Genomic DNA, 42329 nt, shown 5'->3' with positions numbered 1-42329 from the left:
GTGGCCAGTGGAGTCTGCATGGATTGGGTCAGGGCGCTGGAGGCTCCTGCGGTGTCATCTTGCGCGCTGGCGGCCAGCGGCGCGGCCAGCACGCAGAGCGCAAGGAGAGTGCGGATCAGGAACATTCGGGACATAGAGGCGCCTTGGCAGTCGTTAGCGGACAACCATTGCATACTGGCGTAGCGCATCGCCCAGGGCAAGCGGAATGCGCGGTTGCCATCGTGAGGTCAGGTATCCACCTGATAGCGGTGCGCGCCACGGCCACTCGACTAACGTGAAGCGCGCGCATCAGCGCGATCGACCGAAGCCCCTCTCATCTTTCTATAGAGCGCGCGCGCGCGAAAAATCAAACAGGGGAGCTAATGGCTCCCCTGTTTGCCCCGGGACGCAGCGCTATAGGGGGAGCTGCGCGCGGGGTGTTCAATCCAGATCCGCCGCCAGACTGGCGCGCTGCGCTTCAGGCAGCGGGGCGACCTGATGCGCATACTCGGGATGATCCACGCCAATGGAGATCCCTGCGCCCGCCTTGGCCGCCGCCGCCATCTCCGGCGTCAGCTCAAAGCGCAGAAAGTGCACCGAGGAGGTCTTCTCTTCATTGTCGCGCTCCAGATCCTCATCGGCGATGGCGAACACCGGGTCGAACCCCGCCACCCGCACCCAACAACGCGTTTCCACGCCGTGGAGAATGGCCAGCTTCCTACGTCGCTCTTCGATGTCGGGATAGCCTAACATGAAGGTGACCTTCCAGTTGGCGCCGTCGGGGATGAGCGGATTGTAGACCGCCAGCTCCTCGGCGATGCCCGCCGCTTCAAAGATGCGCTCGGCGCGCAGCATCTCCTGCACCTGATACTGCATGGTGAGGCGGTCCTCGAAGTGGAAGGTGGCGTTGGGGCCCACGGGAATCACCCGGATCTTCTTATGCGCCATCACCTGCTGACGGAATTCCGGGCGGATTTCCGCATATTTTTCCAGGGAGTAGAGATCCTCCCGCGTCAATTTGTCCATCCTGGTCTCCTGCATCGAACTCCTCCTTTTCGCTCAAATCCCGTAGGCGATGCGCAACAGGGAGATGGGCGGCGTCGCCTCTGTGCCATCCTTGATGCCGTTGTGGGCGATGTGGCGTCCGCCGATGGGGCAGTCGCTGCCGTAGTAGTCGGCTTTGGCTTCGGTCACTTTGCGCGCCACCGGACGCAAAATCTTCAACGCGCTGGCGTGAAACTCCTTCTTCACCGCATAGGTGCCGTCGTGGCCGGAGCAGCGCTCGATGGCCTCCACCGTGGTGTCGGGAATCAGTTGCAGCACATCGCGGGTCTTCAGACCGATGTTCTGCACCCGCTGGTGACACGGCGCGTGATAGATCACCTTGCCCAGCGACTTCTTGAAGTCGGTGTTCAACAGCCCGCCCTTGTGGCGCAGCATCAGATATTCAAACGGATCATAGAAAGCGGCGGCGACCTTCTTCACATCCTTGTCGTCGGGGAACAGCAGCGGCAGCTCCATCTTGAACATCAGCACGCAGGAGGGCACCGGCGCGATCAGATCCCACCCCTCGTCCACCAGCGCCGCCAGCACCGGGATATTGGCCTCCTTGGCCTCCTGCACCGACTCCAGATCGCCCAACTCCAACTTGGGCATGCCGCAGCAGCGCTCCTTCTCGGTCAGCCGCACAGGGATGCCATTGTGTTCCAACACCGCCAGCAGATCCTCGCCCAACTCCGGCATGTTGTTGTTGGCGTAGCATGTGCCGAACAGCGCCACGCGCCCTTTGGTTCCATTGCACGGCTCCACTTTGACCGCGGCGGGGACGTGGTTTTTCAGCCGATGGCGCAGTTTATTGGAGTGAAACGGCGGCAGCGTCGCCTCGGCGTCCACCCCCAGAACCGCCTCCAGCGCCTTGCGCGTGGGGCCGAAATTGTTGGCGAAATTGACCGTCTGCGCCACCACCGGAATGCCAGCGATGCTGCCCAACAGGTCGGTGGAGGTGAGCAGTTTGTCGCGGAATTTAAAGCCGCCCTGTTTGAAGCGCTGCGCCTTGGCCCGCAGCATCAGATGCGGAAAGTCCAACCCCCACTCATGGGGCGGCACATAGGGGCACTTGGTCATGAAGCACAGATCGCACAGGTAGCAGTTGTCCACCACCTGCGGATAGAGCGCGCCCTTGTCCACATCATCCAGTTCGCCCTCTTCGCTGTCGTCGATGGCGTCAAACAGCGTAGGGAACGCCTGGCACAGACTGAAACAGCGTCTGCACCCATGGCAGATCTCGAATACGCGGTCCATCTCTTTTTCCAAAGAGGCCGCATCAAAGAAATCCGGCTTGGTCCACTCCACCGGATGGCGTAGTGGTTGCTCCAAATTGCCTTCGCGTTTGCCGCCGTCAGCCATGGCGCTCCCTCCCTATCACTTGGTTCCATCAACCAGCGCAGCCATGGGGACGTCCAAGCGTCCCCATGACGCCGCCGGGCTCACTCCATTTCGTCCAGGGCTTTCTGATAGCGTTTGGCGTGGGAGCGTTCGGCCTTGGCCAGGGTCTCCATCCAATCGCTGATCTCATCAAAGCCTTCATCGCGCGCGGTCTGGGCCATGCCCGGGTACATGTCGGTGTACTCATGGGTTTCGCCCGCCACCGCAGTGGCCAGATTGGCCTTGGTGGCGCCAAACGGAAGGCCGGTGGCCGGATCGCCGCATGCTTCCAGATACTCCAGATGCCCATGGGCGTGGCCGGTCTCGCCCTCAGCGGTGGAGCGGAACAGCGCAGCGACGTCGGGATGACCCTCCACGTCGGCTTTGTTGGCGAAATAGAGATAACGACGGTTGGCCTGGGATTCACCGGCGAACGCGTCTTTGAGATTCTGCTCGGTTTTGCTGCCTTTCAGTTCCATTTTCGCTCTCCTAAAAATTGATTGGGTGGCGCCGCGCCGGACTGGCGCATCCGCCGTACGGCCCCATTGGGTGGGGCTGTTCAACACAATAGGCGCAAAATATCGTCTTGCATAATACTATATAGTTATACTAATTATAGGCGCTCTCTATATTTGCTGTTGAATGTTATGCATAACACCATGGAATGCATAATTTTGCAGGAGATTTGAACATATTTTTATTGTCTTTTCTCTACTGTGACCAAGCAAGAAATTTGTAACATCTGCGTGGAGATGGCGTGGCGCAAGGGTTCTGGTGGAGAAATTCAACAAACGGCGTAAGGGGGATGCGCCCAGACGCCCTGTATGGCGGAGCACTGTTTTCTAGGCTCAATCTAGCGTATCTTATGGGACTATAGTGTGCAGCTATTATTTGTATTGAGATTTCGTATTATCCTTTTCCCCCTCCCCTCCCCTACAGTGAACCCCACCCAAGCCATGATCCGTCCAGCGGAACTGACCTCTGGACGTAACCGACCAATGAATTCCCAGACACGGAACATTTCATTCAAGGGGAAACAAGATGAGCGAAAGCAAACCGATTACCGGCGCCCTCAAGAAGCTGGTCACCGCCTTTGGCGCGCCCGTGGCGGATAATCAAAACGTCCTCACCGCCGGACCGCGCGGACCGATGCTATTGCAGGACGTGTGGTTTTTGGAGAAGTTGGCCCACTTCGACCGCGAGGTGATCCCGGAAAGACGCATGCACGCCAAGGGCTCCGGCGCCTATGGGACCTTCACCGTCACCCATGACATCACGCGCTACACCAAGGCCAAGCTGTTTGCCGAGGTGGGCAAGCAGACCGAGGTGTTTGTGCGCTTCTCCACCGTGGCCGGGGAGCGCGGGGCTGCCGACGCCGAGCGCGACATTCGTGGATTCGCCGCCAAGTTCTATACCGAAGAGGGTAACTGGGACATGGTGGGCAACAACACGCCGGTGTTCTTTTTGCGCGACCCGCTCAAATTCCCCGATCTGAACCACGCGGTCAAACGCGACCCGCGCACCAACCTGCGCAGCGCGCAGAACAACTGGGACTTCTGGACCCTGCTGCCGGAGGCGCTGCATCAGATCACCGTGCTGATGTCCGATCGCGGCAATCCGCGCACCTATCGCCACATGCATGGCTTTGGCAGCCACACCTTCAGCTTTATCAACGCGGACAATGAGCGTTTCTGGGTCAAATTCCACTTCAAGAGCCAGCAGGGCATTGAGAATCTCACCGACGCCCAGGCTGAAGAGATCGTCGGCAAGGATCGCGAAAGCCATCAGCGCGATCTGTATGAGAGCATTGAAAACGGTGATTATCCGCGCTGGGATTTCAAGGTGCAGATCATGCCGGAGAAGGAGGCCGCCAACTATCGCTTCCACCCCTTTGACCTGACCAAAGTGTGGTCCCATGAGGATTACCCCCTCATTGATGTGGGCGTGCTGGAGCTGAACCGCAACCCCAACAACTACCACGCCGAAGTGGAGCAGTCGGCCTTCAACCCCGCCAACATCGTGCCGGGAATCGGTTTTTCGCCGGACAAAATGCTGCAGGGCCGCCTCTTCTCCTACGGCGATGCGCAGCGTTATCGCCTGGGGGTGAATCACCATCAGATTCCGGTGAATGCGCCGCGCTGTCCGTTCCGCAGCTTCTTCCATCGCGATGGCGCGATGCGCGTGGATGGCAATTTTGGTTCGGAGAAGGGGTATGAGCCCAACAGTTTGGGCCTGTGGCAGGAGCAGCCGGAAACCAAGGAGCCGCCGTTGGAATTGACCGGCGCGGCGGATCATTGGAACGCCTACGCCGATGACGACGACCACTACACTCAACCGGGCATGCTATTCCGCATCATGACGCCGGAGCAGCAGCAGGTCTTGTTCGACAACACCGCGCGCTCCATCGGCGGCGCCGATGAGGCGGTGCAGCGGCGCCATGTGGAGAACTGCCGCAAGGCCGATCCCGCCTATGGCGCTGGGGTTGGAGTCAATCTGACTCTCTCTGCTCGAATGGAAATTGAACATTGCAGGGGAAGGGTAAAGAGGCTGGGGCTTCGCCCCAGACCCCACCAGGGCGCCGCCCTGGACCCGCGAGGGCTCTGCCCTCGACCCGCCAGGGAAATGATTTCCCTGGACCCTCGTAAGTTTCGCTTCATACACGTAAGGGGCTTTGTGCATACCCAATTCTGAATTGCGTCAACGTTGAAACGACAAAGTGGGCTCTACGTTATTGCGCAGAGCCCACCTTTGTTTACGCCATCAGAGCGCAACCAGCATCCTCGCACCTCACACGCTATTCCCTTTGGCCGGACTCCCGCAATTTCTCCCGCACCACCATGATCAGGCGCCCCATCCAGTTCTGCCCGCGCCCATCGCCGCCGTCGGACCACTCGGTGTCAAACGGCGAGTGTTTGACGATCTCCGCCTCGCCGGTGGCCAGCAACAGCTCGGCCAGATCCGCATGCTGGGTGAATTTGGCCCACAGGAGTTCAGCCATGATGTCGCGTTTGACCGTCTCCCAATCGGCGCGCAGCGGATACTCTCGCGAACGCCCCAGCAGACAGGCGTAACCGGGATCGGGCGCCAAGCGGATGCGCTCCACCAAATCGCAATCGGGCGGAAATTTGCGCGCCTGAAACGCATGCTCCACCGACGGCCACACGCCGTCATCGAGGGTGATGGCGTGCATTGAGTAGCTGGAGAAGACCCCATAGGGCGCTTCACTGGCTTCAAAAAACAGAATCGGGGAGGACGCAGACGGCTCGTGCATAAGCGACTCGATTTCAGAGAGTTTTAGAATCAAGCAGCGCTGCGCGCGGCCGCGTTGGGCAGCCTGAACCCGGCCAACATCTCCTGCAGGTTTTTCGACATGAGCGAGAACGCATCGGACTGCTGGTTCAAATTCACGCTCATGCCCTTCAACCCGGAGGCCACGCCAGTGATCTGCTCGGCCCCGCGCACCATATCAGATGACGCTTCCGTGGTCTGCTCAATGCTCTTGGCGATGGCCTGGGTTTTGGCGTAGGCGTTCTCCACCCGCTCGGCCATCTGCGCAACCAGGGTCGAGGAGTTGCCCACGCTCTGGGTCACTTCGCCCACGCCGGTGGAGACCTCCTGCGCGCTGCGGGAGACTTCGCTGGCGCCCTCATTGGCCTCGGCCACCTGCTGCGTCATGTGCTGGCTCACCTGCTTAACCGCCGCCATGGCCTGGGCGATCTCATCCATGGCGTGGTTCTGCTCCACCATGGCGTGTTGAATATCATGAATCAAACTATTGAGAATGGCGATCACCCGCGTCACCTCGGCGGTGGCCTGGTTGGCGGAGCTGGCGCCATTTTGGATAGTGTGGATCTGCTCGGAGATCAACTCCGTGGCCTCCCCGGTTTGCCGCGCCAGCGCCTTGACCTCATTGGCCACCACGGCGAAGCCTTTGCCGGCCTCGCCGGCGCCAGCGGCCTCAATACTGGCGTTGAGCGCCAACATGTTGGTCTGTTCGGCCACGCTGTTGATCAAATCGGCCACATGCCCAATCTCTTCGGCAGTGGTGACCAACTTGGCCATCTGCTTGCGCGCCTGGGTTACGCTGGCGTCCGCCACCACCGACTCGCGCACCGCATCCTCGCAGCTCTGCGCCACGTCGCGAATGCCCGCACTCACGCCGCCGACGGTTTGCGAAACCGAATTGACCGAGCGGTAAGTGTTGTCACTGCCTTCATTGAGATGGCGCATGTTGACGCTGAACTGTTCGGCGGCGGAGGCCACCGTGGAGAGATTGATATTGGCCTCTTCGGCGGCGGCGGAGATGGTGGTCATATCGCCGCTAGCCGATTGCGCATTGAGAGAGACGCGCTCCATCTCCCAACTCATGGTGCTGGAGGAGTCATTGATATCCTGAAGTTTGACATCAATCACCTGCGCGCCGGAGGCGATCTTTTGGCCCTGTTGGTCCAGCTCCTGGGCGTTGTCGGAGACGCCATGGGCGAGCTTGTTCAACAGAGTCGACGATTTGTGAATCTCTGCGGCTTTGTGATTGAGATCGGAGAAAATCTCCACCAATGAACGGGTCATGGCGCGCAAAGCGCCAAAGGCGCCTTCATCCTGCTTGGAGATGGCGTCCAGATCCACGGTCAGATTGCCGCGCGCGATTTCACACGCCACGTGGGCGATCTGATGCGGCTCACACCCCAGTTGGCGCCGCACATTATTGGCCAGCACATAGCCCGCCATCAGGCCGATGCCGATGGAGATCAGACTCACCACAATCAGGGTGGTCTCCGCGGTATGCTCATCGTTCTCGGCGCGCGTCACCGCCTCAGTGGTGAAGGACTCCAGCGCGCTATCGATCTCATGCAGACGGCTCTCCAGCTCTTGAGATTCCCGCTCCACCGATTTGTCCGCTCCCGCAGCAGGGTTGGCCTCGGGCTTGGCCAAAGAGTCGAGAATCTCATGGATATGGGCGTTGAGTTTGGCGTGTTGACTGCCCAGAGTCTCCAATTGGCTCAGGAATTTCTCGAACTGCGCCCGCTCCTCCAGGCTCTGCGCCGTCTGCGCGCCCTGTTGCGCAATCTCCTTGGCGTGGTTCAGCGATTGATCCACATGCTGGTCGTATTGGCCGATAATCTGGAGCGACTGCTGAAAACGGGCGCCAGCGTCCTCGCCCAGAGGAAAGCCGCCCAGGCGCATGCTGCGCTCCAATTCGATCAACTGATTCAGATAGGCGACCTCCACATTTTTCATCGCCTCGGAAAGCGGGATGTCCTTATGGGCGATAGCGGTCAATTCACTGCCAATTTGACGCATTTTCAACTGCGCGGCACCACCCAGCAACACCATCAGCAGAAGGAGCAAGCCAACCAAACCGAGAATTTTTGTGCGGAGTTTGACCTTGGATAACCAGTGCATGAGTTGATTCCTTACAAGAAAATCAGCTACCGGGCTTCATCAAACCAACAAAGCCGCGTCCAATTAAGCGAAGAGGGGAAAACTGTCCAAATTTGAGAACGGGTGCGTGCTAACTCAAAGCAGAGAGATTTCTATACAACCTACGTAAAACATGGAAAATACGGCATATTAGCTATTATCGCCTGAATTCAGCGCGCAGGGTCGGCGACGTTCCAGGGTTGTATTACATATATTAACCTGTACTATTTGATATCAAAACGGCGCCTTCTCGGCAACAAATTTCGTCACCATGACGGCAACATTTGACAACCAAGAACAATATCTTAGTGATTTTTCTACAGGAAGGAGCAGCGTTGACGTAAATGGGATTAGCGCCGGGTTTACGTTGATGAGGTCGGCGCGGCGTGCTTCCGTACACAGCCGGAAGAGAGTATGGGGTTGCCCCCATACTCTCCCACGACTGCTCTTACATATCGGCAAACGTCAGGTAAGGAGGAAGCCATCCGCCCCCAGCGCCACAGTGACCGCCTGTCCATCGGCGATCTCGCCCGCCAGCAGTTTCTCCGCCAGCGCGTCCTGCACCCGCCGCTGCAGCACCCGCTTGAGGGGCCGCGCGCCATAGACCGGGTCATACCCCTCATCGGCCAGGGCGTTGCGCGCCTCATCGGTGAGGCTCAGGGTGATTTTGCGATCCGCCAGCAGCGCACGCAGCCGATCCAGTTGAATCTCCACAATGGCGTCCATGTGCGCCCGACTCAAGCGGTGGAAAATGATGGTCTCATCCACCCGGTTGAGAAATTCGGGGCGGAAGCGCCCGCGCAGCGAGGTCATCACCTGCTCGCGCATCTGGCTGTACTGGGTCTCGTCGGTAAAGGCTTCGATAAACTCCGAGCCGATGTTGGAGGTCATCACCAGCACGGTGTTCTTGAAGTCCACCGTGCGCCCCTGGCCGTCGGTGAGACGCCCTTCATCGAGTACTTGTAGCAAGGTGTTGAACACATCCGGGTGCGCCTTCTCCACCTCATCAAGCAACACCACTGAATAGGGCCGCCGCCGCACTGCCTCGGTGAGCTGGCCGCCTTCGTCATAGCCCACGTAGCCCGGCGGCGCGCCGATCAGACGCGACACCGCGTGCTTCTCCATGTACTCGGACATGTCGATGCGCACCATGGCGCTGTCATCGTCGAACAGGAACGCCGCCAGCGCCTTGGTCAGCTCGGTCTTGCCCACGCCGGTGGGGCCGAGGAACAGGAACGAGCCAATGGGGCGGTTGGGATCCTGCAACCCGGCGCGGGCGCGACGCACCGCTTTGGCCACCGCCGCCAGCGCTTCGTCCTGACCCACCACCCGCTCGCGCAGACGCGCCTCCATCTGCAATAATTTCTCTTTTTCGCCTTCGAGCATGCGCGACACCGGCACCCCGCTCCAGCGGCTGACAATCTGCGCAATCTCCTCGGCGTCCACCACTTCGCGCAGCAGCGTCGTTTCGCGACTCTGCTCGGCCAAAACCTCGGATTCAGCGAGCTTTTTCTCCAAATCCGGAATCACGCCGTAACGCAATTTCCCGGCCGCTTCCAGGTTGCCTGCACGCTCGGCCTGCTCCAGCTCAATGCGGCTGGCGTCCAGCTTCTCCTTGAGCTGGCTCACCGCGTCGATGGCCTCTTTCTCCTGCTTCCAGCGGGCGGTCAGTTGCGCCGAGGTCTCCTTGAGGTCGGCCAACTCCGCCTCGATGCGACTCAGGCGCTCGCGGGAGGCGTGATCCTCCTCCTTGGCCAGGGCCGCGCGTTCGATCTCCAGTTGCAGAATGGCGCGGTCGGCCTCATCGATGGCCTGGGGCTTGGAGGTGATGGCCATGCGAATGCGCGCGGCGGCCTCATCCACCAGGTCGATAGCCTTGTCGGGCAGAAAGCGATCATTGATATAGCGGTCCGACAGCGTGGCGGCGGCGACGATGGCCCCGTCGGTGATGCGCACGCCGTGGTGGACTTCGTACTTCTCCTTGATGCCGCGCAGAATGGAGATGGTCCCCTCCACACTGGGCTCGCCCACCTGCACCGGCTGGAAGCGCCGCTCCAGGGCCGGATCCTTCTCCACATATTTGCGATATTCGTTGAGGGTGGTGGCGCCCACACAGTGCAAATCACCCCGCGCCAACGCCGGTTTGAGCAGGTTGGAGGCGTCCATGGCGCCATCGGTTTTGCCCGCCCCCACCAGGGTGTGCATCTCGTCGATGAACAGAATGATCTGGCCGTCGGCCTGCTCCACCTCTTTGAGGACCGCTTTCAAACGCTCTTCGAACTCGCCGCGATATTTGGCCCCGGCGATGAGGGCGCCCATATCCAGCGCCGCCAGGCGCACGCCGCGCAGGGAGTCGGGCACATCGCCGCGTTCGATGCGCAGCGCCAGCCCTTCGACGATGGCGGTTTTGCCCACGCCGGGTTCGCCGATGAGCACCGGATTGTTCTTGGTGCGGCGCGACAGGACTTGGATGGCGCGACGCACCTCCTCGTCGCGACCGATCACCGGGTCGAGCTTACCCTGGCGCGCCAGCGCGGTCAGATCGCGGGCGTATTTTTCCAACGCATCGAAGGTTCCTTCGGGGTCTTGACTGGTGACCCGCTGGCCGCCGCGCAGGGATTTGAGCGTCTCCAGCAGTTTTTTTTCCGTTATGTTGTGACGCTTGAACAGCGCCGCCAGCTCGCCATCGCCCTTCTGCGCCATGGCCAGCAGAAAGTGTTCGGTAGAGACGTACTCATCGCGCATCCCCTCGGCGATCTTCTCGGCGTGGGTCCACAGACTCTGCAAGCGCCGCGACGGCACGGTCTGCGCCGCCGAGCCGGTGACGCGGGGCTGTTTATCCAGAATCGCCATACACTCGCGGGCGATGGCGTCGGCGTCGACGCCGCTACGCTCCAGCAACGGTCGGGTGAGCCCCTCTTTTTGTCCCACCAGGGCCGAGAGCAGATGCTCGGGCTCCACCTGTTGATGGTCCATGGAGGCGGCCAAGCCCACTGCTTGGTTAAGCGCCTCGGTCGATTTTTCCGTCAAACGATCCTGCCGCATGGTTTTGCTCCTGATTGCATAACAACAGGCCGGACCACTGCCCGGCCAAACATCAGATGGGCATGGGAGATGGGAATTACAAGGGGCATAGCATGTGGGTGGATTTAATTTCTGCGTCAATCGTGGTGAATAAAGCCATACGAAGCCAAACCAGCACAGAGCGTTCAATGTTTGCGTGACGCAGGTTGATCTTGCGTTGACTATTGGCCGCCGACTGGTCGGCGGCGGGGCCTGGGGGCCGCGCCCCCAGCGGGGCGTGGGGCAGAGCCCCACGGTGTGGAAGTTGGGAGCTCGAGGGCAAAGCCCTCGATATCTTCCATTTCCAAAATCAAAAATGTTCAATCCGCATCACGACCACCACCCCGCAACAGCGCCGTGATAGTGGAGCAGATGCAGCAGCGCCCCGGTCGCCACGATGATCCAGACACGCCGCGCCCAACTGGGCAAGCCACTGTGCAAAGTGCGCTGAGCCAACAGCAGACTTCCCGCCGCCGCCAGCAAATAGAGCGCGCCAAACAACCAACTGGCCTCAATACCCAGGGAGGGGGTCAAATCCCGCGCGACGCCATGGCGGGCGACAGCGGCCAAATTGTGTAGCGGCGGTTGCACGGCCAAGAGCAGCGCCACGCCATAGCAGAGCCACCCAAACATCGCGCGGAGCATCAGCGCACCCCCTGCGCGACCAGCCGCCGCGACCATGCGCGATGCCGAGCGCGCACCGAGGGTAAATCATCGGCATAGGCGTAGTGGCCCACCGCCTGGGCAAACCGATCAAAGAGCCAGAACTGCCAGAGAAGCGTCGGCGCACTGGCCAGCAGTCGCGGCCATGACATCCCCGCAAACAGGGGGTCGCCATACTCGACCAAGTCCATCACCTGGGTCTGACGAATGTTGGGATGACGACGCGCCTGCTGCAATAGATCAGCGGAGAGCGGCGTGGCCAACAAAATCAGATGCTCCACCCTCGCCCCGCCATCGGCCAAGTCCAGCGCCGCCTGCGCCGCGACCACGCCGCCATAGGAGTAGCCGATCAGATTGACCTGATCACATCGATCCGGGCGCACGGGGAGTTGGGAATTGATGGCGTCACGATTGCGTTGCAGCGCGGCGGAGAGACCATCGAGCAACAAACTTTGGCGCGACCAACGCGCCGGGTCGGCAATGGCCACACCGCCCACGCCCGCCGCTTCCAGCGCATCGGCCATGCTGGTTAAATAACCCCCGCCCATACCCGAGGCGCCGAACAGAATCGCGCACGCTGCGGCATTCCCATCTCCGAGCGGCTGGCTCATGGGCGGCGCTGAAGCGCGATAAACAGCGCCTAACGCTGCCGCCGCCAGGAGTCCAGTAATTCCGACACGAATGAAAAGAGTGATTTTCATGACCTATCGTTTCAGTAATGGCCAGACAGAATCAAACCAGCACAGAGCGTTCAATGTTTGCGTGACGCAGGTTGATCTTGCGCTGACTATTGGCCGCCGACCAGTCGGCGGCGGGGCCTGGGGGCCGCGCCCCCAGCGGGGTGTGGGGCGGCGCCCCACGGTTTGGATTTTGACTTTGGGAGCTCGAGGGCGTAGCCCTCGATATCTTTCGTGACCAATACCCAAACTGTCCGATTCTGATTTCAACTGACAATAGAGAAATCCAGTTTCCACATAACGGGAATGCCCAGCGCAAAAAAAGGGGAGCCAACTGGCTCCCCTATAGACATCCTGCGTCAGCGTCAGGGCTTATTTATAAGCGCCGGCTCCGCAGAAGAAGGATTTGGCCGCGTCGGTCTTGATGTAGCTGGCCTTCTCGCGGATCTCTTCGCTGCCGGGGTAGGGCCACTTGTAGTTGACCCAACCTTCGCCATCGGCTTTAGCCTTGTCGATCATATCCTTGAACAGCATGTCGCCATATTTGTTGAAGCTCATCAGGTTCTTACCGGCCAGTTGCGGCTTCTTGGCGTGGAAGGTCATCACCCCTTCCAGATCCATGCAGAACATATAGAGGTCTTTGGGCAGAAATTCGCCGCCCTCTTGGGCAAACGCTTTAAACGCCGCGTCCTTGCCTTGGCTCTCCACCAGCGCCATGGCTTTGATGGTCAGCTCCTTGGCTTCTTCAGGCGTAGCCATGTCGCTGGCGTTGGCGGCGGACGCGCCGCTGATCATCAGAGCGGCCACAGCCAGAATTCGACCCCATTTTTTCATTGTGTAGATCCTTATTCAAAATAGAGGAGATTGGGAATTTCGCCAAATCGTGGCGTGCGCCACGCACGGGATTTTGCCAAAAGCCGGGCAATGCGTCCATCATCTATTTTTTGAATCCGCCACAAAAACGTCACACCGTTCCCAACGCCGCCAACTGCGCCTTGAACTGCTTGGCCGCCATGGCGTAGCCGCCATCGGCGCCGTCAACAAAATGCACATGCCGCCCATGACGTTGAAAGATCAAACAGGTCATCAAGGCGCGGTCGGACCAGTGGGCGCCGTAGATCAACTGTCCCGCCCGTCGCTGCTGCTCCAGATAGCTGGTTAATTGCGCCCGCTGGCGCGAGGTCCCGGCCAACACCATACGCAACATGCCGTCGAACTTCTGGCAATCGCAGGTTTCCAGCAAGCGCCTCTTATACAAGCGCCACGGACTCTGCGCGCCGGTCAGGCCATCCATCAGCAACACCCCCAACAGATTGATCGCCGCCAGCTTGATCCCTTGCAGCCAAACCTTCAGCGGCGCGGCGTCATTGAGCAGCAAACGCGCCTCATGGCGCAGATGATGAGGGGAGAAAGAGAGCGTTAGACCGCTCAGGGAGATGGGATGGCGCGACTGCTCATCGCCGTAGATGGCGGCGATGCGATCCAGCGTCTGGCCATATAGCGCCATGGCCGCTTCAGTGGATTCGGCGTGGGTTTGAATTAGCAGACTCACCGTCTCTTCGCGCGGCGAAGGCACATCGCGCCAACGGCACTCCAGGCCGGAGTGGTCGATGATGTCGTAATTCTCTTGGGGATCGATGCGATACGCCGCGCCGCGCGCCGCGTCTTTGACCAGCGCCTCGGCGTAGCCCATGCCGTCGCCGTGGAAGATGGCCTGATGATAGCCATGGGCCACCGCCACCCGCGCCATGCGCAGGGTCTGCCCGGCGGCCAGCACATCGGCGATGGGAACCAGCCCCACACGCAATTGCAGTTGGTAGACCCGATCCACCAGCGCCGCTGTGGCCGCCAGCACTGGTTTGGCGCTTTCGGCCAGCTCCGGGGGAATCAGCACTGTGGCGCCGTCGCCGCCGAACACAAACGGCAGGTCGCGACTCTCGGCCAGATTCAGCAAGGCGATGATGGAGAGCGCCCCGGCCATGTTCACTTCGCGATACAAACCGCGTTCGATGGCCTGGGTGGAGCCGCGCACGTCGGAGACCGCGATAAGCCAATCACAAGGCGGCTCCACGAAGGATGCGCCGTCGGTGATATCGCGGAATCTTGCCAGAGGCGGCAACCGCTCGTAGAAGCTGGCGCTCATGGCGTCACGCCTGCATAAGGGAGAGTAAGGGGACCATACGCTATTGGGGCTTGTCCGCGCGCTCCAGTTCCCTCATTTACACTAAATGTTCAATAGATTGGCGGTTTAGCAAGTGAGATAATTCTTATTGGCGCGTTCTGCTCGTCTCCTTTGCCACACACATTTTTACTCTGTGCTGGAGGGCGGCTTTTACTGCATTCGCCGCCCTACGGGCGACGGCCCCTACGGAGCCTGCTCACCGCCGTTTCCCCGTTTCCCTCTGTACTGGCTTGCGGTTCCTACTCAGCATGCGGCTCTGTACAAACTCCAACTCTGTTCAAGGGGGAAACGGCCTAAAGCTTAAAGATATTGGGGCGCCGCCCCACACCCCGCCAGGGCGCCGCCCTGGACCCGCTGGGGGCAGCGGCCCCCAGACCCCGCCTCCGGCCAGCCGGAGGCCAATAGTCACCCCCAGCTCAACCACTTTCCCGCAAACATTTTCACCCCGTGCAGGTCACTCCACCACTTGGATGAACGCGCCGGTCTCATCGGCGCCCCTGGGCAGAATCTCGCCGAAGCTGGTCAGCTCCAAACCCGCCTCTTTGGCCACTTTGAGGAACTCGTCCACACCCTCCGGCGCCACCGCCGTGAGCAGGCCGCCCGAGGTCTGCGGGTCGCACAGAATCTTCTTGCCGCGCTCGGAGATCGGCCCCACCTGATGCCCGTAACTGGCCCAGTTGCGGTCCGTGCCCCCCGGCGTGCTGCCCTTCTCCAGATAGAAATCCAGCTCGTCGATGGTGGGAACCTTGGCCGCCTCAATGCGCGCATTGACTTTGGAACCCGCGCACATCTCGCCCAGATGGCCCAGCAAACCGAAGCCGGTCACATCGGTCATCGCCTGCACCACCGCCATTTTGCCGAACTCGGCGCCGATGCTGTTCAAACGGGTCATGGACTCCACCGCCGTGGTGGTGTGCTGCGGCAACACCAACCCCTTCTTCTCCGCCGTGGTCAGAATGCCCACGCCGATGGGCTTGGAGAGGAACAGTTTGGCCCCCGGCTGGGCGGTGTCGTTGCGCTTGAGCTGATCCACCGCAACCCGGCCCGTCACCGCGAGGCCGAAAATGGGCTCGGAGATGTCGATGCTGTGGCCGCCCGCCAGTGGAATGCCCACCTCGGCGCAGACCGAGCGCGCCCCCGCCACCACCTGCTTGGCGATGTCGTTGGAGAGCTTTTTCAGCGGCCAACCCAGCAGGCCGATGGCCATCAGTGGTTCGCCGCCCATGGCGTAGACATCGGAGATGGCGTTGACTGACGCGATCTGCCCGAACTGGAACGGATCGTTGACGATAGGGGTGAAGAAATCGGTGGTGCTGATGATCGCCTGTCCGCCGCCGATATCGTAGACGGCGGCGTCATCACGGCTATCATTGCCCACCAACAACTCTTCAAAGGGGGCCGTAAACGCGCCCGCGCCGGAGAGAATCTCCTCCAGATCCTTGGGGGAAATTTTGCAGCCGCAACCGGAGCCGGGGCTGAACGCCGTCAGTTTGATCTCACTCATATTTTACTTCCTAATTGGTTTCTGGCCGTTATCAACATCTGTGCGGCCTGCTCCACCCATTGCGCCATGCTGGTTGGCTCGGGCTCGGGGCGCAAATGCGTGACCCGCTCGGGATCGCGCTTGCCCGCCCCATGGGCGTACTGTTTGTCATAATAGTGCAGCAGCCTCTCGGCCACTGCAGCCAACTCTCCGGCTTCGATCTGCGCGATGCACTCCGCCGCATCGCGTCCGCCCAGCCGTTTTTGAATCCGCTGCACCGCCGCCGCCAGTTCGGCGCGCGACTCCACCCCATACAGCGCGGTCAGATGCACAACCCGCAGCGCCCGCGGCGCTTCCAGGAAGTACAAGCGCGCCTCACGCATGGGGTTGAACAGCTCATCGGGCACTGCCGCGCGCCCCACCAGATGGCTCTCATCCTCCACCCACAGGGTGCGGCCCGGGTCCAAGTCATCCAGTGCGCGCCAGATCAGATTGAGGAACTGCTCGGTGGAGGGCTGCGGCGGCTGGCCGATGGCCCCAAAGGCGGAGCCGCGATGGTGCGCCAGTCCTTCCAGATCCAATACCTGCTCGCCCATCTGGCGCAGCGCGCGCAGAATTTCGGTTTTGCCGCTGCCGGTGAAGCCGCCCACCACGGCGATCTTCCACGGCAGGCTGATGCGTTCGCGGGCGCTGCGGCGGAATTGCCGATAGCCTCCCTGCAGCACGCGCGGTTGCAGCCCGGCCTTTTCGAATAGCCAGCCCATGCTCTGGGAGCGTTGGCCGCCGCGCCAGCAGTAGAGTTTGATGCGCCCCTCCAGCGCCAGCGAAGTCGCATGGCGGGCGAACATCGCCATCTTCGGCCCGACGAACTCCAACCCGCGCATCAACGCTTCGTTCTTGCCCACCTGTTTATACAGCGTGCCCACTTCAGCGCGCTCGTCATTGGTGAACAGCGGCAGGTTTTGCGCCCCGGGCAGATGTCCGGCGGCGTACTCCCCCGGCGAGCGCACGTCGAGGATGGGCAGATCGCGTTCGTGGTAGAGGAACTGGTCGGGCGGTGTGAGCATGGAAGAACACAAATCACAAAAAGGGGAATAGGGGACTCAACGCGCGCGGAACAAAACCACAGCGCAAAACTGCGCCATTATGCCCCATTGACGCCCCTTGCGATAGTGTGCGCAACAATCAGTGCGACCGACCGCCAAGCGCCGTCAAACCGTTTCCGCCGGAAACTCCTGCGGGTCGAACTGAATCATGCCGCGCCCGGCCTTTTTGGCTTGATAGAGCAGCCCATCGGCGCGCTTCATCAACTCGATGGGGTTCTCACTGGCCAGCGCCGAGCGCATCAGCACCGCGCCCGCGCTGATGCGCGCCAAGGGCGTGATCCCCTGACCATCATTCAACGCAGCCTGATTCTCCAGGAAGGCGGCTTCCAATCGGTCGTACCACAACGTGGGCGCGCTGCTCCACTCGCCGGTGAGAATGGCGACGAACTCATCGCCGCCAAAACGGGCCAGAATGTCCGAACTGCGGCTATGCGCCTTAAGCGCCTGGGTGAAGGCCACCAGCACCTCATCACCGACATTGTGGCCGTAGGTATCATTAATCTGTTTAAAGTGGTCCAGATCAAAGACCACCAGCAGGCTCTGCGCGCCGCGCTTTGCCAGCGCCGTGCGTTGCTGCAACGCCTCATCGAATGCGCGGCGGTTGAACAGCCCTGTCAGCCCATCGTGCAGACTCTGGAACGCCAGTTGATCGCGCGCCTCCACAATGCGCTCGAGCAGATGGAAAACGCGCCCGAGAATGGCGGCGCTCTCTTGCAGCGTCACATGCCCCGTTGGGGTCGATTCGCCGCCGCCATCCACCGCGCTCAAAGAGGCTTCGATGATGTGCAGGTCGTCCATGAAGTGGGCGACGATATGGCGCGTCAAAAAGAGGATAACCAGAATCGCCACACAGAAAACCACGCCGCCCACACAGAACAGCAGCACCATCATCTGGTTGTAGTGGGTCATCCGGGAGAGATACTGCAGCGACCAGTCGGTCCCCGGAATGGGAGACCAAGACGTCTCTGTTTCCTGCCGTACTGCGCCACCGACGCCATCAACTTGCGCGATCAGCTCCTGATTGCCATCGCGAATGGCCAGATAGCGCCCTTGCGACAGATGCTTGGAGACCCGTTGTTGAATGCTCTCCACGCTGAAGCTGATAAACAGCACCCCATGCTTCTCGCCGAACTGCTCCACCGGTTGGGTGATGTCAAAATGCACCAGGCGCGGATTGTTGCGATGCACCGGCGGACGCGGCGTCGGCTCGCCGCGCATAATGTGCTGCATGTCGACCAGGCAGTCGGGTCCAAGCATCAACTCCACCGGCTCGCCCAGCGCCTGCCCATTCGCTTCGAACAGCGCCACGCCGATCACCCCGGGCAGGGATAAGCGGATTTCGCTGGAGAGCTCCTGGGCTGCTTCCAGATCCTCAGTGAGCAGAATATCGATGACTTTCTGCTTTTTGGCGATGCGGGCGACCAGATCCTGATAGAAGGAGAGCAGGTTGCTCAGGTCGTGCTCGATCATGGCGCGTTCAATGCGTTCATGATCCTGCGCATCCGTGCGCAACAGATAGTCAAAAGAGACGCCCAGAATCACACTGCCCGCCAAAAACATCGCCAGGACATAGGCCAGATAGCGCCCGGTCAAGCGGCGCGCCGAGACGCTATGCAAGATGGCGCTATGTAGAGAGGAGCTCTCCACCCACCCCTCCTGAGATAAAGCCAGTCCGTCATCGCGGGGCGCGCGCCATACCCGTATGCGCCCGCTGCCAGTGTGCGCTGGGCAGAACAGGCGAAACGCCTGGATTAGCGTCTGGCCACAAGAATTATAACAGCCTGATTTTTTGAGGATAGAAAAAACGGAATCGATGTGACTTCCTGCGTCGCAACACACCGGTTCGACACCGCTGCAAACAAGCGTAGAAGGGCGTCATCTATGCAAGAAAACAAAAAATGGGGCGCGTCCTCACCACAAACGCGCCCCAAGTTTTCTCTCATGCAAGCGGAATCGAAGACGTGGAAAGCCGCGCCTCTTATCCCTTGACCAGCTTGCCCAGCAGGCTCTCCAGCAGAGTGCGCGGGGCCTCCCCCGCCGGGCGCCCACGCCACATCATCACCGCCGTCGCCACGGTCATGAGCAGGGCAACGGCGCCCAACGCCAGGGCGATCTGCGGGCTGTGCCAATTCTCCGCCACCGGCAGCCACGGCGCGCCGGGATTGGTGATGTAGAGCGCCATGGCGAACGGCAGCGTATAGGTGCGCGCCTGGATAAAACGCGCGCCGTTGCCGCCCATGAGCAGCAGCGGCGGCAACAGATGCACGATGGCGAACGCCGCCCACTGCCCCGGCTGGGTCTCCGGCGGGATGGTGCCGTAGACGAAGGTGAAGTTCCACACCACATAGGCCAGCACCCAGCCCACCCCCAGATCATACTCCAGCGGGTTGCGCGCATCGTCGCGATTGACGGTGATGAAGCGCGGATAGGCCTGGGTCAGCAGCAGCAGCGCTCCGGCCCCGGCGTTGAGCAGACTGCCGCCAAAGGATTGCTCCGGCGTGCTGATCATCACGTCGAGAATTTCAAAGCCCACCGCCTCCAGAATATTGATGAACAGCACCAGATAGGCCACCAGGCGCCAGCCGTGCTTGTCGGCCCAGTTGCGAAAGCGCAGGCCGGAGATCAATGCGCCGCCGATGCACACGGAGACAAACTTCAGATAGCCGAAGGTCCCCGCCGCCACGTTGCTGCCGGGCTGCATCCAGTAGGCCAGCAGCAGCGCCGGGATGCCGATGAACACCGCCACATGGCCCCACCACCCCTGCAGCCGGTTGAGAAAAATCGCCACGCCGACCAGGATGGCCGCGCAAATTGCAATCCAAGCGATGAGCATATCGCGCTATCCTTTTGTTATGATTCTGAATCAATCAATCAAACGAATCCTTCACAGCGGCGAGCATAGCACACCACAGGCGCAGAATATCCCCATCGGCAAAAAAAGCGTTTGCCATCATACCGACCGGTATGTATGGTGTTTCCCATGCACATACCGACCGGTATGCATGATAACGCCCCAACGCAAGGATCCAGACGCTTGACCGAAGCCCAAAAAAAGAGCGCCGACGCCACCCGTGAAAAGCTGCTGCAGGCCGCCTATGAGGAGATCCACCTGCACGGCTTTCAGGCCGCCAGCCTGTCGGCGATCCTCAAACGGGCGCAGATGACCAAAGGGGCGCTGTATCACCACTTCCCCAACAAACTGGCGCTGGGCTACGCGGTGGTGGAGGAGGTGCTACAAGAGGAGTTCGAACGCGACTTCTTCCAGTACTTCCGGCAGAAGGACAACTTCATCGACGGCTTTCTCTATGCGGCGGAGAAGGGACGCGACGCGCGCCAGGCGGACCTGGTGCAGCGCGGCTGCCCGGTCAACAACCTGATTCACGAGATGTCGCCCATTGATCCCGGCTTCAGCACGCGCCTGGACGCCATCATCAGTTGGGCGGTGGAGATGTTCGAATCCCAACTGCGCATCGACCAGCAAAAGGGGCTGATTCGCGCCGATATCGATCCCCACTGCACCGCGCTGTTCATTGTGGCGGGCATGAAAGGGTGCGTGGGGCTGGCGAAAAACGTGCAGAGCGCCGAACGCTTCAACCAGTGCGTCTTTGCCTTGATTCAATACGTCCAGATGCTGCGCGCTTAACGCCCAGCCGAACAAAATTTCTCACGCCTGTATTCAAAGGAGCGCCGTCATGGCGGAAAAATTCATCCATTTGGTTATACGCTGGCGCTGGTTGGTGATTCTGCTGACCCTCGCCACGGTGGTCGGCTCGGCGGCGGGGTTGAAGAATGGCCGCTTCGATACCGACTATCGCGTCTTCTTCTCCGGCGACAACCCCCAGCTCATCGCTTTCGATACGCTGCAGGCCACCTACACCAAGAACGACAATGTGATGTTCGTGCTGGCGCCCCAGGATGGCCAGATCTTCACCCGCGACATGCTGGAGATCGTGCGCGAGTTGACCAAGGAGTCGTGGCAGATCCCCTACTCCATCCGCGTGGACTCCATCACCAACTTCCAGAACACCGAAGCCGAAGAGGATGACCTCATCGTCGCCGACCTGGTGGAGGATCCCGCAGCGCTGACCGACGCCGACCTGGAGCATGTCAAGCAGATCGCCCTGGCCGAGCCGATGCTGCGCAATCGACTCATCGCCCCGGCTGCGGACGTCACCGGCGTCAACGTGACGATTCAGCTGCCCGACGACATCAAGGACAAGGCGGTGCCGGAAGTGGCCGCGTTTGTGCGCAAAATGGCGGACAAACTGCGCGCCGAGCACCCCGACCTGACCGTGCACCTGACCGGCATGGTGATGATGAACAACGCCTTCCCGGAGTCCTCCAAGCGCGACATGGGCACGCTGATTCCCGCCATGTTCGGCGTGGTGCTGCTGATGTTGGCGTTTATGCTGCGCTCGTTCTGGGGCGTGCTGGGCACCCTGCTGGTGATTCTGTTCTCCATCCTCACCGGCATGGGATTGGCGTTCTGGGGCGGCATTGTGCTCACTGGTCCGTCGTCGGCCTCGCCCACCATCATTCTGACCATGGCGGTGGCCGACTGCGTGCATATTCTGGCCACCTTCCTGCACCACTACGGCGCCTATGGCGACAAGCGCGCGCAGATCACCGAGAGCATGCGGGTCAACTTTCAGCCGGTGTTCCTCACCAGCCTCACCACCGCGCTGGGCTTTTTGTCCATGAACTTCAGCGATTCGCCGCCGTTCCATGACCTGGGCAACATCGTCACCATCGGCGTCATCGCCGCCTTCGTCTACTCGGTCACCTTCCTGCCCGCGTTCATGGCCATCGCGCCGGTGCGTCAGCCCAAGCCGCGCAAACACAGCACCCGCGCCATGGATCGTATGGGCGACTTCGTGGTGGCCAAACGCCGCGCGCTGCTGCCGCTGATGCTGGCCGCCTCGGCGGGGTTGATCGCCTTCCTGCCCAGCAATGAGCTCAATGACGAGTTCGTCAAATACTTCAATCCGCGCATGCCGTTCCGTCAGGCCGCCGACTTCTCCACCGAGCGTCTGACCGGGCTGTACATCATCGATTACTCCATCGACTCCGGCAATGCGGGCGGCGTGGCTGATCCCGAGTTCCTGGCCAATGTGGAGAAGTTCGCCCAGTGGTATCGGCAGCAGCCGGAGACCATTCACGTGGGTAGCATCACCGACACCTTCAAGCGGCTGAACAAGAATATGCACGGCGGCTCTGACGACTGGTACAAGCTGCCCGAGGCGCGCGATCTGTCGGCGCAATATCTGCTGCTGTATGAGATGTCCCTACCCTACGGCCTGGATCTGAACAACCAGATCAACGTGGACAAATCCAAAACCCGCTTCACCGTGACAGTGGAGAACCTCTCCTCCAGCGCGGTGATTGCGTTGACCGACCGCGCCGACGCCTGGATGGCGGCCAATCTGCCCGAAGGGATGCGCGCGGTGGGCTCCAGCCCCACGGTGATGTTCGCCCACATCGGCCAGAGCAACATTCACAGCATGCTCACCGGCACCACGGTGGCGCTGGTGTTGATCTCGCTCACCCTCATCGTGGCCATGCGCTCGATTAAGATCGGCCTGCTGAGTCTGATCCCCAACTTGGTCCCCGCCGGCATGGCGTTCGGGCTATGGGCCATGATCGACGGTCAGGTGGGTCTGGCGCTGTCGGTGGTGGCGGGCATGACCCTGGGCATCATCGTCGACGACACCGTGCATTTCCTGTCCAAGTACCTGCGCGCCCGGCGCGAAAAGGGGCTGGATCCTGAAAACGCCGTGCGCTACGCCTTCCACACCGTGGGGCTGGCGCTGGTGGTCACCACCGTGGTGCTGGTGTGCGGCTTCCTGGTTTTGACCAATTCCAATTTTAAACTCAACGCCGACATGGGACTGCTCACCGCCATCGCCATCTTCCTGGCGCTGGTGGTGGACTTCCTGCTGCTGCCGCCGTTGTTGATGAAACTTGAGGAGAAGAAAAGTGCGCAAAACGATAATGACACGGATGCTTCTGACCGCGCTGTGCGCCAGCCCGTTGCTGTGGGGGCCGACGCCTGAAGCGCGCGCCGACGCCTATGCGGGGATGGACCCGGAGCAGAAAGGTCTGGCCATCGCCCAGGAGGCCGACAAGCGCGACACCGGCTTTGTGGACATGACCGCCGACATGCGCATGGTGCTGAAAAATCGCCACGGCGAGAGCAGCGAACGACAGATGCGCATGCGCACCAAGGAGGTGAGCGGAGACGGCGATATGAGCCTGTCGGTGTTCGATACGCCTCATGACGTCAAGGGCACGGCGATGCTGACCCACTCCCACGCCCTGGAGGCGGATGATCAGTGGATGTATCTGCCCGCCCTCAAGCGGGTCAAGCGCATCGCCTCGCGCAACAAGTCCGGCCCCTTCATGGGCAGCGAGTTCGCGTTTGAGGATCTGGGCTCGCAGGAGGTGGAGAAGTACGCCTACAAGTGGCTGCGCGACGAGGAGTTGGATGGCCATCCGACCCATGTGGTGGAGCGCTACCCCAAATATGACTACTCCGGCTATACGCGCCAGGTGGCGTGGATGGACAAAGGGATGATGCAGCCGCTCAAAGTGGACTACTACGACCGCAAGAACGATCTGCTCAAAACCCAGACCTTCAGCGGCTACAACCAGTATCTGGACCAGTTCTGGCGGCCCAATCGCATGTACATGATCAACCACCAGACCCACAAGAGCACCGAATTGAGCTGGAGCAACTACCAATTCCGCGTCGGTTTGAAGGAGCGTGACTTCGACCGCAGCGGACTCAAGCGCGCGCGATGAACAGGCGTCATTTACGCTTCTTCGCCGCACTGTCGGCGGCGGTATTCCCCCTTACAAGCGCCGCCGCCGACGCTCTTTCCACCGGCGCCTGGTCCGGCTACGCCGCAGCCGACGCGCGCCTGTTTCCCGAGGCGGGCCTTTACACCGACCAGCGGCAGGCGTTTGTGGGCTTCTCCGCGCAGCCGGAGTACTACACCGCCTGGGATGGCGACAACCAGAGTCTTACCGTCACCGGCTTTGCGCGGCTGGACCTGCAGGACGAAACCCGCAGCCATCTGGATCTGCGCGAGCTGGTCTGGCGCATCACTCGCGACGACTGGCAGCTCAAGGCGGGGATCTCACGGGTGTTCTGGGGCGTCACCGAGTCGCGCCATCTGGTGGACGTGATCAACCAGACCGATGCGGTGGAGGGGCTCGACGGCGAGGACAAGCTGGGCCAGGCCATGGCCAATCTGGCCCTCTACAGCGATTGGGGCACGCTGAATCTGTTCTGGTTGCCGGACTTCCGTGAGCGCACCTTCCCCGGTGAAGAGGGGCGCCTGCGCCCGGCGCTGCCGGTGGATATGGCGCAGGCCCGCTATCAATCGGCGGCGGGACGGCATCATCAGGACTTCGCCGCGCGTTGGACCCACGCCTTCGATATCGACGCGCTGGAGGCGGGGTTGGATGTGGGCGTCTCCCACTTCCAGGGGACCAGCCGCACCCCTGGTTACGTCGCCTTTGTGGACGATGGCGGCCGCATAACCCTGGCGCCCTACTACGACCAGATCAGCCAAACCGGACTGGATCTGCAGCTCACCACCGACGCCTGGTTGTGGAAGCTGGAGGCGATCACTCAGGACGCCAAAACCGCCGATCGCCACACCGAAGCGGTGGGCGGCTTTGAGTATACCTTCGTTGGCGTGATGGAGAGCGACGCCGATGTGGGGCTGATCTCCGAATATCTATTTGATGATCGCGGTGACTCCTCTCCGCAACCGTTCGACAACGATGTGATGATCGGCGCCCGCGTCACCCTTAACGACGTGCAGAGCACCGAGTTCATCGTCGGCGGCATCGTCGATCTGGAGAGCCATAGCACGGTGCTGTCGGTGGAGGGGAGCCGACGCATCGGCGAGAGCTGGAAGCTCTCCATCGAAGGGCGCGCCTACGCCAACATCGACGCCGCCGATCCGCTCTATCCGTGGCGTCGTGAGCATGTGCTCTCCATCGAGATGGCGCGCTATTTTTAACCACAGGCCGAATGTTGGGGAATCGTTACCAATGTGACGGACTGTTTTCGCAACGCTCAACGAGGCTTCACGCACAGGGTGCAGTGTGCCTCCCGTCTTGGCCGGGCTGATCCGCAACAGACCTTCGGCGCGCGCCGTCGTCACCGGTTTTGTCGCGCCACGCCAGCCCCCGGGACCCTTCGCACATCCTCGCACACCCTTTCTGACCTCCCTCCCCTCGAATCTGCGCGGTTTCGTCGCTTAAGACGGAACCGCGCAGCGTCGCTCCCTGCGCTGAAACACTTTTGAAATAAAAAACTCTTCGCATAGATACAAGAGGTTGTTGACGCAATACGCCGCTTGTTTACGTTCCAGGGCGATAGTTGTAGAGAACACGCGCGGAGTATGACATTGTAAAAAGACTCTTTTTCCACAAATAATTCACTGTGTAATTAGTTGATGGGGCGCCCTCATGTTCAAGAATGTCAAGATCGGCGGCAAACTGGCGATCGGCTTCGGCATCGTCATCGCGCAGATGCTGGCGCTGGGACTGTTCGCCATCTATGAGATGAATCATCTGGCCAACAATACCGACAAACTCTACAAACACCCCTACACCGTCAGCACCGCCGCCCTGCGTATTCAGAGCGATATCATCGCCATGCACCGCAGCATGAAGGATGTGGCCCTGGCCAAGAAGGTGGGCGATATCGACGAAGCCACGGCAAAGGTGGATGACTACGAACAGAAGGCGCTCAAGGACTTTAAAATCCTCAAGGATGCGTTCCTGGGCGACAAAACGCGCATCAACAAATTGGAAAAAGCGTTCCGCGACTGGAAACTGATTCGCGATGAGGTGATCGCCCTGATGCGGGAAGGCAACCGCGGCAAAGCCGCCGACATCACCAAATACAAGGGCGCCGATGCGGTGCACGATCTGCAGAGCGGCATTCAGGGCATTGTCACCTTCGCCGCCGACAAGGCCCAGGCGTTCCATACAGAAGCCAGTCAAACACGTGATCTGACTATCACCGCCACGGTGATTCTGCTGGTTCTGGCGGTACTTATTGGCGGCGGCGTCTCCTGGGGCATCACCCAGATGATCATTGCGCCGCTCAAGCGGGCGCTGAATGTGACCGCCGCCATCGCCCAAGGCGACCTCACCTTCGACCGCCATATCACCCGCACTGATGAAGTGGGCATGCTACAGCGCTCCCTACACGAAACGGTCAAGAGTCTACGAGAGATATTCGGCGAGATTCAGCAACGCGTGGTGCAGCTCAACGATGCGGCGGACACCTTGGGCGACGTGGCGGGCTCCATGGAGGGCAGCGCTGCGACCATGCGCAAGCGGGTGGATGCGGCGGCGGACAACGCCAACGCCATGAGCAGCAACATGGAGACCATCTCCGACCAAGCCAACCGCGCCGATGAGAGCATGCGCGCCATCGCCAGCGACTCAATTCAAGCCTCCAACAACATGAGCACCATTTCGGCGGCGTCGGAGGAGGCCTCCACCAATTTGAGCCAGGTGGCGGGCGCCTCGGAGCAGGCCACCGCCAGCATGATGGAGGTCAACGCCGCCGCCGATCGCTCCTCCCTGAGCGTGGAGAGCGTGGCCTCGGAGATTCAAGGGGTGACCGACTCCCTGAGCGAGGTGCGCAGCCAGTGTCAGGCGGCCAACAAGGAGTCCACCGACGCCAGCACATTGACCCAAGGCAACAGCAAATCCATGAGCGAGTTGGCCAAATCCACCGAAGAGATCGGCAAGGTGGTCAAGCTGATCAACGACATCGCCGACCAGACCAATATGTTGGCGCTCAACGCCTCCATCGAGGCGGCGGGCGCGGGCGAAGCGGGCAAGGGCTTCGCGGTGGTGGCCAACGAAGTCAAGGAGCTGGCTGGGCAGACCGCCGAGGCGACCAGCTCCATCAGCAAGCAGATCACCGCCATTCAAGGCAAAACACGCCAGGCGACCCAGTCCAGTCAAGAGGTCTCGCGCATTATTGAGCGCCTCAATGAAGCCAATGAGGAGATCTTGAGTTCGGTTGATGCGCAGAGTCGCTCCATCGCCTCGATCTCCCGCTCCATGGAGACGGTGAACCAGGAGTCTATGGAGGTGAGCCGCAGCGTCACCGAGGCCCATACCGGCATTGAGTCGGTGACGCGCAATGTCAGTGAGATCAACGCCGGCATCGCCGAGGTGACGCGCAGCGTGGGCGACGCCACCGCGGGCATTGAGCGCATGGCGGTCAATGTGCAGGAGGCCACCGCCGGCAACGCCGAGATCACCACCAACGTCGCCAACGCCGCCACCTCCTCGCGGGAGATCGCGCAGAGCATGCAAGCGGTGCGCGGCGAAGCGGTGGAGATCTCCACCATGAGCGGCTCGGTCAACAGTCACGCCTCATCGGTCTCCACCATCGCCACCGATCTGGAGACCATGATGCAACGCTTCAAGCTGCAAGCGTAAGGAGCGGAGCGAATGATGCGACTGCTGATGATGCTCACGCTGTTGGCGGGGCTGACCCCCGGGGCGGCGCAGGCGGCGACGCCGGGGGATGTGCTGGGGGTGGGGCGTGCGGTGGTGCAGGATCTGGAGGAGATTCGCGCCAAGCTCGACGCCAACGCCAATGCCCAGGAGGAGATTCCCGTGGTCGGCGCGTCGCCGCGCGAGGTGTTCTATCAGGCCGAGAGTCTGGAGTTGAAGATTGTCGATCTGGTCAAACAGCGCGCCGGACTCGATCCGCGTCCGTTGCTGCTGCTCCCCCCCGCCAAAATCACCCCGGATCATGTGTTGGCGGTGATGCAGAGCGCCCATCGCATTCTGGGCGAAGGCAAGCAGGCGTTGGGTGTGGGCGCGCCCACCCGTCCGCAGAAGGTGGAGAAGGCGACCCCTACGGACGTCTACAAAACGTTGATGCAGGCCAACCGGCAGATCAATCTGCTGCTCACCACCAAGATTATTCCCAGCGATGTGTATCAGCGGGTGGAGGAGTCGGTGCAGATTGCGCAGATTCTCAACGCCGCCCATGGCGACGATGCGACTTTGGATCTGCCGCAGTTGGACCTGAAAAAGGGACCGGGCGACGTCTATAATCAGATGATCCGCTGTTTCCGCATCATCCACCAGATTTTGAGCCTGTCGAGCGTCAAATCGATGGATCTGGAGACCGGCCACGAGGCGGCGCAAGGGACCACGCCGGGGGATGTGTATGACCTGGCTTCGCTGCTCTATTCGGAGATGGCGCACCTCTATTTCGATCTGCCCAAACGCCCGCTCACGCCGGGGGTGGGGTACCCTGGACCGAAAAAACCGGGGCATGTGTATCAATTGGCCGAGGCGCTGGAGGATCAACTGCTGCAACTGCGCAAGAACGTGCTGCAACACGCGGTGGCGAAGTAGTCGGCGCGTTCAGCCGGGTTGGAAGATGTACTCGGTAAAATAGACCGCGCTCATTTCCCCTCCGCGCAGCTCAGGCGAATGCTTCAAGCGTTGGTCAAGCAACCGCGTGATCTCCTCCTTCAAAGCCTCCCGCCCCGAGTCGCTCAGGAGTTCTGTGACGCTTTTCCGCCGCACAATCGCAATTACGCCATCCCGCATCATGGGCGCGTGAAAGAGAATCTGCTCCTCGGTGAGTTGGTCCAGGTTGCGTATGGCCAACGCCACGCCGATTTTGAAATACCCTCCACCCTGCGTCTTTGGCAATCCGATATTGACCACAATGGGCGCCAGTTGGAATCGTCCGCCACTCTTCAGCAGCGGCGCACCCATCGGCTGAGGTTGCGGTTCAGGCTCGACCTCCTTCTCCTGTTGCGACAACTCCACCTGCCGCGCCTCCTTGTCCAACTTCTCCTTCTGACTCACCACCGCAACGCCCATTGCTATGGGCAGCGCCATCAACGCCAGCGCGCCGATGACCAGGGCGGCGTTGTCGTCACGCAGCACCGTGGGCTTATCGGGTTGCGTCCTCAGGATGCCTGCCGCAGCTGGTTCGCACACCATCCAGCGCAACCCGGCCCCATACATCAAAGTCACGAAACTGAGCGCAAAGGCGTCATACGACGCCCCATGCAAGAGCTTGCCGGGATCCACGCTGTGAAGAATCTGCATCAAACCGATGCCTGTGCCCAGCCATCCAGCGAACCAGAAAGAGCGACCCATGGTCTGGAGCGTGTGGCCATCCTCCGTAGTGGACCAGCGCGGCGGCCCTGTGATCAGCGTGGTCCACGCCACCACGGCGCGCACAGTGGCGCGTCCTCCCCGCGCCTGAGCGGTCAGCCCCACACCAACAAACAGGCAGACCAGATAAGATGGAAGGTTGAGAAAAAAGGAGAACTTCCCTCCTCCCGAAGCCATGGCCAGGATCACAATGCCCCACGCCATGCTAAACGCTATGAAATGACTCACCCTCTCCACACAAGCCTCTACAAGTATAGTCGTTAGCATTCAAAAGTGCACATATGGGTGCTGAAAGATATCGAGGGCTGCGCCCTCGAGCTCCCAAGATCAAAATCCAAACCGTGGGCGCTGCCCACACCCGCTTAAGGGTCACAGACCCTTAAGAATCCCGACAAATTTCCGTTGGAAATTTGTCCCCTAGTCAGCACAGGCTGAATCAACGTCATGCAAACAATGAGCGCTTTGGATTTGTGTCATTCTGGATTCAAGCGGCTATAATTGAATAAACGACTGACTTTGAGTCGGGGAATGAGAGTAATGATAAAGGTAAACACCCGGGTCTGCAAACAGCCGTGCGCAGACGCCCAATATTGTTCGATAAGGCTGGCTCAATAGAGCTATCAAATATTCGGTGAAATTGACCCACTGGGCCGCTGTCTGTGATGAGCCAGAATTTAACATGTCATCTGCAGCACCACCTTTAACACCCCCTTACGCGCGGCGGCGGTCAAGGCGGCTTCGCCCTGATCCAGGGAGAAGCGCGCGCTGATCAGCGGCGCCACATCAATCACCCCCTGCGCCAGCAAACGCACCGCCGCATCCATGGGCCCGCAGCGGGAGCCGCAGAGAGTCACCTCATCCACCACCAGGGCGTTGAGATCCAACTCCGCCGCCCCCTGCTGCGCTGCGCTGGTGGTTTTGAGAATAATCCGCCCCCGGGGCCGCACCAGGGATTGCGCCAAAGCCAGCCCGCTGGCCTCGCCGCTACAGGCCACCACCACATCCTGCGACCGCGCCACCGGCGGTTCAGACGCCAAACCAGCGCGCGCGCCCCACTGCTCCCCCAGCGCCAGCTTCTCGGCGTGGCGACCTACCAGGGTCAGGTCACAACCGGTGAGGGCCAGCACTTGCACAATCAGCAGTCCCAAACGGCCATCGCCAATCACCGTGACCCGCTCGCCCGGGGCGATGGGGTGTTGATCGGTGATAGCCAGAGCGGCGGCGAGCGGCTCGGCGAACACCGCCTGATCGTCGCTCACGCCGTCAGGAACCGCATGCAGATTGGCCTCAGGCAACAGGCAAGAGTCGGCAAACGCGCCATCGCGACCGAGAATGCCCAGCACGTCGCGCTGGGCGCAGTGGGTGATGTCGCCGCGACGGCACGGGGCGCATTGGCCACAGGCGCGATTGATGCCCCCCACCACCCGTTGGCCAATCCACCTTGCATTATCCGCTTCTTCAACCACGCCAACGAACTCATGACCCAGCACGCCGGAGAAGCCTTTATACCCGGCGATCAGTTGTAGATCGGTGGCGCACACCCCGGCTTGCACCACACGGATGCGCGCCTCCCCCGCCGCACGCGGCGCGATGGGATAGTCACGCCGCAACCGCGCCGCGCCGTTCTCACACACCAGGGCGCGCATCGCGCCACTCTTATCCTGAGACGCCATCACCGACTCCTCCTGGATCACAGGCCGGGGCGCAGACAGCCGCTTGACGCGCCCGCGCCTGCAACAGTCCGCCGCGCGCATCGCGCTCAACCACGCAGCAGCGCAGCAGGGCTTGTTTGAGCAGAATGCGCCCACGCTGCACCCGCGAGCGCGCCGCCGACGGCGACAGCCCCAGGCGCAGCGCCAACGCGCTCTGCGCTTCGCCCTGCAGATCCGCCGCCCGCACCGCCTCGCGATATTTGACCGGCAGTTGCGCCAGCAGCGGCGCCACACAGGGGGCCAGCGGCGTCCAACTGCTCGCCGCCTCCGCTTCCGCCGCCGCCCCCGATGCTGGGAGGACGCGCCCGGCGCGGCGTCGCTGATCCGCCACCACCGAGCGCGCCACCGCAAACAGCCACGCCTCGGGATTGACCGCCCGCGCCAGGGCGTGCCGATGCCGCCAGGCGCGAGCGAAGGTCTCCTGCGCCGCCTCTTCGGCCTGGTCCACACTGGGCAGCCGCTTGCGCGCATAGGCCAGCACGCGCTGGCCGTATCGCCGGGCGATCTGCTCAATTAATGCGGTTGCGTCAGGACTAACAGCACCCATGGGCGCCCTCTCCTTTGCGCGCGGCGAAGTAGCGCGCCAGATTTTTCGGCAGGCAAAATGGCCCCTCGGCGGCGTCCTCGGCAGGGGATTCCGCGCTGCTCTGTGGCGCATCCAGAGCCGCGCGCAGAATCTCCTCCACCAACAGACCCACCGGCGGTTCGTCCATGCCCTCACCGCGCCAGCTCCAGGCGCGACAGGTCACCGCCGCGCCATCGGCCAACTCCGAACAGGGGGCGCAGGGAGTCTCTTCATCTGCGCCCAGCATATCGCGACCGTCGATGCGAATGGTAGGCGAAGCGCGCAGACGCAACTCCCGCGCGCTCTCTTCGCTCTCCACATGGATGGCGGTCAATTGCGCTTCCCGTCCCAACGCCTCCAACACCGGCGTCGTGCGTTGTATCGCTTCGTTCAGATTGCGCTCGGTCTCGGCGCAGCGCGAACAGTGCTCGTTATCCAGATAGAGCAACTCGATGGACAGGGGTTGCAACTTGGTTTGGGGTTGGTCATGGCAGGAGCAGTCAGTAGTGCAGTGGGACATGATATCGCCTCCAGGATGTGAGTGAACTCTACCCGGGAAGACGCAGCGCCTGCCTCAGTGACGCAGGAAAAATGGTTTGCTGGCGATAGATTCTCTCAAATTCGAAAATGCACAGTGGCGATTTTGGCGATGCAAGATATCGAGGGCTCCGCCCTCGAGCTCCCCAACGGCCAAACCGTGGGCTCCGCCCACACCCGCTGGGGCCGCAGGCCCAGACCCCGCCGCCGACCAGTCGGCGGCCAATAGTCAGCGCAAGATCGCTCTATCTCACGCAAATACTTTTCGTCTGTGCCAATTTTATCCGCCCACAAACGGAAAAACCCGTTTGCGCACAATGGCGCAAACGGGTTTTTCCGACGGGCTTCGGGGCGCAGTAGTCAGGCTCGGAGCCTGCTCCCAAACGACCGTTTCCGCACTCTTGAGTCAGAGGAGGAGCCCTCTCCCTGGTTCAAAGGGAGCAGCTCGGCGGGAAAGCGGAGTTTGTACTGCTTGGCGGGAATATGCGAAATGGCGAACCCGAGTGAGTGCGGTGTGCCATTTGGGAGATCCACGCCCCTTTCGACGTCTTGCGGCGCTTTGCCGCGTTGATCTCCTATTATCAAACCCCGTGCCACTTTGTTACATACTGAAATATCAGGTTTTTTACATTCCTGACACTTTTTTGTGCATATCGCGATCGCCCAAAAGCTATGCGCTGCCTATTTTTTAGGCTGATTCTGCACTGAATTTATGCGCATTCACGCCCTGTGTGCGGCGTATCAGGAAAACGCCTATTTGAGCAACGGCTCCAGATAGCGCCCGGTCCAGGAACCGGCGTTGGCGGCCACCTGCTCCGGCGTCCCCTCGGCGATGATGCGCCCGCCGCCAGAGCCCCCCTCCGGCCCCAGATCGATGAGCCAGTCGGCGCATTTGATCACATCCAGATTGTGCTCAATGATCACCACCGTATTGCCGGTGTCGGCCAACCGCTGCAACACCTCCACCAGTTTGCGGATGTCGTCGAAGTGCAATCCGGTGGTGGGCTCGTCGAGGATATAGAGGGTGCGCCCGGTGGCGCGCTTGGAGAGTTCGCGGGCGATCTTCACCCGCTGCGCCTCGCCGCCGGAGAGGGTGGTGGCCGACTGCCCCAGACGCATGTAGCCCAGGCCGACATCCAGCAAGGTCTGCAAGCGCCCGCGAATGGCGGGGATGGCGTCGAAGAACGCCAGCCCCTCCTCCACCGTCAGTTCCAGAATCTCGGCGATGTTCTTGCCCTTGTAGTGGATCTGCAGCGTCTCGCGGTTATAGCGGGCGCCGTGGCAGATATCACACTCGACGAAGACGTCGGGCAGGAAGTGCATTTCGATTTTGATCAAACCGTCGCCTGCGCACGCCTCGCAGCGGCCGCCTTTGACGTTGAAGCTGAAGCGGCCCGACTGATAGCCCCGCGCGCGCGCCTCCGGCGTGCCCGCCAGCAGTTCGCGAATGGGGGTGAACAGGCCGGTGTAGGTGGCGGGGTTGGAGCGCGGCGTGCGGCCAATGGGGGATTGATCCATATGGATCACCTTATCCAACTGCTCCAGACCGGTGATGCGCTCGAACTGTCCCGACGGCACCCGCGAGCCGTTGAGACGCTGGGCCAACGCCGGATAGAGGGTGTCCAGAATCAGACTCGATTTGCCCGAACCGGAGACGCCGGTGACGCAGGTGAGCAGCCCCAGATGGATCTGGGTGGAGACCGCTTGCAGGTTGTGGGTGGTGACGTTTTTCAGTTCAACCACACGCTTGGGATCAGGCTTGCGGCGCTGCTCCGGCGGCAGAATATTGAATGCTTTGGACAGATAGAGCCCGGTGAGCGACTCCGGGTGAGCGGCGATCTCCGCCGGCGAGCCGCACGCCACCACCGCGCCGCCATGCTCGCCCGCGCCGGGGCCCATATCCACCACGAAGTCGGCGGTGCGAATGGCGTCCTCGTCGTGCTCCACCACCACCACCGTATTGCCCAGATCGCGCAGCTTTACCAGGGTGTCCAGCAGGCGCTGGTTATCGCGCTGGTGCAGACCGATGGAGGGTTCGTCGAGGATGTACAGCACCCCCACCAGCCCCGAGCCGATCTGATTGGCCAGACGGATGCGCTGCGCCTCGCCGCCCGACAGCGTCCCGGCGGCGCGATCCAAGGTCAGATAGTCCAGCCCCACCGCCACCAGAAAGCCCAACCGGTCCAGCACCTCCTTGAGGATGCGCTCGGCGATGGCGGCCTGCTTGGGGGTCATGTTGAGATCTTCGCAGTAGCGCATCGCCTCGCGCAGCGGCAGCGCGGTGAGCCCGGCGATATCCTCCTGCCCCACGCGCACGTGCAGCGCCTCTTTGCGCAGACGCCTGCCATTGCACACCGGGCAGGGCGAGGCGTCGCGGAACTTGCCCAGATCCTCGCGAATGTCGTCGGAGTCGGTCTCCAGATAGCGCCGCTGCAGCATGGGGATCACCCCATCCCACGGCCGCTGAGAGGTGGCGCGACGACGGAAGCCATGATATTTGAAGCGGATCTTCTCCTCCCCCGAGCCGTGCAGAACGATATCGCGGAAGGTTTCGGGCAACTCGCGCCAGGGCAGATTGACGTCGATGTCAAAGTGGTCGGCGACGGTGTAGAGCTGCTCCTGGGCGATGCGCTGGGAGGGTTTGGACCACGGCGCCACCGCGCCATCACGCAGGGAGAGGTCGTCATTGGGCACGATCAGCGCCGGATCGAAGTACTCCTGGGCGCCCAGTCCGTCGCAACTGGGGCAGGCGCCGAAGGGGTTGTTGAAGGAGAACAGGCGCGGTTCGATCTCGGGATAGGAGATGTTGCAGTCGGAGCAGGCGTTCTTTTCCGAGAAGAGCCAATCTTTGCTCTCATCGCCGAGGATCTCCACCCGCGCCACGCCGTCGGCCATCTTCAGCGCGGTCTCCAGGGAGTCGGCCAGACGGGTTTCGATGCCCGGCTTGACGATCAGGCGATCCACCAGAATCTCGATGGTGTGCTTGACCTTTTTATTCAGCGTGGGCAGGTCGTCCATGTCATAGGTTTCGCCATCGATCACCACCCGCGCGAAGCCCTCTTTGCGCAGCGCCGCCAGCTCCTTCTTGTATTCGCCCTTGCGGCCGCGCACGATGGGCGACAGCAAAAGGAGTTTTGAGCGCTCCGGCAGCTCCATCACCGCATCCACCATCTGACTGACGGTCTGCGACTCGATGGGCTTGCCGCAGCTATGGCAGTAGGGTTGGCCGATGCGCGCATAGAGCAGGCGCAGGTAGTCGTAGATCTCGGTGATGGTGCCCACGGTGGAGCGCGGGTTGCGGCTGGTGCTCTTCTGTTCGATGGCGATGGAGGGGGCCAGACCGTCGATGCTGTCGACGTCGGGTTTGTTCTGCATGGCCAGGAACTGCCGCGCGTAGGCCGAGAGCGACTCCACATAGCGGCGTTGTCCCTCCGCCGAGAGGGTGTCGAAGGCGAGCGAGGATTTGCCTGAACCAGAGACGCCGGTGATGACGGTCAGGGCGTTGCGTGGAATCTCGAGATTGACATTCTTGAGATTGTGTTCGCGGGCGCCGCGAATAACGATATGTTTTTCAGACATGACAGCACCGGCTGAATTGCGCACAAGCGCATAAAAAGTTAAATGATGAGCACAGCAGTGGGATTGGGGCGCAAACTGGACAGGTGGAAAATCGCGGCATTCACTGGCGCGATTTTCCGGGGTCTGGGGGCCGCGCCCCCAGCGGGGTGTGGGGCGGCGCCCCACGGTTTGGCTGTTGATCTTCCGGGGAGTTTGAGGGCGCAGCCCTCAATATCTTATATTTCCCAACAACTTTCCCCCAAATACAGCCCCACTTTCCTAACTCAGCCCCAACCGCAAACAGACAATTGAACCCCGAAAAGGCGGTTCAGCGCAAGGAAAGCCCATGTCGCAATATATGGCGGAGTTGAATCTGACGGATCGAGCGGTGCTGATTGTGGGCGGCGGGCAGGTGGCGCGGCGCAAACTGAACGGCCTGGCGGAGTGCGGCGCGCGCATCACCGTGGCGGCGCCGCAGATCGACGCCGGGATTCAGCAACAGGCCGCCGCCTGGGGCGGAACGCTGCGGCGGATCCCCTTCCATGAGACGCTGCTAAACGCCGCGCCGCGCTGGACGCTGGTGTTCGCCGCCACCGGCGAGGCCGCGCTCAACCGCCGCATCGCCGCCCTGTGCAACCAACGTGCGCTGCTGTGCAACTGCGCCGATGGGGCCGAGGAGAGCGGCTTTCGCGTACCCGCCGTGATCCGCGATGACCCCATCATGGCGGCGGTGAGCACCGGCGGCGCCTCACCGGCGCTGTCGCGCGCCCTCAAGGAGCATTTTCAGGAGAATCTGCAACCCGGATGGGCGGAATTGGCGCGGCTATTCGGCGCCCAGCGCGAGGCGGTGAAGCAGGCGCTGCCGGAGGATGCGGCGCGCTATCGCTTCTGGCGTGAGACGGCGCTGGCGGCGCGGGATCGACTGACCCACGCGCCGCAAGAGAACGCCCGATGGCTGCAACAACGGCTGCAAGCGGCGCAGCAGGATGCAGACGCCAACCGCGCCTGAATTCGCTGATGGCCGTTAGAGTCGCTTGAATCCAGAATGACACAAATCCAAAGCGCTTAATGTTTGCGTGACGTTGGTTCAGCTTGCGCTGACTATGGGACAAATTTCCACAGGAAATTTGTCGGGATTCTTAAGGGTTATAAACCCTTAAGTGGGGCGTGGGGCAAAGCCCCACGGTGTGGCTGTTGACCTTGGGCGCTCGAGGGCTACGCCCTCGATATCTTTCAGCGCCATGTGTTCACTTTTGAATGCTAGCGACTATATAAGCCCAGGATGGCTTACGCCGCAGGGCGGAAGTTTTTCGGGTCGCCAAACAGTTCGGTGTCGATCTCGTTGATGTGGTGGGTGAGCCAGCTCTCCAGAAAGCGCATAATGCGCGTCAGCGCCTCTTCACGGGCGCTTTTGTCCTCCAGATCATCCAGCTCACGCTCCAGGTCCGGCAGCTCTTTTTCAAACGCGCGATGTTCGGTCAGATGGTCGCCGTAGTGTTCATAGCTCTGCGCCAACATCAACGACTCTTCATAAGTGAAGTGCGTCTGCACATAGAGTTTAAGCGCCTTGATGGCGCTATCGACGCTAAACGCCGACGATTCGCGCTGGGTCTCCATACGCAAACTATCGAGCAGTGAGAACAACACTTCATGCTGTAGATCCACCGCTTGCACGCCGGTCAGGCGCAACTGCGGATAGAGTTCACTTCTGCGGTCTTCCATTATGCAACTCCCCCCCAAGTACAAGAGCGTCTGCTACGGGATTGTCCGGCGCACACTGCGCACGCCCTCCGCGTTAGACGCTCTGATCCCAACTTTGTTGTTTCGGCTTGGCCCATTTTTCCAACGCGGCGAACAGCTCGGCTACATCGATGGGCTTGGCCAGGTGCGCGCTCATCCCCGCCGCCAGCGCGGCGCGCACATCCTCTTCGGCGGCGTTGGCGGTCATGGCGATGATGGGCGTGCCAATTTCCGGACACTGCGAATGGATCGCCCGCGCCGACGCCAAACCATCCATCACCGGCATCTGAATATCCATGAAAATCACATCATACGGATCGCTGCGGCGGGCGAACACCTTATCCAGCGCCTGCGCGCCATGCTCGGCGGTCTCCACCTCCACGCCCACTGTCTGCAAGATTTCGACCGCCACTTCCAGGTTGAGCGGTTGATCCTCCACCACCAGCGCGCGCACCCCGGCGAAACGGTCCGGCGCCGGATAGTCGGCCATGGCGTCCAACGCTTCGGACTGCGTATCCGCACGGGTGATGAAGGCGCGCTCCAAAGCGCCAAACAGCGCCGCATTGCGCACCGGCCTGGGCAGCACCGCATGCAGCCGATCCTCCTCCATGGCCTGATGCAGCGCCGCCTCCAGATGCGCGTTGGCGGCGGCCTCCTCCGAAGCGATGAGGAATACCGTCAAACGCTGCTTCAACCCCGCCTCACGACGCAATCTGTCCACCGCCATCAGACCATCTTCACACGGCGCGCGGCAATCCATGCACAGCAACTCATAGGGCGCCTCGCCCGGCGCGTTGATCACCCGCTTGAGTTCGCTAAGCGCCTGCTCAGGCGTGGCCACGCCGTGGGAGTCCAGCGCCAACTCGCCCAACTGCTTGAGCAACTCCTCACGGGCGCTGGCGTCCTCCACCACCACCAACACGCGCTTGCCGCGCAGGGCGACGCTCTGCGGCGACGGCGCCGACGCCTGCTGCTCATCAATGGCGCGGCAGACAATGGAGAAGAAGAACTCCGCCCCCTGCCCCGGTTGCGAACGCGCCTGCAGTTGCCCCCCCATCAAGGAGGTCAACTCCCGGCTGATGCGCAGACCCAACTTGCGCCCCTCTTCGGAGCTCTCCAAATTGGGGTCAACGGGCGGATCGCTGAGCAGACGCATCAATTGGGTTTTGGTCAACCCCACGCCGGTATCCTTGATGGCGAAACGAATACGGTGGCGATCACCCCCCTCCGATTGCGCCGACACCGCCACCAGCACTTCGCCGCGCTCGGTGAATTTGACCGCATTGCCGCCCAGGTTCAGCAGCACCTGTTTGAGGCGCGTCACGTCGCCCAGCAGATAGCGCGGCGTATTGCCCGCCACCTCCACCAGCAACTCGAGCCCTTTGTCCTGACAACGCTGACCAAGGATATCCGTCACTTGGCTGAGCAACAGATCCAGATCAAACGCCGACTTCTCCAACTCCATGCGACCGGACTCAATGCGGGCGAAATCGAGAATGTTGTCGATCACTCCGGACAGACTGTGCGCCGAAGCGTCGATCTTGCCCAAATAGGCTTTCTGCTGCGGCGTCAGATCGGTGCGGCCCAACAGACGGCTCAAACCGATCATGGCGTTGAGCGGGGTGCGGATCTCATGGCTCATGTTGGCCAGGAACGCGCTCTTGGCCATATTGGCCTGGGCGGCGTGGTGGGATGAGCTCTCCAACTCCTCATCCAGACGCCGCCGCTGGATCAATCCGGCCAGGGAGTGGCATACGGTCTCCAGAAACGCCGTCTCTTCAGCGTTGCGCACGCGTCCGGCGGGCAAGTAGAGGGTGAGCACGCCCAGCAGCTCCTTGCCTGACTGAATTGGCGTGCAGTAGTGGCCATGATCGCGCATCTGCTCGAAGCCGACCTTGTGGCGCTCATCCACGTGGCTGGCGTGCACCAGCGCCCGCGTCTGCGCGGCGATGCCGCACAGACACATGCCCATCTCCAGATGTGCGCAACGGGCCTTGATCTGCGGCTCCAGGTTGCGCTGCGCCACCATGGTGAGCGGCGCGTCAGGGTGCGGCCCGTTCTCTTCATAGAGAAAAATCGCGCCCGCATCGGTGAGGGTGAAACTGGCGTGGGAGAGCACCTGATCCAACGCCCGTTGCAACAAGGTCTCCATGGAGGCGCGGGTCAGGCTGAGTTTCAACAGCTGATTGATCACCACCTGGGATTGATACGCCAGCAGGCGTTCGTGCTCCACCCCTTTGGCTTCGGTGATGTCGGTGAAGGCGCCGACAAAACCACGCAGGTTGCCCGACTCATCGAACTGCGGATTGGCCTCCACCGCCACCCAAGTCTCATCATCGTGACTATTGGTGAAGCGATACTCCGCTTTGAACGGTTTGCGGTCGGCCACCGCCTGCTCCCACGCCTCCACCACCCACTGCCGGTCGAGGGGGTGCAGCGCATCGCGCCAGCCATCGCCGCTGGCTTGATGATCATTCAGTGAAGCGGCGCGCTTCCAGGCGTCGTTGACATACAGAAAGCCGCCCTGGGCGTCGGTTTCAAACACCCCCACCGGCGCCATCCCCGCCAACGCTTCGAAGCGGCCCATGCTGGTGGTGAGGGCGCGCTCCATCTCCACCATGGCGGTGATGTCCTGGGTGGCGCCCACCGCCCACACCGCCTCGCCCTGCTCGTTGGCGATGAAACGACCGCTCTGGCGCACCAGACGCTTGGCGCCATTGGGCAGCAGAATATGGTGTTGGGTAAGAAATTCGCCATTGAGGGAGTGGCGCGCGGTGGCCATGGCCCCCGCCACCCGCGGACGGTCCTCCGGGCAGACTTGATCCAGCAGCGCCTCGCCTTTGGGCGCAAAACGCGTCGGGTCGCGACCAAAAATAACGTACATCTGATCCGACCAATAGGCCACGTCGCGGGTCAGGTCCCAATCCCACGCGCCCAGGGAGGAGATCTGTTGCGCCTGGCGCAGTCGATTTTGCGCCTGGCGCAGTTTGGCGCTCAAGATCCGGCGACGCTGAATCGCGCCGCTGACGAACCAAGCCGCCGTCACCGCCAGCAGCGCAGCCATGCCGACGCTGAAGTACCAACTTCGATGACTTTGATGACCGATGCTCTCCAATAACTGCGCCTGAGAGATGCGCGAGAGCAGACGCCACGATGGCCAACCCACGCCCAAATCGCCATACACCCGCGGCCCGGCCCCGGGCAGCGTCAACGGCGAGGCGATGCGGGCGAACACAAAGCCGTCGCCCTGATGCAGGAAACTCCCTTGCCAGTGCGCCTTCATGCGCGACCACGCCAGCGCGCGGGTGGCCGGATCCGGCGTGGCGGATTCATCCAGCGTAGAGGCGGGCAACCACTCGCCGCGGCTGCTCACCAGGTAGAGCGCGCCGAGAAACAGGCGCTTGCTCTGCGCCAGACGATCAAACAGACCATCGGCGCGAAATTCGATCATCAGCAGGCCGGTTTTGCGGTTCTCGCCGTCAAAAACCGGCGTAATAAAGCGCATATTGGCCCGCGCCGTCGCCTCATCGGCGCGTTTGTCGTTGAGTCTGAGCGGCGACAGGTAGACATCGCCTCGCCGCAACGGCAACGCCATGCGCAACTGCTCAGGCTCCAATTTGCCCGCCATCTGCTCATGGCCTTTGGCCCCGCCCAACAGATAGGGTCCGCTGGCGTTCACCGCCAACCGCAGCGCGCCATCCAGATCCATCAAGCGCAACTGTTCATAGTGGGGTTTATGGGTCAAAAACGCCGCCAGATCCTGCAGCAGCGTCTCCAACTTCTTAGGCGGCAACGTCTCTTGGGTCAACGCGCGCATGCCGCGCCAGGTGGAGAGCGCCAGCAGATCCTCCACCACCCCGTGCAGATCCTGCGTCAGCGTGGCGCCGCTTACCTGCGCGCGCTGGGACTCCTGCTCGAGCAGCAGCTGAATTCTGCGCGCGCTGTCTTGATGGTGCAGCGCAAACGCCCCCGCCGCCAACGGCGCAAGGGTGAAAAATGAGAGAAACAGAAACAGCGCATTGCGTTTTTGGTTATCCTGAGTCACCGCATTGAGCGAGGCGCGCTCACGACTCTTCAACAACCAATAGCCCAGCGCCGGGGCGCATGTGAGCGCCAGAACCACCGCATTCACCAGCGTTACGCGCTGTACGGGCCACTCCGCCGCCCACACACCCAACGCCAACGCCAGACACAGCTCCAGGGTAAACGCCAACATCCCAATTTTAAACAGGATGTCCCACGCCAACGGGCGGTTGCCGACGCCGATGCTCCAGCGCGCCAGCAGATAACCAATGGGCGCCGCCACCACCGTGGCGCCGATGGACTGCACCAAGGCGTTGAACCAGAGATCGTGAATCTGAAACGCGATGACCTCCAGCAACCAAAACACCCCCAGCTGACTCGCCGTCATCAGCACACACGCCAGCAGCGTTATCCATACCGTGGTTTGCACGCCGTGGGTCTCGAAACCGCTTTGGGGGGGCGCCTCAACCATGCTCTGCCTCATCGGATTCCGTCACAACGCGTTCAGCGAGGTTTGAGGACGATGATTTCTCCTGCAGCAATTTGTGCATCAACGCGCGCAGACGCTTGACCCGCACCGGTTTCACCAGCACATCGTCCATCCCCGCCTGCAGACACCGCTCCAAACTCTCCTTCAGGGCGTCGGCGGTCAGCGCCACCACCAGCGTTTCGTCGCCATAGGGCAACTGACGCAGTCGACGCGTCGCTTCATAGCCATCCATACCCGGCATGCGCAGATCCATCAACACCAGATCCAACGGCGCATGGCGTTCAAACAGCGTCAGCGCCCGTTCGCCGTGTTCCGCCAACCACACCGTATGCCCGTCATCCTCCAACAACCCCCGGGTCACCGCCTGGTTGATGGGATCATCCTCCACCACCAGAATTTTATACCGCCGCATGCTCTGCTCACCCTCGCCCTGGACGTCAACGCCAGCGGGATGCGCCGTCACCACGGGCTGCGCCAGATGAAACAACGCTTCAAAACGGAAGATGCTGCC

General features: G+C 61.4%; 30 protein-coding genes and 1 pseudogene (2 of these 31 cut by a window edge). 8 read left to right on the top strand and 23 right to left on the bottom strand.

Annotated elements, in window-relative coordinates:
• The 4 genes from MAIT1_RS12720 to MAIT1_RS12705 form a co-directional block, all read right to left on the bottom strand.
• Nucleotides 1-134, bottom strand: partial view of a TlpA disulfide reductase family protein gene (locus MAIT1_RS12720; protein ID WP_158089473.1) — the beginning only. It extends 406 nt beyond the left edge of the window; 134 of the gene's 540 nt are visible here — the first part of the coding sequence; its start codon is at nucleotides 132-134; its stop codon lies off the left edge, out of view.
• A gap of 286 nt (nucleotides 135-420) precedes the next feature.
• The gene (locus MAIT1_RS12715) at nucleotides 421-1020 is read right to left on the bottom strand and encodes a DUF3501 family protein (RefSeq protein ID WP_198947891.1); all 600 of its coding nucleotides are present in this window, start codon (nucleotides 1018-1020) and stop codon (nucleotides 421-423) included.
• A gap of 18 nt (nucleotides 1021-1038) precedes the next feature.
• Entirely contained in the window at nucleotides 1039-2385 is a 1347-nt protein-coding gene (locus MAIT1_RS12710) for a heterodisulfide reductase-related iron-sulfur binding cluster (RefSeq protein WP_085442661.1), read from the bottom strand.
• A gap of 80 nt (nucleotides 2386-2465) precedes the next feature.
• A complete protein-coding gene (locus tag MAIT1_RS12705) occupies nucleotides 2466-2882 on the bottom strand; it encodes a rubrerythrin family protein (protein WP_085442660.1) in 417 nt (138 codons plus the stop codon).
• Nucleotides 2883-3444: 562 nt separating this feature from the next.
• On the opposite strand from MAIT1_RS12705, the pseudogene MAIT1_RS12700 reads away from it, so the two are divergent.
• A pseudogene (locus tag MAIT1_RS12700) lies at nucleotides 3445-4905 on the top strand (catalase); the annotation flags it as partial.
• A gap of 292 nt (nucleotides 4906-5197) precedes the next feature.
• Here MAIT1_RS12700 and MAIT1_RS12695 read toward each other — a convergent pair.
• From MAIT1_RS12695 to MAIT1_RS12645, 11 genes are all read right to left on the bottom strand, one after another.
• The gene (locus tag MAIT1_RS12695) at nucleotides 5198-5674 is read right to left on the bottom strand and encodes an NADAR family protein (RefSeq protein ID WP_085442658.1); all 477 of its coding nucleotides are present in this window, start codon (nucleotides 5672-5674) and stop codon (nucleotides 5198-5200) included.
• Nucleotides 5675-5703: 29 nt separating this feature from the next.
• A complete protein-coding gene (locus tag MAIT1_RS12690; RefSeq protein ID WP_085442657.1) occupies nucleotides 5704-7806 on the bottom strand; it encodes a methyl-accepting chemotaxis protein in 2103 nt (700 codons plus the stop codon).
• Nucleotides 7807-8289: 483 nt separating this feature from the next.
• Complete coding sequence (gene clpB, locus MAIT1_RS12685; RefSeq protein ID WP_085442656.1) at nucleotides 8290-10869, bottom strand: ATP-dependent chaperone ClpB; 2580 nt, start codon at nucleotides 10867-10869, stop codon at nucleotides 8290-8292.
• A 348-nt stretch (nucleotides 10870-11217) separates the two neighbouring features.
• On the bottom strand, nucleotides 11218-11532 hold the full coding sequence (locus MAIT1_RS12680) for a hypothetical protein (protein ID WP_143814826.1): 315 nt from the start codon (nucleotides 11530-11532) through the stop codon (nucleotides 11218-11220).
• Nucleotides 11532-12161 carry an alpha/beta fold hydrolase gene (locus MAIT1_RS12675; protein WP_085442654.1) on the bottom strand — a complete coding sequence of 210 codons (630 nt, stop codon included), beginning with the start codon at nucleotides 12159-12161 and terminating at the stop codon, nucleotides 11532-11534. The genes MAIT1_RS12680 and MAIT1_RS12675 overlap by 1 nt, the downstream gene beginning before the upstream one ends.
• A 438-nt stretch (nucleotides 12162-12599) precedes the next feature.
• Entirely contained in the window at nucleotides 12600-13061 is a 462-nt protein-coding gene (locus tag MAIT1_RS12670) for a cache domain-containing protein (protein WP_085442653.1), read from the bottom strand.
• A gap of 130 nt (nucleotides 13062-13191) precedes the next feature.
• Nucleotides 13192-14370 (bottom strand): DUF3095 domain-containing protein, encoded by a 1179-nt coding sequence (locus MAIT1_RS12665; RefSeq protein WP_085442652.1) that lies wholly within the window; start codon nucleotides 14368-14370, stop codon nucleotides 13192-13194.
• Nucleotides 14371-14863: 493 nt separating this feature from the next.
• Nucleotides 14864-15913, bottom strand: a complete 1050-nt coding sequence (selD, locus tag MAIT1_RS12660; RefSeq protein ID WP_085442651.1) for a selenide, water dikinase SelD — start codon at nucleotides 15911-15913, stop codon at nucleotides 14864-14866.
• Nucleotides 15910-16959, bottom strand: a complete 1050-nt coding sequence (mnmH, locus tag MAIT1_RS12655) for a tRNA 2-selenouridine(34) synthase MnmH (protein ID WP_085442650.1) — start codon at nucleotides 16957-16959, stop codon at nucleotides 15910-15912. Before mnmH ends, selD begins: the two co-directional genes overlap by 4 nt.
• Before the next feature lie 144 nt (nucleotides 16960-17103).
• The gene (locus MAIT1_RS12650) at nucleotides 17104-18645 is read right to left on the bottom strand and encodes a sensor domain-containing diguanylate cyclase (protein ID WP_085442649.1); all 1542 of its coding nucleotides are present in this window, start codon (nucleotides 18643-18645) and stop codon (nucleotides 17104-17106) included.
• Between the two features lie 331 nt (nucleotides 18646-18976).
• The gene (locus tag MAIT1_RS12645) at nucleotides 18977-19831 is read right to left on the bottom strand and encodes a DUF5692 family protein (protein WP_085442648.1); all 855 of its coding nucleotides are present in this window, start codon (nucleotides 19829-19831) and stop codon (nucleotides 18977-18979) included.
• A gap of 201 nt (nucleotides 19832-20032) precedes the next feature.
• Here MAIT1_RS12645 and MAIT1_RS12640 point away from each other — a divergent pair, with 201 nt between their 5' ends.
• The 6 genes from MAIT1_RS12640 to MAIT1_RS12615 all read left to right on the top strand — a co-directional run bounded on the left by MAIT1_RS12640 (nucleotide 20033) and on the right by MAIT1_RS12615 (nucleotide 28416).
• Nucleotides 20033-20641 carry a TetR/AcrR family transcriptional regulator gene (locus MAIT1_RS12640; RefSeq protein WP_158089472.1) on the top strand — a complete coding sequence of 203 codons (609 nt, stop codon included), beginning with the start codon at nucleotides 20033-20035 and terminating at the stop codon, nucleotides 20639-20641.
• Between the two features lie 49 nt (nucleotides 20642-20690).
• The gene (locus tag MAIT1_RS12635) at nucleotides 20691-23051 is read left to right on the top strand and encodes an efflux RND transporter permease subunit (protein ID WP_085442646.1); all 2361 of its coding nucleotides are present in this window, start codon (nucleotides 20691-20693) and stop codon (nucleotides 23049-23051) included.
• Nucleotides 22999-23799 carry an outer membrane lipoprotein-sorting protein gene (locus tag MAIT1_RS12630; RefSeq protein WP_241893476.1) on the top strand — a complete coding sequence of 267 codons (801 nt, stop codon included), beginning with the start codon at nucleotides 22999-23001 and terminating at the stop codon, nucleotides 23797-23799. The genes MAIT1_RS12635 and MAIT1_RS12630 overlap by 53 nt, the downstream gene beginning before the upstream one ends.
• Nucleotides 23796-25031 carry a hypothetical protein gene (locus tag MAIT1_RS12625; RefSeq protein ID WP_198947890.1) on the top strand — a complete coding sequence of 412 codons (1236 nt, stop codon included), beginning with the start codon at nucleotides 23796-23798 and terminating at the stop codon, nucleotides 25029-25031. Before MAIT1_RS12630 ends, MAIT1_RS12625 begins: the two co-directional genes overlap by 4 nt.
• Nucleotides 25032-25482: 451 nt before the next feature.
• On the top strand, nucleotides 25483-27483 hold the full coding sequence (locus MAIT1_RS12620) for a methyl-accepting chemotaxis protein (protein WP_085442644.1): 2001 nt from the start codon (nucleotides 25483-25485) through the stop codon (nucleotides 27481-27483).
• 12 nt (nucleotides 27484-27495) lie between these two features.
• On the top strand, nucleotides 27496-28416 hold the full coding sequence (locus tag MAIT1_RS12615) for a hypothetical protein (protein ID WP_085442643.1): 921 nt from the start codon (nucleotides 27496-27498) through the stop codon (nucleotides 28414-28416).
• A gap of 9 nt (nucleotides 28417-28425) precedes the next feature.
• On the opposite strand, the gene MAIT1_RS12610 is transcribed toward MAIT1_RS12615, so the two are convergent.
• From MAIT1_RS12610 to uvrA, 5 genes are all read right to left on the bottom strand, one after another.
• Nucleotides 28426-29397 carry a flagellar basal body-associated FliL family protein gene (locus MAIT1_RS12610; protein ID WP_158089471.1) on the bottom strand — a complete coding sequence of 324 codons (972 nt, stop codon included), beginning with the start codon at nucleotides 29395-29397 and terminating at the stop codon, nucleotides 28426-28428.
• Nucleotides 29398-29867: 470 nt separating this feature from the next.
• Nucleotides 29868-30866, bottom strand: coding sequence for an MDR/zinc-dependent alcohol dehydrogenase-like family protein (locus MAIT1_RS12605; protein ID WP_198947889.1), 999 nt, complete (start codon nucleotides 30864-30866; stop codon nucleotides 29868-29870).
• Nucleotides 30850-31452 carry a sigma-70 family RNA polymerase sigma factor gene (locus MAIT1_RS12600; protein WP_158089470.1) on the bottom strand — a complete coding sequence of 201 codons (603 nt, stop codon included), beginning with the start codon at nucleotides 31450-31452 and terminating at the stop codon, nucleotides 30850-30852. Before MAIT1_RS12600 ends, MAIT1_RS12605 begins: the two co-directional genes overlap by 17 nt.
• On the bottom strand, nucleotides 31439-31990 hold the full coding sequence (locus MAIT1_RS12595) for a DUF2703 domain-containing protein (RefSeq protein WP_085442640.1): 552 nt from the start codon (nucleotides 31988-31990) through the stop codon (nucleotides 31439-31441). Before MAIT1_RS12595 ends, MAIT1_RS12600 begins: the two co-directional genes overlap by 14 nt.
• A gap of 770 nt (nucleotides 31991-32760) precedes the next feature.
• Nucleotides 32761-35586, bottom strand: a complete 2826-nt coding sequence (uvrA, locus tag MAIT1_RS12590) for an excinuclease ABC subunit UvrA (protein WP_085442639.1) — start codon at nucleotides 35584-35586, stop codon at nucleotides 32761-32763.
• Between the two features lie 325 nt (nucleotides 35587-35911).
• Between uvrA and MAIT1_RS12585 the strand changes: the two genes are divergently transcribed.
• Nucleotides 35912-36574 carry a precorrin-2 dehydrogenase/sirohydrochlorin ferrochelatase family protein gene (locus MAIT1_RS12585; protein ID WP_085442638.1) on the top strand — a complete coding sequence of 221 codons (663 nt, stop codon included), beginning with the start codon at nucleotides 35912-35914 and terminating at the stop codon, nucleotides 36572-36574.
• A gap of 278 nt (nucleotides 36575-36852) precedes the next feature.
• Here the strand turns inward: MAIT1_RS12585 and MAIT1_RS12580 are convergent, their stop codons facing one another.
• From MAIT1_RS12580 to MAIT1_RS12570, 3 genes are all read right to left on the bottom strand, one after another.
• Entirely contained in the window at nucleotides 36853-37287 is a 435-nt protein-coding gene (locus MAIT1_RS12580) for a bacteriohemerythrin (RefSeq protein ID WP_085442637.1), read from the bottom strand.
• 73 nt (nucleotides 37288-37360) lie between these two features.
• The gene (locus tag MAIT1_RS12575; protein WP_085442636.1) at nucleotides 37361-41800 is read right to left on the bottom strand and encodes a response regulator; all 4440 of its coding nucleotides are present in this window, start codon (nucleotides 41798-41800) and stop codon (nucleotides 37361-37363) included.
• Nucleotides 41793-42329 carry the 3' portion of a PAS domain-containing hybrid sensor histidine kinase/response regulator gene (locus tag MAIT1_RS12570; protein ID WP_085442635.1) on the bottom strand. 2271 nt of this gene lie beyond the right edge of the window, so only the last 537 of its 2808 coding nucleotides appear in the window; its start codon lies off the right edge, out of view; it ends in the stop codon at nucleotides 41793-41795. Before MAIT1_RS12570 ends, MAIT1_RS12575 begins: the two co-directional genes overlap by 8 nt.

This window comes from Magnetofaba australis IT-1 (assembly GCF_002109495.1).
Classification (GTDB): Bacteria; Pseudomonadota; Magnetococcia; order Magnetococcales; family Magnetococcaceae; genus Magnetofaba; species Magnetofaba australis.
The sequence above is the reverse complement of the archived record's forward strand: the minus strand, read 5'-3'. Positions and strand labels throughout refer to the sequence as shown.

Bases quoted from the DNA above. Each gene is read 5' to 3' on its own strand.
- MAIT1_RS12620 (WP_085442644.1), top strand. From the start codon at position 25,483: ATGTTCAAGAATGTCAAGATCGGCGGCAAACTGGCGATCGGCTTCGGC.
- MAIT1_RS12690 (WP_085442657.1), bottom strand. From the start codon at position 7,806: ATGCACTGGTTATCCAAGGTCAAACTCCGCACAAAAATTCTCGGTTTG.
- selD (WP_085442651.1), bottom strand. From the start codon at position 15,913: ATGAGTGAGATCAAACTGACGGCGTTCAGCCCCGGCTCCGGTTGCGGC.
- MAIT1_RS12705 (WP_085442660.1), bottom strand. From the start codon at position 2,882: ATGGAACTGAAAGGCAGCAAAACCGAGCAGAATCTCAAAGACGCGTTC.
- MAIT1_RS12610 (WP_158089471.1), bottom strand. From the start codon at position 29,397: ATGGCGTGGGGCATTGTGATCCTGGCCATGGCTTCGGGAGGAGGGAAG.
- MAIT1_RS12630 (WP_241893476.1), top strand. From the start codon at position 22,999: ATGCTTCTGACCGCGCTGTGCGCCAGCCCGTTGCTGTGGGGGCCGACG.
- MAIT1_RS12695 (WP_085442658.1), bottom strand. From the start codon at position 5,674: ATGCACGAGCCGTCTGCGTCCTCCCCGATTCTGTTTTTTGAAGCCAGT.
- MAIT1_RS12680 (WP_143814826.1), bottom strand. From the start codon at position 11,532: ATGCTCCGCGCGATGTTTGGGTGGCTCTGCTATGGCGTGGCGCTGCTC.
- MAIT1_RS12710 (WP_085442661.1), bottom strand. From the start codon at position 2,385: ATGGCTGACGGCGGCAAACGCGAAGGCAATTTGGAGCAACCACTACGC.
- MAIT1_RS12625 (WP_198947890.1), top strand. From the start codon at position 23,796: ATGAACAGGCGTCATTTACGCTTCTTCGCCGCACTGTCGGCGGCGGTA.
- clpB (WP_085442656.1), bottom strand. From the start codon at position 10,869: ATGCGGCAGGATCGTTTGACGGAAAAATCGACCGAGGCGCTTAACCAA.
- MAIT1_RS12635 (WP_085442646.1), top strand. From the start codon at position 20,691: ATGGCGGAAAAATTCATCCATTTGGTTATACGCTGGCGCTGGTTGGTG.
- MAIT1_RS12580 (WP_085442637.1), bottom strand. From the start codon at position 37,287: ATGGAAGACCGCAGAAGTGAACTCTATCCGCAGTTGCGCCTGACCGGC.
- MAIT1_RS12600 (WP_158089470.1), bottom strand. From the start codon at position 31,452: ATGGGTGCTGTTAGTCCTGACGCAACCGCATTAATTGAGCAGATCGCC.
- MAIT1_RS12715 (WP_198947891.1), bottom strand. From the start codon at position 1,020: ATGCAGGAGACCAGGATGGACAAATTGACGCGGGAGGATCTCTACTCC.
- MAIT1_RS12605 (WP_198947889.1), bottom strand. From the start codon at position 30,866: ATGGCGTCTCAGGATAAGAGTGGCGCGATGCGCGCCCTGGTGTGTGAG.
- MAIT1_RS12670 (WP_085442653.1), bottom strand. From the start codon at position 13,061: ATGAAAAAATGGGGTCGAATTCTGGCTGTGGCCGCTCTGATGATCAGC.
- MAIT1_RS12615 (WP_085442643.1), top strand. From the start codon at position 27,496: ATGATGCGACTGCTGATGATGCTCACGCTGTTGGCGGGGCTGACCCCC.
- MAIT1_RS12595 (WP_085442640.1), bottom strand. From the start codon at position 31,990: ATGTCCCACTGCACTACTGACTGCTCCTGCCATGACCAACCCCAAACC.
- uvrA (WP_085442639.1), bottom strand. From the start codon at position 35,586: ATGTCTGAAAAACATATCGTTATTCGCGGCGCCCGCGAACACAATCTC.
- MAIT1_RS12575 (WP_085442636.1), bottom strand. From the start codon at position 41,800: ATGGTTGAGGCGCCCCCCCAAAGCGGTTTCGAGACCCACGGCGTGCAA.
- MAIT1_RS12675 (WP_085442654.1), bottom strand. From the start codon at position 12,161: ATGAGCCAGCCGCTCGGAGATGGGAATGCCGCAGCGTGCGCGATTCTG.
- mnmH (WP_085442650.1), bottom strand. From the start codon at position 16,959: ATGCTCACACCGCCCGACCAGTTCCTCTACCACGAACGCGATCTGCCC.
- MAIT1_RS12585 (WP_085442638.1), top strand. From the start codon at position 35,912: ATGTCGCAATATATGGCGGAGTTGAATCTGACGGATCGAGCGGTGCTG.
- MAIT1_RS12645 (WP_085442648.1), bottom strand. From the start codon at position 19,831: ATGCTCATCGCTTGGATTGCAATTTGCGCGGCCATCCTGGTCGGCGTG.
- MAIT1_RS12665 (WP_085442652.1), bottom strand. From the start codon at position 14,370: ATGAGCGCCAGCTTCTACGAGCGGTTGCCGCCTCTGGCAAGATTCCGC.